Annotated in this window: 53 protein-coding genes and 3 tRNA genes (1 of these 56 only partly in view); 32 read left to right on the top strand and 24 right to left on the bottom strand. The window is 65.3% G+C overall.

What is annotated here, in order from left to right; all coding sequences use genetic code 11:
* The 4 genes in view from F1735_RS13075 to F1735_RS13060 are tightly spaced (at most 27 nt apart) and all read right to left on the bottom strand, a layout consistent with a single transcriptional unit that may run on beyond the window.
* A protein-coding gene (locus tag F1735_RS13075) for a hypothetical protein (RefSeq protein ID WP_167237334.1) crosses the window boundary here: on the bottom strand, nt 1-71 show its 5' portion. The gene continues 862 nt to the left of window position 1, outside the view; the window shows 71 of its 933 coding nt (coding positions 1-71); its start codon is at nt 69-71; its stop codon lies off the left edge, out of view.
* Nucleotides 72-92: 21 nt separating this feature from the next.
* Entirely contained in the window at nt 93-926 is an 834-nt protein-coding gene (locus tag F1735_RS13070) for a hypothetical protein (protein ID WP_167237333.1), read from the bottom strand.
* Nucleotides 927-953: 27 nt separating this feature from the next.
* Complete coding sequence (locus F1735_RS13065) at nt 954-2,384, bottom strand: hypothetical protein (protein ID WP_167237332.1); 1,431 nt, start codon at nt 2,382-2,384, stop codon at nt 954-956.
* A complete protein-coding gene (locus tag F1735_RS13060; protein ID WP_167237331.1) occupies nt 2,381-4,486 on the bottom strand; it encodes a hypothetical protein in 2,106 nt (701 codons plus the stop codon). Before F1735_RS13060 ends, F1735_RS13065 begins: the two co-directional genes overlap by 4 nt.
* A 202-nt stretch (nt 4,487-4,688) precedes the next feature.
* On the opposite strand from F1735_RS13060, the gene F1735_RS13055 reads away from it, so the two are divergent.
* Nucleotides 4,689-5,480: a M23 family metallopeptidase gene (locus tag F1735_RS13055; protein WP_167237330.1), complete on the top strand. Its 792-nt coding sequence runs from the start codon at nt 4,689-4,691 to the stop codon at nt 5,478-5,480.
* 298 nt (nt 5,481-5,778) lie between these two features.
* On the opposite strand, the gene F1735_RS13050 is transcribed toward F1735_RS13055, so the two are convergent.
* On the bottom strand, nt 5,779-7,881 hold the full coding sequence (locus tag F1735_RS13050) for a TonB-dependent receptor (protein ID WP_167237329.1): 2,103 nt from the start codon (nt 7,879-7,881) through the stop codon (nt 5,779-5,781).
* Between the two features lie 108 nt (nt 7,882-7,989).
* A complete protein-coding gene (locus tag F1735_RS13045) occupies nt 7,990-10,332 on the bottom strand; it encodes a DNA polymerase II (protein ID WP_167237328.1) in 2,343 nt (780 codons plus the stop codon).
* Nucleotides 10,333-10,518: 186 nt separating this feature from the next.
* Between F1735_RS13045 and F1735_RS13040 the strand changes: the two genes are divergently transcribed.
* The 3 genes from F1735_RS13040 to F1735_RS13030 all read left to right on the top strand — a co-directional run bounded on the left by F1735_RS13040 (nt 10,519) and on the right by F1735_RS13030 (nt 12,761).
* Entirely contained in the window at nt 10,519-11,187 is a 669-nt protein-coding gene (locus F1735_RS13040) for a hypothetical protein (protein ID WP_167237327.1), read from the top strand.
* 27 nt (nt 11,188-11,214) lie between these two features.
* On the top strand, nt 11,215-11,793 hold the full coding sequence (locus tag F1735_RS13035) for a DUF302 domain-containing protein (protein WP_229505746.1): 579 nt from the start codon (nt 11,215-11,217) through the stop codon (nt 11,791-11,793).
* Nucleotides 11,794-12,374: 581 nt separating this feature from the next.
* Nucleotides 12,375-12,761: a hypothetical protein gene (locus F1735_RS13030; RefSeq protein ID WP_167237326.1), complete on the top strand. Its 387-nt coding sequence runs from the start codon at nt 12,375-12,377 to the stop codon at nt 12,759-12,761.
* A gap of 137 nt (nt 12,762-12,898) precedes the next feature.
* Here F1735_RS13030 and F1735_RS37435 read toward each other — a convergent pair whose 3' ends face one another.
* Entirely contained in the window at nt 12,899-13,027 is a 129-nt protein-coding gene (locus tag F1735_RS37435) for a hypothetical protein (RefSeq protein ID WP_267876663.1), read from the bottom strand.
* A 129-nt stretch (nt 13,028-13,156) separates the two neighbouring features.
* On the opposite strand from F1735_RS37435, the gene F1735_RS13025 reads away from it, so the two are divergent.
* The 13 genes from F1735_RS13025 to F1735_RS12965 all read left to right on the top strand — a co-directional run bounded on the left by F1735_RS13025 (nt 13,157) and on the right by F1735_RS12965 (nt 24,942).
* Nucleotides 13,157-14,038 (top strand): LysR family transcriptional regulator, encoded by an 882-nt coding sequence (locus F1735_RS13025; RefSeq protein ID WP_167237325.1) that lies wholly within the window; start codon nt 13,157-13,159, stop codon nt 14,036-14,038.
* Between the two features lie 97 nt (nt 14,039-14,135).
* Nucleotides 14,136-14,504, top strand: a complete 369-nt coding sequence (locus tag F1735_RS13020; protein WP_229476822.1) for an ArsR/SmtB family transcription factor — start codon at nt 14,136-14,138, stop codon at nt 14,502-14,504.
* A gap of 130 nt (nt 14,505-14,634) precedes the next feature.
* Nucleotides 14,635-15,987 (top strand): sulfite dehydrogenase, encoded by a 1,353-nt coding sequence (gene soxC, locus F1735_RS13015; protein WP_167237324.1) that lies wholly within the window; start codon nt 14,635-14,637, stop codon nt 15,985-15,987.
* The gene (locus F1735_RS13010) at nt 15,971-17,020 is read left to right on the top strand and encodes a c-type cytochrome (RefSeq protein WP_167237323.1); all 1,050 of its coding nucleotides are present in this window, start codon (nt 15,971-15,973) and stop codon (nt 17,018-17,020) included. Before soxC ends, F1735_RS13010 begins: the two co-directional genes overlap by 17 nt.
* Nucleotides 17,021-17,230: 210 nt before the next feature.
* Entirely contained in the window at nt 17,231-17,692 is a 462-nt protein-coding gene (gene soxY / locus F1735_RS13005; protein WP_167237322.1) for a thiosulfate oxidation carrier protein SoxY, read from the top strand.
* A 44-nt stretch (nt 17,693-17,736) separates the two neighbouring features.
* Entirely contained in the window at nt 17,737-18,048 is a 312-nt protein-coding gene (soxZ, locus tag F1735_RS13000) for a thiosulfate oxidation carrier complex protein SoxZ (protein WP_166884464.1), read from the top strand.
* 33 nt (nt 18,049-18,081) lie between these two features.
* Nucleotides 18,082-18,888: a sulfur oxidation c-type cytochrome SoxA gene (gene soxA, locus F1735_RS12995; RefSeq protein ID WP_167237321.1), complete on the top strand. Its 807-nt coding sequence runs from the start codon at nt 18,082-18,084 to the stop codon at nt 18,886-18,888.
* A 10-nt stretch (nt 18,889-18,898) separates the two neighbouring features.
* Nucleotides 18,899-19,522, top strand: coding sequence for a sulfur oxidation c-type cytochrome SoxX (gene soxX, locus F1735_RS12990; protein ID WP_167237320.1), 624 nt, complete (start codon nt 18,899-18,901; stop codon nt 19,520-19,522).
* A 19-nt stretch (nt 19,523-19,541) separates the two neighbouring features.
* The gene (soxB, locus tag F1735_RS12985) at nt 19,542-21,254 is read left to right on the top strand and encodes a thiosulfohydrolase SoxB (protein WP_167237354.1); all 1,713 of its coding nucleotides are present in this window, start codon (nt 19,542-19,544) and stop codon (nt 21,252-21,254) included.
* Nucleotides 21,251-21,766, top strand: a complete 516-nt coding sequence (locus tag F1735_RS12980; RefSeq protein ID WP_229505745.1) for a hypothetical protein — start codon at nt 21,251-21,253, stop codon at nt 21,764-21,766. Before soxB ends, F1735_RS12980 begins: the two co-directional genes overlap by 4 nt.
* A 10-nt stretch (nt 21,767-21,776) precedes the next feature.
* A complete protein-coding gene (locus F1735_RS12975) occupies nt 21,777-22,772 on the top strand; it encodes an MBL fold metallo-hydrolase (RefSeq protein WP_167237319.1) in 996 nt (331 codons plus the stop codon).
* Between the two features lie 20 nt (nt 22,773-22,792).
* Nucleotides 22,793-23,221 carry a DsrE family protein gene (locus F1735_RS12970; RefSeq protein ID WP_167237318.1) on the top strand — a complete coding sequence of 143 codons (429 nt, stop codon included), beginning with the start codon at nt 22,793-22,795 and terminating at the stop codon, nt 23,219-23,221.
* A 128-nt stretch (nt 23,222-23,349) separates the two neighbouring features.
* On the top strand, nt 23,350-24,942 hold the full coding sequence (locus tag F1735_RS12965) for a methyl-accepting chemotaxis protein (protein ID WP_167237317.1): 1,593 nt from the start codon (nt 23,350-23,352) through the stop codon (nt 24,940-24,942).
* 24 nt (nt 24,943-24,966) lie between these two features.
* Here the strand turns inward: F1735_RS12965 and F1735_RS12960 are convergent, their stop codons facing one another.
* The 3 genes from F1735_RS12960 to F1735_RS12950 form a co-directional block, all read right to left on the bottom strand.
* Nucleotides 24,967-25,401, bottom strand: coding sequence for a GNAT family N-acetyltransferase (locus F1735_RS12960; protein ID WP_167237316.1), 435 nt, complete (start codon nt 25,399-25,401; stop codon nt 24,967-24,969).
* 142 nt (nt 25,402-25,543) lie between these two features.
* Entirely contained in the window at nt 25,544-25,954 is a 411-nt protein-coding gene (locus tag F1735_RS12955) for a hypothetical protein (protein WP_167237315.1), read from the bottom strand.
* A gap of 29 nt (nt 25,955-25,983) precedes the next feature.
* The gene (locus F1735_RS12950) at nt 25,984-26,619 is read right to left on the bottom strand and encodes a response regulator (protein ID WP_167237314.1); all 636 of its coding nucleotides are present in this window, start codon (nt 26,617-26,619) and stop codon (nt 25,984-25,986) included.
* 134 nt (nt 26,620-26,753) lie between these two features.
* Here F1735_RS12950 and F1735_RS12945 point away from each other — a divergent pair, with 134 nt between their 5' ends.
* The gene (locus F1735_RS12945; protein ID WP_167237313.1) at nt 26,754-26,912 is read left to right on the top strand and encodes a hypothetical protein; all 159 of its coding nucleotides are present in this window, start codon (nt 26,754-26,756) and stop codon (nt 26,910-26,912) included.
* Nucleotides 26,913-26,930: 18 nt separating this feature from the next.
* On the opposite strand, the gene F1735_RS12940 is transcribed toward F1735_RS12945, so the two are convergent.
* A complete protein-coding gene (locus F1735_RS12940) occupies nt 26,931-27,542 on the bottom strand; it encodes a c-type cytochrome (RefSeq protein ID WP_167237312.1) in 612 nt (203 codons plus the stop codon).
* Between the two features lie 204 nt (nt 27,543-27,746).
* Here F1735_RS12940 and F1735_RS12935 point away from each other — a divergent pair, with 204 nt between their 5' ends.
* The 4 genes from F1735_RS12935 (at nt 27,747) to F1735_RS12920 (ending at nt 29,398) form a co-directional block, all read left to right on the top strand.
* The gene (locus F1735_RS12935; protein WP_167237311.1) at nt 27,747-28,064 is read left to right on the top strand and encodes a DUF6331 family protein; all 318 of its coding nucleotides are present in this window, start codon (nt 27,747-27,749) and stop codon (nt 28,062-28,064) included.
* Nucleotides 28,065-28,131: 67 nt separating this feature from the next.
* On the top strand, nt 28,132-28,473 hold the full coding sequence (locus F1735_RS12930) for a hypothetical protein (RefSeq protein ID WP_167237310.1): 342 nt from the start codon (nt 28,132-28,134) through the stop codon (nt 28,471-28,473).
* 60 nt (nt 28,474-28,533) lie between these two features.
* Nucleotides 28,534-29,103 (top strand): 2OG-Fe(II) oxygenase, encoded by a 570-nt coding sequence (locus tag F1735_RS12925; protein ID WP_167237309.1) that lies wholly within the window; start codon nt 28,534-28,536, stop codon nt 29,101-29,103.
* Between the two features lie 43 nt (nt 29,104-29,146).
* Nucleotides 29,147-29,398: a DUF2164 domain-containing protein gene (locus tag F1735_RS12920; protein WP_166884494.1), complete on the top strand. Its 252-nt coding sequence runs from the start codon at nt 29,147-29,149 to the stop codon at nt 29,396-29,398.
* 4 nt (nt 29,399-29,402) lie between these two features.
* On the opposite strand, the gene F1735_RS12915 is transcribed toward F1735_RS12920, so the two are convergent.
* Together F1735_RS12915 and F1735_RS12910 are read right to left on the bottom strand one after the other, a co-directional pair.
* Nucleotides 29,403-32,627 carry a hybrid sensor histidine kinase/response regulator gene (locus F1735_RS12915; RefSeq protein WP_167237308.1) on the bottom strand — a complete coding sequence of 1,075 codons (3,225 nt, stop codon included), beginning with the start codon at nt 32,625-32,627 and terminating at the stop codon, nt 29,403-29,405.
* A 182-nt stretch (nt 32,628-32,809) separates the two neighbouring features.
* Nucleotides 32,810-33,217 (bottom strand): response regulator, encoded by a 408-nt coding sequence (locus F1735_RS12910; protein WP_167237307.1) that lies wholly within the window; start codon nt 33,215-33,217, stop codon nt 32,810-32,812.
* A 314-nt stretch (nt 33,218-33,531) separates the two neighbouring features.
* Between F1735_RS12910 and F1735_RS12905 the strand changes: the two genes are divergently transcribed.
* Both F1735_RS12905 and F1735_RS12900 read left to right on the top strand, forming a co-directional pair.
* Nucleotides 33,532-35,181, top strand: coding sequence for a sensor domain-containing diguanylate cyclase (locus tag F1735_RS12905; protein WP_167237306.1), 1,650 nt, complete (start codon nt 33,532-33,534; stop codon nt 35,179-35,181).
* 118 nt (nt 35,182-35,299) lie between these two features.
* Entirely contained in the window at nt 35,300-35,926 is a 627-nt protein-coding gene (locus tag F1735_RS12900; RefSeq protein ID WP_167237305.1) for a GGDEF domain-containing protein, read from the top strand.
* On the opposite strand, the gene F1735_RS12895 is transcribed toward F1735_RS12900, so the two are convergent.
* Nucleotides 35,927-36,739 (bottom strand): TlpA disulfide reductase family protein, encoded by an 813-nt coding sequence (locus F1735_RS12895; protein WP_167237304.1) that lies wholly within the window; start codon nt 36,737-36,739, stop codon nt 35,927-35,929. It abuts the gene before it with no gap.
* A gap of 94 nt (nt 36,740-36,833) precedes the next feature.
* Here F1735_RS12895 and F1735_RS12890 point away from each other — a divergent pair, with 94 nt between their 5' ends.
* Nucleotides 36,834-38,381, top strand: a complete 1,548-nt coding sequence (locus F1735_RS12890; protein WP_167237303.1) for a phospholipase D family protein — start codon at nt 36,834-36,836, stop codon at nt 38,379-38,381.
* 102 nt (nt 38,382-38,483) lie between these two features.
* Nucleotides 38,484-39,158 (top strand): hypothetical protein, encoded by a 675-nt coding sequence (locus F1735_RS12885; RefSeq protein WP_167237302.1) that lies wholly within the window; start codon nt 38,484-38,486, stop codon nt 39,156-39,158.
* A gap of 11 nt (nt 39,159-39,169) precedes the next feature.
* Here F1735_RS12885 and dsbD read toward each other — a convergent pair whose 3' ends face one another.
* The 7 genes from dsbD to mrtJ are packed head-to-tail and all read right to left on the bottom strand — an operon-like array spanning nt 39,170 to nt 46,384.
* Entirely contained in the window at nt 39,170-41,008 is a 1,839-nt protein-coding gene (dsbD, locus tag F1735_RS12880) for a protein-disulfide reductase DsbD (protein WP_167237301.1), read from the bottom strand.
* 37 nt (nt 41,009-41,045) lie between these two features.
* Nucleotides 41,046-41,948 (bottom strand): FAD:protein FMN transferase, encoded by a 903-nt coding sequence (locus tag F1735_RS12875; RefSeq protein ID WP_222852984.1) that lies wholly within the window; start codon nt 41,946-41,948, stop codon nt 41,046-41,048.
* Nucleotides 41,948-43,093, bottom strand: coding sequence for a DUF3570 domain-containing protein (locus tag F1735_RS12870; protein ID WP_229505744.1), 1,146 nt, complete (start codon nt 43,091-43,093; stop codon nt 41,948-41,950). The genes F1735_RS12875 and F1735_RS12870 overlap by 1 nt, the downstream gene beginning before the upstream one ends.
* Nucleotides 43,094-43,108: 15 nt before the next feature.
* Nucleotides 43,109-43,348, bottom strand: a complete 240-nt coding sequence (locus tag F1735_RS12865; RefSeq protein ID WP_167237299.1) for a DUF4266 domain-containing protein — start codon at nt 43,346-43,348, stop codon at nt 43,109-43,111.
* Nucleotides 43,345-43,854: a TlpA family protein disulfide reductase gene (locus tag F1735_RS12860; RefSeq protein ID WP_167237298.1), complete on the bottom strand. Its 510-nt coding sequence runs from the start codon at nt 43,852-43,854 to the stop codon at nt 43,345-43,347. The genes F1735_RS12865 and F1735_RS12860 overlap by 4 nt, the downstream gene beginning before the upstream one ends.
* 23 nt (nt 43,855-43,877) lie before the next feature.
* Nucleotides 43,878-46,007 (bottom strand): choice-of-anchor D domain-containing protein, encoded by a 2,130-nt coding sequence (locus F1735_RS12855; protein ID WP_229505743.1) that lies wholly within the window; start codon nt 46,005-46,007, stop codon nt 43,878-43,880.
* A gap of 29 nt (nt 46,008-46,036) precedes the next feature.
* Complete coding sequence (mrtJ, locus tag F1735_RS12850; RefSeq protein ID WP_167237297.1) at nt 46,037-46,384, bottom strand: JDVT-CTERM system glutamic-type intramembrane protease MrtJ; 348 nt, start codon at nt 46,382-46,384, stop codon at nt 46,037-46,039.
* Nucleotides 46,385-46,609: 225 nt separating this feature from the next.
* Here mrtJ and F1735_RS12845 point away from each other — a divergent pair, with 225 nt between their 5' ends.
* The 4 genes from F1735_RS12845 to F1735_RS12830 are packed head-to-tail and all read left to right on the top strand — an operon-like array spanning nt 46,610 to nt 49,802.
* Nucleotides 46,610-47,233 carry an RNA polymerase sigma factor gene (locus F1735_RS12845; RefSeq protein WP_167237296.1) on the top strand — a complete coding sequence of 208 codons (624 nt, stop codon included), beginning with the start codon at nt 46,610-46,612 and terminating at the stop codon, nt 47,231-47,233.
* A complete protein-coding gene (locus F1735_RS12840; RefSeq protein WP_167237295.1) occupies nt 47,230-47,865 on the top strand; it encodes a zf-HC2 domain-containing protein in 636 nt (211 codons plus the stop codon). The genes F1735_RS12845 and F1735_RS12840 overlap by 4 nt, the downstream gene beginning before the upstream one ends.
* Nucleotides 47,865-49,085 (top strand): S8 family peptidase, encoded by a 1,221-nt coding sequence (locus F1735_RS12835; protein ID WP_167237351.1) that lies wholly within the window; start codon nt 47,865-47,867, stop codon nt 49,083-49,085. The genes F1735_RS12840 and F1735_RS12835 overlap by 1 nt, the downstream gene beginning before the upstream one ends.
* Nucleotides 49,086-49,109: 24 nt before the next feature.
* Nucleotides 49,110-49,802, top strand: a complete 693-nt coding sequence (locus F1735_RS12830) for a TorF family putative porin (RefSeq protein WP_167237294.1) — start codon at nt 49,110-49,112, stop codon at nt 49,800-49,802.
* Between the two features lie 225 nt (nt 49,803-50,027).
* Here the strand turns inward: F1735_RS12830 and F1735_RS12825 are convergent.
* The 3 genes from F1735_RS12825 to F1735_RS12815 all read right to left on the bottom strand — a co-directional run bounded on the left by F1735_RS12825 (nt 50,028) and on the right by F1735_RS12815 (nt 50,540).
* Nucleotides 50,028-50,104: transfer RNA gene (locus tag F1735_RS12825), tRNA-Arg, on the bottom strand.
* A 140-nt stretch (nt 50,105-50,244) separates the two neighbouring features.
* Nucleotides 50,245-50,321: transfer RNA gene (locus F1735_RS12820), tRNA-Arg, on the bottom strand.
* A gap of 142 nt (nt 50,322-50,463) precedes the next feature.
* Nucleotides 50,464-50,540 (bottom strand) — tRNA-Arg (locus tag F1735_RS12815).
* Between the two features lie 230 nt (nt 50,541-50,770).
* Between F1735_RS12815 and F1735_RS12810 the strand changes: the two genes are divergently transcribed.
* Entirely contained in the window at nt 50,771-54,733 is a 3,963-nt protein-coding gene (locus tag F1735_RS12810) for a two-component regulator propeller domain-containing protein (protein WP_229505742.1), read from the top strand.
* Nucleotides 54,711-55,856: an alpha-hydroxy acid oxidase gene (locus F1735_RS12805; protein WP_167237293.1), complete on the top strand. Its 1,146-nt coding sequence runs from the start codon at nt 54,711-54,713 to the stop codon at nt 55,854-55,856. The genes F1735_RS12810 and F1735_RS12805 overlap by 23 nt, the downstream gene beginning before the upstream one ends.
* Nucleotides 55,857-55,977 lie beyond the last annotated feature (121 nt).

The raw sequence follows: 55,977 nt of genomic DNA, 5'->3' as shown, positions 1-55,977 counted from the left end.
AAGGCGTCCATTGCACTGCCAAGCTGCGCCAGCCGGTTGTCGAGCGTCGTATGTATTTGCAGCAAGTCCATTGGGCAGGCCGGTTTCAGGATTCAGTCTAATTGACGCATGATCTCGATCAGCGGCTTGATGGCGTCGAGCAGTTCGATGATCCGGCTCAGCGAGTCGACCAGGCGCATGGCGTCCTCGCCAATCGCGCCCGATAGCTGTTCAGCGCTGCGCCGCAGCGCGTCGAGCGTGTCGGTTACGCCGCCAATGTCGACTTTGACCGCATCCCTGATCTGGCTGAGCAAGAGCGATTCGGCACCCTGCGCCAGCGTATGGATTTCTTGGGTCCATTCTTTGGCCAGCGCCGAGCAGATCGTCTCGACCTTGCGCGCCACGTCGTCGCAGAGCGACTGCAATTTGGCGAACTCGGCAGCTCTTGCTTCGCCGGCGCGCTTCACCGCCGCTTGTACGGCTTCCGACAAACGCTGGTTGTCGTCGGCGCCGGCGTCGCTCAGGGCCGCCCAGGCAGAAAAGCGGTCGGTGATTGTTGTTGCGTCCGCGGCGCTGGCGCTCTCGGTCACTGCGAGCGCAGCCGTTACAGTGCCTGCGGCATTGCCCAGGTTCGCGAGAGCGTCATGGCTGGCGGAGCGATTCTGCGTCGATAGCGTGGCCAGCGCCCCGACCGATTCGGCCAGCCTGGAAGCGTGCAGCTCGATATTGCCTGACAGGTCGTCGAGATCGTTTTCCAGCGCGGTCGCCGAGGTATCGATGCACGTGTCGAGGGCGAGCAAGGAAGCGTCGAGCGTATCGGCCAGTGCATCGAAACCTTGCACGCAAAGGTCGACTCGGGCTTCCAGTCCGTCCAGCGGTACGACATGGGTCTCGGTGAAGCGCTCGCCGATCGCCGTGATCTTCAGTAACAGTGCGCCAGGGTTCACGCCAGCCCTCCTTGTATGTGGAATTGCTTAATGAAACGACAATGATGCGATCCGTTCCGGACCGGCCAGCCAGCTGTCGGCGCGGCCTGGCACCTTGCTGGAGGCCACGCCCAGCGCCTTGTTGCGCTTGCCATCGATGGCGCTCACGCGTAGGCATCCGGTGTCATCAAGGGCGAAGTGAATGTCGATCGCGGCGCCAGCGTCGGCGGGGAATGCCGATTCAAAAACCAGATCGCGGATCACCTCTGCCGTATGGCCAGGAAGCCGGGAGCCGATGCCGATGTTGAATTTCACCTGGCCGTTCTGGTTGGCCCTGACCTGCAGCATGCCCTTGGCGGGAAGCGCGGCGCCGGCCTCGATCAGGGTGTTGAACGGCCGCTCACCTTGTCCCGTACCACCGGTCAGGACACCAACGCTCGCTGCCGCGATGCCGGCCGGGGCGGACGGCGCGCCATGTTGCGCCATCGACAGCGCTACGCTCGCCAGCGGCCTGCGTTTGACGTCGAAGTGGCTTGCGTTGCCCGACGATGAAAGATGCTCGACCAAACCCAGTGGCACGGCATCGTCGCCCAGCAGGTACAGTTCGTCGACGGGCGGGTGGGCCGCCAGGGCCCCGAACAGGCTGGAAAAGGCCGGGTTGAAAACAGCCCGGATCGCCGACTGCGCCTCGTTGAACGACACTGCGCGCCGGCGCAGGGCGCTATCGATCACGTCCGCCAAAAAGGGAGTGCAGTGCGGGTCTCCAGTCGATCGCGTGTCGGCGTACCATGTGACGAACTCGTGCCATACTTTATGCGCCGACCAGGCCGGGATATTGGGTGGCGGTGTGTTGCTTTCAGTCAGGTCATCATAAACACGGCGCAGGCCGCTGTGGTTCGGTACCGCGAGCGCCTTTTGCCTGCCTTCAGCGCCCAAGGCAATCCATGCCTGGTCCTGCAGGATGGCAAGCAGGGCCTGCGACCCCTTCGCGTTGCGGTGGTGCAGGTATTGTTCCAGCGCGGTGGCGATTCCCTGCAACTGGACTGGGACGCCGAGGACTACGCCGAGGAAGGATTCGAGCCGCCGCTGGTCGAGGCGGTCAAGCTCGCAATCGAGCGCAATCAGGAAGCGCTCGACCTTTGCGCCCACTTGGGCGGCATCGGCCCGGGCTTTTCGCGCCAGCAGGCCGAGCGCGCCTTCGCTCGACAGCCCAACCGCGCCCTCGCCCGCGCCGGTGACGATGCCGTCGAAGTCGCGCAGGTCGGTGCAGCGAAAGACATACAGCGCCCTCGTCAGCGCGGCGAGTTCGCTGCAAATGGCTGCCGTACCGACCCATGCCTGGGCCCCCGCAAGTGTCAGTTCGTTCGGTCGCGCATCACGGGCGGCGCCCGATGAGCGAATCGTGACGGCGCTTCCGACCGCGTCGCGTGCGGCCGCGTAATGATGTGCGCCCAAAAACAGGATGGACAAGGTGCTCATGGCTGGACCGCATGTGGCGGGTTGTCGGCTGCAACCAGTGGCGTACGCGGAAAGGCGACGCGGCGGTGCGGCGATGCGGGGGGCGGGACAATCATGCCGGCGCCCGGCAGCGCAGGCGCGGAAGGCGGCGCCGATGTCGGCGATGCAGGAGGCTGCGGGGCAGGCGGGGGCGGCGCGACGTTCCCGGCGGGCGCGGGCGGTGCAGCCTGGCCGGAAAAATTGGCGGCGGCGAGCGTCAGTGCCGGTTCCGCTTGCGGCTCGTAATGAGCGATGAGGTTGCTTGCTTGCTGGACGACGAGCTGGAGGCCGGCCTGCTTTTCCTTGATGATCCACGTCAGCACGTCAATGTCGTTGTGCAGTTTGTTGGCAGCGGCGCTGGTCGCGATGGTGTATTGATTGACATGGTCATCGGCCTTGCTCATGAACTCGGCAAATTCTTTTTTCAGACGGGCGATGACATCGGCGTAGGCATGATGGCGCAATTTTTCTCCATCCTTCAGCGCTTTTTCGGTGGATGCGACGAGGTTCGAGCGGAGTTTGAGCCCGAGTTCCTCGATCTGCTTGCTCTCCATGCGCGGCATTTGCCGGGCGATGAGAGGTATCAGGACCACGACAGCGCCCGCCGCGATCAGGGTGATCCATGCACGCACGTCCTTCATCCCGGATGTGCCCGCTCCCGCGGATGTCGGGATTTCTCGAGCGCCGGGCGTGGAAAACACCTTGACGCCCGCTGCGGCGGCAATGCTGAAGAAAAGAACGATGGCCATGAGGTTCTGGATCACACCTTTGGACTTGTTGAAAATACCCATCAATCCGCCGGATACGAATTTTTCGGGCGTGCCCGGATTGACCCGAAAGCCGCCTCCAAGCGCCGCCGGCAGTGGCGGTGGCGGCGTCAGCTCCAGCGCAGCCATGCTCTCGTCGGGCAACAGCGGGACCATCTTGTCGGCGACGGATTGCCTGGTTTCTTCTTGCAATTGCCTTATCCGGGCGCAACCTTTTTTAAACACGTTTGCCGAAATTGTTGCGATTTGCACCTGGATGTCGAGACACCTTGCCTCTTTAATTGTCAGCAAGAACTCATGGGCAAGCAAACTTCCATACCAGATTGGCGGGGAGCTGAGCACGCGGTCACCCGCGCCGTCGGGATCGGTCCATTCGACCGACTCGGGACCGAGGACGCCGACCAGCGAATCGGCAGTGGCCAGGAGCGGTTGCTTGAGATGGTCTTCGAGTGTGCGGATGGCCGTGTCAAAGTTCGACCTGATTGCCGCGCAGACATCTTTCCAGGCGCTATCGGAAAATACCCGCCCAGCGGACACTTCTGGTAGCTTGTGGGCCAGGAGCGTTATCGCATGGACCGCCGCCACCCGTTCGCCTTCCAGCTGCAATTGCTTGCGCGCACGCTTGGCCAGCGCCGCATAGTGCATCGCCGCCAGCGGGAGACGCATATCCTGCAAGAGCGCGGGAAGCGTCTCTGGACGGAGTTCATGCGTTGGCAAGGACGAAGCAATGACGCGCTTCAGCGCACTGGCGGCGGCGAGACGGGTCGTGTTGCTTTTGTCAAGCAACACGACTGCGGCGTGGGCGTTGCCGAGTAGCGTCGCAAGCGAATCAAGTGCTGTAGAAGAGCCTGCTCCCGGGCCGACCACGACGATGTGGACAAAGCGTTGCAGGTAGTGCGCCACGTGGGCGCCGGCCGTAGCCGGATTGAGGTTGTGTGCCAGCAGGAGACGTATCCAGGGAGCGCCGGTAATGTCTTCATTGGCGACCGCCAGACGCAATTCCGGCAATGGATCGGCGCCGCCAAAAACCGTCCGCGGCGCCTGCGCCAGCGCATGAAATTGCGCCAGCCCCTCGCCCTGCCTTTTGCGGAACAGTGTCAGCGACGCCGTCTCGTCGTGCATCGGAAACGCCTTCGGCGAGAAGGCAGGAAATTCGCCCGGCGAACCCAGCAACATTACGGTGACAGGCCGTTCGGCGATGTCGGCCGCCTCGGCCTCGAGCGCCCGGAAAAACGACTGGCCGGCAGCGGCGGACGTGAATTTTTTTGCCCGCTCATCGCACGCATCAATGAACGTCCGCATCCTTTCCGGTTGCATATTCGCTCCTGGTGCCGGGACGATAGATGATCTAGTATATACACGCCGGCGTGGCATTGAAATGAGTATCGCTGGGTTGGGATTTTTAGTAGTATGTAAGCCACATTTGGTGAGCTTGTCGGTCGTTACTGCAATGCGCCCGTGCTTGGCGAGCTGCAGCGCAAGATGATCATTTGGCCGCATCATTGAAAACGGGGGGATCATGCGTTTTCTGTTCGCGCTGGCAGCAGCCTGCTCCTTGCCTACGCCTGCGCCTGCGCTTGCCATGGCATGCGGGCTTGGTCCGCAATTCGCGACAGCCATCATCCGCTCGACTCCTGTCGATGCGGCGGCTGAGTGGTCGTGCATGGCGGCCCCTGTCGATCTCGACGCGCTTGCGCCGCGCCCCGGCGCCGGCAGCTTCGGCGCCGGCCGGGCTGAAGGCAAGCGGCATCAGGGTGTCGACCTGATGCTTGTCGATTATTCGAGGCAGTGTCTTGGAAGCACGGACGGGATCAAGGCCGCAACCTTCCACGTCCATGCGATCGCGGATGGCACGGTTGCCTACGCGCGTGCCAATACAGCGGCAAGCTGTCCGCCAGAGAGGCCCGATTGCAAGCTCGCGTCCACGGGCCTCGGGCTGACGATTGTCATCGATCACGGCACTGGGGTGTATTCGCTGTACGCCCATATGGCCCAGGATCCGGCGACGAATCGATGTCTGCCCGAGAGTCTGTTGCGGGAAGGTAAAACGATGCGTGTCAAGGTCGGCCAGCGTGTCACTGCCGGCGAGGTCATCGGATTCCTGGGACAGCTCGGTCCGGGCATCAGCGAGTACGGTAAGCCAAGCGGCAACGCCGTCGCCACTGCCGAGGCCGTCCAGCTGCACTTCGAGCTGTTCCGGGCGCCGCCGGGAAGGTCATCGTTCTCAAGCATCGCGGCGATCGTTCCGGCTGCGGAGCGTGGAAAAATCGACCCCAACACTTTCCTCGCGAGATTCCAGCGGCGCCCATGAAGGCGGGCGTTGTCCCGGCCTGCTGCTCGGGCGTCTCTCAAATTCTAATGCGCCGGCCCCCCCCACCAGGTGCGGCGCATCCGATGAGCGCGGCCTTTGGGTGCAAAACCACTTGGATCATTTTAAGTTCGGCTGTTTTTTACACGGAGGGCGTGCAAGCTCCAACCACGAGAATCCGGCGACCATGGCGATATGGCGAGCCATTGGCCTTAATCATCGTGACATCGATCTTGACGGCGGCAACATCGGCGTCGAGTCGCGCGACACAGGATTCCATGCCGTGCCTGCTCGACCTACGTCAGAACGCGTAGCGCGCCGTTACTTGCACCGAACGCGGCGCTCCTGGCAAATTCAGGTTGCCGTTGCTGCCGTGCCCCGCCACGATGTACTGGCGGTCAGCCAGGTTCATCGCGTTGACCTGGATATCGACCTTGCCCTGGCGGTAGTACGCCATGGCGTCGATGGTGGCGTAACCGGGCAGCGACACCGTGTTGCCGGGATTGGCGAAGCGCTCGCCCACCGCATTCACGCCGCCGCCCACGCCAAAGCCATTGCCGAGCGTCTTGGTCAGCCACACATTGCCGCTATGCACCGGCGTGAGCGTCGGGCGCTTGCCCTGCACCGGCTGGCCGGCGTCCATCGCCACCGACGACACCGCCCGCGCATCCAGGTAGGCATAGCCCGACCACAGCTGCCAGCCGTCGCCCAGCTTGCCGGCGAAGGTCAGCTCGACGCCGTCGCTGCGCTGGGTGCCGATGGGAATCAAGCGATTGGTGGTCGGGTCGGTGGCCTTGATGTTGGTGCGCTCGAGGCGAAACAGCGATACCGAGGCGGTCGCATTGCCGTCGAACAGGTCGAATTTGGCGCCGACTTCCTTGTTGGTGGTTTCCTCCGGCGCGATCTGGGCATTGTTGGCGGCCAGCGCGAACGATTCGCCGGATGGCTGGAACGACTTGCTGAACGAGCCGAAGTACGATTGCGTCTCGCCCGGCTGGTACACCAGTCCGGCGCGCGGACTCCAGGCGCGGTCCACCCGGGACAAATTCGACTGCCCGGCGCGGCGTTCGAGCGTGCTTTGCTCGAAGCGGTCGAAGCGCACCCCGGCCAGCGCCTTCCACTGCGCCGACAAGGTGGCCATATCCTGCACGTAGGCGCTGGCGACCTTCATCACGCCCAGGTTGTCGGTCGAGGGCGCGGCGCTGACCGTGAACGGCAGCACCGGGGCGACCGGATTGAACAGATTGACCCGGGCGATATTGTTCTGGCTGCGGAACAACTGGTCTTTCTCTTGCTTGCCGATCTCCACGCCGTACAGCAACTGGTGGCGCATGCCGGCCAGGTTGGCCACTTGCTTGAGCTCGGTCTGGTTGAAGTAGCCGCTCTCGTCGCGCCGCACATTGCTGCGGTTGAGCGAGGCGGTCAGCGCCTTCTCGTCGACCGAACCGGCCAGTGTATTGTTGCGGTCCAAGGTGTAGTGATAGTGGCGCAAGGCATTGCGCACGGTCCACGCATCGTTGATGCGGTGATCCAGGGTGAAGCCGAAGGCTTTCACTTCGGCTTCGGAGTAATCGTTGGCCTTGGCATTGGCGGCGCCATAGTAGGTGCCGGCCGCCACGTCGACGGGCTTGCCACGGTACGAAGGCACGCCAAAATCGGTCACGCGCTTGTCGTTCAGGTATTCGGCCTGCAACAGCAGTTTGGTGGCGCTACCGATATTGAGCGAGACCGACGGCGCAAACGCTTCGCGGTCGAGGAATTGCTGGTCGCGGTAGCTGTCGGCGCGTTCGACGGCGCCGGTGACGCGAAATGCCAGCGGGCTGGCGCTATCGGCGCGCGCCACGTCGATCTCGGCGCGGCGCTGGTTCCAGCTGCCGGCCTGCAGGCTGACTTCATTCTTGTTGATGCCGGGCTTCTTGCTGATCCGGTTGATCAATCCGCCCGACGAGCCGCGCCCGTACAGCACCGAGGCCGGCCCCTTGATGATTTCCACCTGCTCGGTGTTGGACAGGTCGCGGAAGTACAGCGCATCGTCGCGCATGCCGTCGACAAACTGGTCGGCAATCGCGGTAAAGCTGCGAATCGTCACCTGGTCGCGCTGGCCGTCGCCGTGCGACAGGCCGATGCCCGGCACCGCCTTGAGCACATCCTGCAGCGAGCGCGCGCCCTGGTCGCGCAGCACGGACAGGGGCACCACGTTGACGGTTTGCGGAATGTCGCGCAGCGGCGCGTCGATCTTGGTGGCGCTGGTCGAACTGGCCGGGTTGTAGCCGGCGTCCTGGTCGCGCGTGGCGGTGACGGTGATTTCTTTCAGTTCGGCCTGGGCCTGCGCGAGGGCAGGGACGGACAAATAGGGGAGTGCCAGCGCGATGATGACGGCCAGCCGTTTCTGTTGCATTGCCATGTGACGTCCTTGTTCTTATACGTTTACTACGAATGATAATGATTCCCATTCATATTATTGCCGAGCAACGTCAATATGGCAAATTTATGTGAGATGCATAGGCCGGCGTCAGAACAGGTTCCGCTGCAAGGTCGTCAGGCTGTGGAAGTCGTCGCCCAGGAAGGGCAGGATGGCGTCGGCGACCGGTTGCAGCTGGCGCGTGACGTAGTGGTCGTAATCGATGCGCGAGCGCTGCGTTTCCAGCGGTTCGGGCCCGGCCAGGGTCATCACATAGCGAATCGGCCCGCCGCGCTGGTATTGCAGCGGGCGGCCGTGCAGGCGGTTGAAGTCGTCGGCCAGGCGCGCCGCGCGCACCGGCGGCGGGGCGGCGCCCTGGTATTCGTCGAGCGGCCGGCGGATGCGCTTGCGGTACACCAGCAGCTCGTCGAAGTCGCCGCGCAGGGTGCTCTCGACGTATTCGCGCACGTACTCGCGGTATGGTTCGCGCTTGAAGATGCGCAGGTACAGCGCCTGCTGGAACTGCTGCGCGAGCGGCGTCCAGTCGCTGCGCACCGTCTCGAGGCCCTTGAACACCATCTCTTCGCCGCCGCCGGCCTGGCCGGTCAAGCCGGCGTAGCGCTTCTTGCTGCCTTCTTCCGAATTGCGGATGTTCGGCATCAGGAAGCGCCGGTAGTGGGTTTCGTATTGCAGTTCGAGGGCGCTGGGCAGGCCGAATTCCTGTTGCAGGTGCTCGCCCCACCAGGCGTTGACGTGGGCGACCAGCGCGCGCCCGATCTCGCCGGCCTGTGCGTCGTCGTGCGCGCCGCCCAGCCACACGAAGGTCGAATCGGTGTCGCCGTAGATCACCTGGTGGCCGCGTTCCTCGATCAGTTCGCGCGTGCGGTGCATGATCTCTTGCCCGCGCAGGGTGATCGAGGACGCCAGGCGCGGGTCGAAGAAGCGGCAGTGGTCCGCGCCCAGCACGCCGTAGAAGGAATTCATGATGATCTTGAGCGCCTGCGACAGCGGCTTGTTCCGTTCGCGCTTGGCCGCCTCGCGGCCCTCGGCGATCTGGCTGACGATGGCCGGCAGGCAGTGCTTGTCGCGCGAAAAGCGCGCGCCGCGAAAGCCCGGCACGGTGCCATCGCTCTCGCCTTGCAAGCCTTCGACCAGGCCGACCGGGTCGATCAGGAAGGTGCGGATGATCGACGGGTACAGGCTTTTGTAATCGAGCACAATGACCGAATCGTACAGGCCCGAACGCGAATCCATGACGTAGCCGCCAGGGCTGTTTTCGCCGGCGATATCGCCCTGGTTGGGCGCCACGTAACCGTGGCGGTGCATGCGCGGCAGGTACAGGTGCTCGAAGGCGGCCACCGAGCCGCCGCCGCTGCGGTCGACCGCCAGCCCGGTCACGCTGGCGCGTTCAAGCAGGAAGGGCAGCAGTTCGGTCTTGTCGAAAATGCGGGTGACCAGTTCGCAGTCCTTCAGGTTGTAGTGCGCCAGCGCCGGCTTGTCTTCGTTGAAGCGGCGCTCGATTTCGGCCATGCGCTGGTAGGGATTGTCGATCGCCTTGCCTTCTCCCAGCAAGGTGCGGCTGACGTTTTCGAGGCTGTACGAGGAAAAACTCCAGGTGGCCGACTTGAGCGCGTCGATGCCGTCGATGATCAGGCGCCCGGCCGCGCCGGCGAAAAAGTGCTGGCGCGTGCTGTGCTCGCGCCACTCCATCGGGCTGCCGTCGCGACCGAGGCGCAGCGGCACGCCGCAGCGCTCGGCGTGCTTTTGCAGCACGCGCAGGTCGAACTGCACCACGTTCCAGCCGATGATGGCGTCCGGGTCGTGCGTGGCCAGCCATGCGTTGAGGCGTTCGAGCATCTGCGCATGGCTGTCGCAGTACTCGAGCGCGAAGTCGAGCGGGGTATCCGGGCCGTTGGGCGGCCCGAGCATGACCACCTGGCGCTGGCCGCAGCCTTCGAGCGCGATCGAATACAGGTCGCCGCGCGCGGTCGTTTCGATGTCGAGCGAGGCCAGTTTGAGGCGCGGCCGGTAGCCGGACGCCGGCTTCAACGGGCTGTCGGGCGCGTCGTGGAACAGCACCGGCGCGGTGATGAAGCGCTCCATCAGGTAACGCTCGGGCGGGCGGATGTCGGCCTCGTAGACGTCGATGCCGTACTCGCGCAGGCGCTTCGCTTGCCGGGTCAACTGGCGGTACTGCTGGCAGTACAGGCCGAACACGGGCCGCTGGCCGAAGTCGCGCAGGGCCAGCGTGCGCAGTTCGCAGCCGCGCTCGCCCTGCAACAGCGCCGCGACCTGCGCGCGCCACTGCTCGGGAATGAAGGCGACCGAGAGCTGCTTGGCGAGGCGGATATGGCGCGGGCCATCGTCGGTGGCAAGCCAGAAGTCGACCTCGGTGCCGGCCGGCGTATCGCGCCAGTGGCGGGTCAGGATAAACCCCTGCTGCGGTTGATTCAAATGACTACCTCGGAAGTGCTGCAAGTGAAGGTGCGCCGGGGAGCGGCGGTTCGTGTATTTTAAGCGATGTCCGCCATGTTGGCTGGCATGAAATGTTGCAACTGTTGAAATGGCGTTGAGTTATGATAGTTGATCGACTATTATCGACCTTTTGCCCATCATCGTTCCTGACGAAACCCCTACTCAATGAAAAGCTACCTGGCCCTCGCCCTCGCTGCTGTTGTCTCCCTCACTGCATGCGACAACAAGATCGAGGCAAACGACAAGAATATCAGCCTCGCTGTTGCGAACTATCTCGACAAGAAGGGTGAACTTTGCCTGGAGTTGACCGAGTGGCCGCTGTCCATTTCGCCCTCCGACATGGAGAACAAAGACGTCATCCCCGACGCGCTGGTCCCAAAAATGGAGGCATTGAAAGCGCTCGGACTGACTGCAGAGGCGCCTGGCGGAAACGATCCGAACGACACCAATCCGTACAAACCGGAAGTCGTGGTCAAGCGTTATGTGCTCACCGACGCCGGGAAAAAGATCTACCGCGAAAAGGAAGTGACCAAATACGATTACAGTAACAAGACCTCGAAGAAGGTCATTGAAGGCGACCTTTGCTATGGTCAAAAGAAGCTCGTCAAAGTGATCAACTGGACCACCCCGGCAAAGGCGGGCAAGTGGCTGTTCGTGAACGTGACGTATGCGTACAAGATTGACAAGGTGGCCGACTGGGCCAAGCGGCCGGAACTTTCGGCGGCCTTCCCCGAGATCGCGGAAAACCTTGCGGAAGCGGGCAAAATGGAGAAGAAAGTCCTGCTCAAATTGAACGAGCAGGGCTGGGACGAATATGACATCGGCTTCGACTGAACCAGGCGCGCCGTGCCGGGCGATGCGATGAGAATGGCTTCGGCGGCCCTGCCGCTGCGCCTGTTGATGGCGGCCGCGCCCTTGCTGCTGGCCGCCTGCGGCACCTTGGGCGCGGCGGCGCAGGCCGAATCCGGCGCCGCCGGCGCGTTCGTCGATGTGTGGGGCCGCTGGGCCGACTCCGGTGGCGACATCGCCGCCGCCGTGACCTGGGAACGCAAGGTGCAGCCCGGCGTGACCGTGGCCGAGATCGAAGATGCGTTCGCCAGCGTGGCGGCGGAAGAAAACCTGAAGATGGTCGGCAGCCTGCCGCTGTCGGCGGAATTGCAGACACGCTCGGGCCAACCGCAACAGTTCCTCAAGGTGTACTCCTATTGCGACCCCGAGACCGCGCGCCTGATGGTCGAGTTCAGCCCGCACATGGCGGCGTTTCTGCCCTGCCGCATCAGCGTGCTGGAAAAAGAAGACGGCCTGTGGATCTACACCATGAACATGGACATGCTCACCATCATGGGGCGCAAGCTGCCGCCCGCGCTCAAGCCGCGCGTCAAGCGCGTGCGCGACGCCGTCTGGAAGATGCTCGAGCGCGGCGCACGCGGCGAATTCTGAGACCTCGTCGAGCAGGACTTGGAACGCCTCACAAAACCGGTCACTTGGCCTAAGAGCAACACCATCGTACAATGAGCCATTGTGACCGGTAGCTTTCGGCCATAACTGGTCATCCGATAGCCAACTGAACCGTTCAACAAGCAAATTGGGACGTGGTAGCAATGATCGTTAAATTTCTTGCTTTTCTGTTGATCCTAGTTGCTGCCTACTTGAGTTGGTGGGCAGTTGAGTATGCAGCACCAGCTTGGTTTCTCGCCGCTGCATTCCCCCTTATTTGCGGCGTCGGCTTAATTTTCCGTCGTCGTTGGGCTAGTTTCCTTTGGTATTCAATTGCCGTTGTCACTAGCGCATGGTGGATCTTTACAATATTGTACATGGCCCTTAATGGATGGCCGGTTCAGAGGGGCGAGGAGACCTTAATTTCCCTGATATCCGGCGCTTTGCTTTTGGTCGTCTGCGTAGGCGGCACGTTGGCTGTTCGAAAGCAGTTTAGGCAAATCGGGCTACTTTGAATCGTGGAGCAGATGTCACCACGCATAATCGGTCAGGCCCCCTTTGCACCCCTGAGAAAGTAGAAATAGATGAAAGTATCAAATTCAATCACCCTGCTGCTGCTCATTTACGTCAATAGTGCAATTGCAGGCGGCGGTCCTTCGTTCGAAAGCTTACGAGCCCAATCGCATAGGGATTCGCGGGTACCAGAAGGCTTGGCTTGGGAGCAAAAGAATGCTGCGGAAGCGGGGGCGAAGCTAACCCCCGTCATTAACGAGTGCCGGAAAACTGCCCCGGAAGGTAAGGAAAATAGCTTCTCTCTGCTGGTGAGTTTGTCAAAACATGGCGTGCCTTTGAAGGTACTCGTTTCGCCTGAAACGAAATTTTCTGAATGTGTGCGGTCGGGTGTCTCGGGCTTCAATTTTTCTGACGCTCCCTGGACAGGCTACTGGTTGGAAATCAATATCGGGAAATGACCAACACGAGCTCGTAAAGTCGCGCGATGCCGAACGGCCACGACTTAAAACAGCGAGCCGACCTCCACCAAGCCTTTCTTTCGCTTGCCTGCTCACTCATCTGTTGGAAGTACGTCGAGAGATTTTGTCAGGCGCTCTTAATCTTCGTTGTTCACGCCCGACGATTCCGGGGCAGCCCCGGTAGCGGCGCGGGCATACAGGAATTTTGCTGCGATGCTGGCCAGCACGGCCAGCGTTCCAATCGTTTCCAACAAAGCGTCGAGCATGATGTTCTCCGTCGTGAGAGGCCCGGCAATGTGCGGCTCATGCATGCCATCGTAGTCGGCCGGCTCCAATCGCGCAATCTGGCAATTCCGGTGCTACACTTCGGCAATTCCGAAAGCACGAGACACACCATGCGCTTCGACCTGACCGATATCCGCGTGTTCCTGAGCGTCGTCGAATGCGGCAGCCTGACCCAGGGCGCGCGCGCCATGCACCTGGCCTTGGCATCGGTCAGCGAACGGATTGCCGGGATGGAGGCGGCGCTCGGTGCGCCTTTGCTCGAACGCAATCGACGCGGGGTGCGTGCCACCGCCGCAGGCGAAGCCTTGGTCCGGCATGGACGTTCGATCGTGGATCAGGTCGAACAGATGCGCGGCGAACTGCGCACGTATGCAACGGGCCTGAAAGGGCGCATCCGGCTGCTGTCGAACACGGCGGCGATGGCGGCATTCCTGCCGCCCCGGCTGTGCCAGTTCCTGGCCGCGCATCCCGACCTGTCGATCGACCTGGAAGATCGTCCCAGCCTGGACAGCGTGCAGGCGCTGGTGGAGCGGCGCGCCGACCTGGGCATCCTCTCGGACGTGACCGATTTCGGCCCCTTGCAGACGCACCTGATCGCCAGCGACCAGCTGGTCGTCATTGCCAGCCGTTCGCATCGGATCGCCGGGCACACGCAGGTGGCCTTTGCCGATATCCTGGGCGAGCCCATCGTGGGCATGGCCGATACCGCCCTCACCATCCACCTGGCCGAACGCGCGGCGCGCCTGGGCCGCCAGCTCGACTACCGGATTGCGTTGCGCAACCCCGAGCATATCGCGATGCAGGTGGAGGCGGGGGTCGGTGTGTCGATCCTGTCCGATGTGCTGGCCCGGACACTGCGCCGCGAGCTCGCCATTGTGCCGCTCTCGGAAGCCTGGGCCACGCGCCAGCTGTACCTCTGCGCACGCGATTTTGCCGCGCTGACCCCGCACGCACAGTTGCTGGCGCGGCAGATGCTGGAAGGCGCAGACTAGTGTTGTTTTCCGCAGTGCAACATCGAAATCGCTTGTGCAATCCCTGCGCATTTGCTTACATGCGTATATCGGCATTTCTTTAGACCTCAAACAAAGCATGGATCCCGACCTCGACAGTGAACAGATGAGCGAAGTGTTCGAAGAAGTATCGAACTATTTTGCGCTGCTGTCCGAGCCGACCCGGCTCAAGATCCTGCACGCGCTGTGCAATGGCGAGCGCACCGTGGGCGCGATTGTCGGCGATATCGCCGCCACCCAGGCGAATGTGTCGCGCCAGCTCAACATGCTGTACCGCGCCCGCATCCTGGGGCGCCGCAAGGAGGGCGCGCAGGTGTATTACCGGATCGAAGACCAGAATACGATCGCCCTGTGCCGCACGGTGTGCAGCCAGATGGCGGAAAAGGTCAAGAGCAGCCGCCGCATGGGGCAGGGCGCGATCCAGGGATTCATGGGCGCGGACGGCTGAGGAAGGCGGACGCACTTCATGTCGAAAGTGCAATATGCTCAATTGGTTATATGAGCATATGGTCATATAAGTAAGTGGTAACGATAGCCGCGTGCGGCGATGTTCAACAAGCAAGCGAGAGGTGGTGGTCATGACGACTCCGATACGCAAAACCGGCCGCGTGCAGGCCGCCCCCGAGCATTTTCTCGACCGCGCGCTGGTCGAGGAGATCAACCGCGCCGGCGTCGACGATGCGCGCCGCGGCTTCCTGCGGCGCAGCTTCCTGGCCGCCGGCGCCGCCATGGGCGCGGGCACGGCGCTGGCGCAGGACAGCGGCGCGGGCGACCCCAACATCCTGATCCTGCCCGCGCATTCGCGCACCCTGGGTAAACCGGTCGCCACCAATCCCTACGGCCAGCCCTCGCAGTACGAGGCCAATCTGCAGCGGCGCGAGTCGCCCGGGCTGACCCGGGTCGGCGCGGCCTCGGTCTCGTTCACGCCCTTGCAGGGGCTGTTCGGCATCATCACGCCGTCCGGCCTGCACTTCGAGCGCCACCATCAGGGCTGGCACGATATCGATCCCACCAAACACCGTTTCATGATCAACGGCCTGGTGAAGAACCCCAAGGTCTACACCATGGACGACCTGATGCGCATGCCGTCGGTGTCGCGCATGCACTTCATCGAGTGCGGCGCGAATACGGCGATGGAGTGGGGCAATGTGGCGGTGCCCTCGGTCCAGTATTCGCACGGCATGCTCAGTTGCAGCGAGTTCACCGGCGTGCCGCTCTCGGTGCTGCTGGAAGACTGCGGTGTCGACAAGCACCGCGCCAAAGTGGTGCTGGCCGAGGGCGCCGACGGCTCCTCGATGACGCGCACCATTTCGCTCGAACGTGCGCTGGACGACGTCATCGTGGCCTGGGCCATGAATGGCGAAATGCTGCGCCCGGAACACGGTTACCCCTTGCGCCTGGTGGTGCCCGGCGTGCAGGGCGTGTCCTGGGTCAAATGGCTGCGCCGCATCGAAGTGGGCGACCAGCCCTACGCCACCAAGGACGAGTCCCTGCACTACATCGACGCCATGCCGGACGGCAGCTTTCGCCAGTACACCTCGATCCAGGAATGCAAGTCGGTGATCACCACGCCCTCGGCCGGCCAGCGTCTGCTCGATACCGGGTATTACAACATCACCGGGCTGGCCTGGTCCGGGCGCGGCAAGATCAAGCGGGTCGATGTCTCGGTCGATGGCGGGCGCAACTGGCGCACGGCGCGCCTGGAAACGCCGCTGCTGTCGAAATGCCTGAGCCGTTTCAATATCGATTGGGACTGGAACGGTGCGCCGGCCGTGCTGCAATCGCGCGCCATCGACGAGACCGGCTACGTGCAGCCGAAAATCAATGAACTGCGCGCGGTGCGTGGCACCCGCTCCATTTATCACAACAATGCAATCCAGTCGTGGCAGCTTGCGCAATCGGGGGAGGTGTCTAATGTCCAGCTTGACTGAAGCGGCGCTTGCGCTGGCCGTGGCGGCGCTGTTCTCCAGCGCCGGCGCCGCCCCGGCCAGTAAACCCGGGCGCAGCGCCACCCCACAGGAAGTGGCTGCCTGGGATATCGATGTGCGTCCCGATTTTGCCGGCCTGCCCAAGGGCTCGGGCAGCGTGCTGGCCGGGCAGGCGGTCTGGGAAGGCAAGTGCGCGTCCTGCCACGGCACCTTCGGCGAGTCGAACGAGGTGTTCACGCCGCTGATCGGCGGCACCACGGCCGAGGATGCCGCGAAAGGCCGGGTCGCCTCGCTCACCAATGGCCGCCAGCCGCACAAGACCACCCTGATGAAAGTGGCGACCGTGTCCACCTTGTGGGACTACATCAACCGCGCCATGCCCTGGACCGCGCCCAAGTCGCTCACCACCGACGAGGTGTATGCGGTGACCGCCTACATGCTCAACATGGGCGAGGTGGTGGCGGACGACTTCGTGCTGTCGGACCAGACCATGGCGCAGGCCCAGCAGCGCATGCCGAACCGGCACGGCATGGTCACCAGCCACGGCTTGTGGGATGTCAAAGGCAAGCCCGACGTCAAGAGCGTGGCGTGCATGAAGAACTGCCCGGTCGACGGCAGCGTGCGCTCGTCCTTGCCGGAAGCGGCGCGCAATGCGCACGGTAACCTGGCCCAGCAGACACGGGGCTTCGGCGCCACCCGTGGCGTCGATACAACACAGCCCGCGCCGACGGCACGCCTGCCAGGCGCTGCGGCGCCGGCAGCGGCGGCCGGCGCACCGGAACCGGCGGCGCTGGCGCTGCTTCAGCAAAACGCCTGCCTGGCCTGCCACGCCGTCGCCAGCAAGCTGGTCGGCCCGAGTTTCAGGGCGGTGCGCGAGAAATACCTGGGCGACAGCAAGGCTGCGACGACCCTGGCCGGCAAGATCAAGCAGGGTAGCGCCGGCGCCTGGGGCGAGGTGCCGATGCCGGCGCAGGGGCATCTCAAGGATGCCGATATTGCCACGATGGTCGTTTGGATTCTGGCAACACCCAAATGAACGGATGTGGCCGGCGACTACCCGGATCGGGTAGTCTTGTTTCAAAGCGTAATCCTGTTCCACGCCACCGGCGCGATATCGTCGCCCCCGCGCAGGCGGGAGGCCAGGTTTGACGCGCTGCCGCTGCGCTACCAGCTTGGTTCCCCGCCTGCGCGGGGACGACGGTGGGGTGGCGTGCGACGCACTACCTTTTATTAACTGGAGAAGATGATGAATCAGAGTCGACGCAAGCTCATGCGCATTACCTCGGTGCTGGGCGCGGCCTTCGCCGCCGGGCTGCTCAAACCGTCCGATGTGTTCGCGGCCGAATGGAGCCAGAAAGTGTTCGACGCCAAAAGCCTGGAGGCGGTGCTCAAGGAGCTCGGCGGCGATAAATTCGTGGTCAGCCCCGACATCTCGATCACCGGCCCGGATATTGCCGAAAACGGTGCCGTGGTGCCGGTCTCGGTCGCCAGCAAAGCGCCCAACACCGATTTCATGGCGATCCTGGTCGAAAAGAACCCGAATACCCTGTCGGCCAGCTTCAACATCCCGCCCGGCACCGAACCGGCCGTCACCACGCGCGTGAAAATGGGCGGCACCTCGAACGTACACGCGCTGGTGCGCGCCGACGGCAAGTGGCTGCTCGCGTCCAAGGAAATCAAGGTCACGCTCGGCGGCTGCGGCGGCTGAGCCGCCGCCCACGCTTCTTTCCCACATCGACAAAGGAAACCATCATGGCTGATCCAATGCGCATCCGCGCCAGCGCCACCGGCGAGCTGGTTGAAGTAAAAATCCTCATGCGGCACGACATGGAAACCGGGCAACGCAAGGATGCGGCCGGCAAGGTCGTCCCCGCCCATTTCATCAAGACCCTGGTGGCCAAGGTCGGCGACAAGGTCGTGTTCGACGCCAGCTTCGGCCCCTCGGTCTCGAAAGATCCCTTCCTGTCGTTCAAGTTCAAGGGCGCGGCCAAGGGCGACAAGGTCAGCGTGACCTGGGTCGACACGGCCGGCGACACCCGCACCGATGAAGGCACGATCACCTGAGTTCCCACGCACAATAACAACAAGGAGACGACCATGATCCACCGGCACAAAGTTGTGCTCGCTTCAGGACTGCTGGCCGCGTTCGGCGCGGCGTTCGCGCAGACGTCCAGCACCGACGAGATTGCGAAGTACCGCCAGATGCTGGCCGACGGCAATCCCGCCGAGCTGTGGGAAATGCGCGGCGAAGAACTGTGGAAGACCAAGACCGGCCCGAACAAGGTGTCGCTGGAGAAATGCGACTTCGGCAAAGGCGCAGGCGTGCTCAAAGGCGCGTACACCGAGCTGCCGCGCTACTTCAAGGACGTCAACAAGGTGATGGACCTGGAACAGCGCCTGGTCCACTGCCGCGTCACCCTGCAGGGCTTGACCCCGGCCGAGGCGGTCAAGACGCCGTTCGGCGCGGCCGGCAAGAAATCCGACATCGAAGCGCTGGTGTCGTACATCACCGGCGAGTCGCGCGGCATGAAGATGGCGGTCTCGACCGCGCACCCGATGGAGCAGCGCGCCTTCGACACCGGCAAGCAACTGTTCTTTTACCGGGGCGGCTCGCACGACTTCGCCTGCGCCACCTGCCACTCGGTGGACGGGCAGCGCATCCGCTTGCAGGAATTGCCGAACATCCTCAATCCCATCAATGCCCAGGCCGCCTACACGACCTGGCCGGCGTACCGGGTTTCGCAGGGGGAAGTGCGCACCATGCAGCACCGCCTGACCGACTGCTTCCGCCAGCAGCGCTTCCCGGAGCCGCTGTACGCCTCCGACGCGCTGACCGCGCTGACGATGTTCCTGGCAAAAAACGCGAACGGCGGCGTGTACGCCGGCCCGGCCTTGAAACGATAGGGGAAAGCACATGACATCAATCGCACGCATCTTCCTGGCGACCTGCGGCGCCGCCACCATCGCCGGCTGCGCCACGGTGGCGGCCGATACCGATTACCGCCAGGCCGCGCTCGCACTGATCCGGCAAGACTTCAAGTCGGCCGGCCCGGCCACGGTGGAACGGGTCGCGGCCCAGGACGAGTCCCAGCAACTGTGCAGCCAGTACCCGCAAACGCGCCCGCCCGAGGTGGCGGCGCGGATCGAGGCGGCGCAACTGGCCGCGGTGAAGCAGCCGGCCGACGGCAAGTATCTCGGCGCATGGAAGGAAGGCGAAAAGATCGCCCAGAACGGGCGCGGCATGCAGTCGTCGGACGCGATCGGCGCGGTCAACGGCGGCAATTGCTACGCCTGCCACCAGATCAGCAAGAAAGAAATTTCGTTCGGCAATATCGGGCCATCCCTGTACCAGTACGGCAAGCTGCGCGGCAACAGCGACGCCATCCTGAAGTACACCTGGAACAAGCTGTACAACGCGCAAGCCTACAGCGCCTGTTCCAACATGCCGCGCTTCGGCCACAATGGCGTGCTGACCGAAGCCCAGCTCAAGGATGTGATGGCGCTGCTGCTCGACCCCGCATCGCCCGTCAACGAGTAAGCAAGGAGGCATCATGGGAATGAACCGGCGCGAATTTGCGCAACTGATGGGCATCGCCGCCGCCGGCGGCATGCTGCTGGGCTCGAAAGCGGCGCTGGGCGCGCCTTCGCCGGGGGCGCTGTACGACCTGGCGCGCTTCGGCAATGTGCATTTCCTGCACTTCACGGATTGCCACGCGCAGCTGAACCCGGTGCATTTTCGCGAGCCAAGCGTCAATCTCGGCATTGGCCAGGCCGCCGGCAAGATGCCGCACCTGGTGGGCGAAGCGTTGCTCAGGCAGGTCAACATCAAACCGAACACGCCGCAGGCGCATGCGTTTACCGCGCTCCATTTCGAGCAGGCCGCGCGCACCTATGGCAAGGTGGGCGGGTTTGCGCACCTGGCCACCCTGGTCAAGCAACTGCGCGCGGGCCGCCCCGGCGCACTCTTGCTCGACGGCGGCGACACCTGGCAAGGCTCGGGCACGGCCCTGTGGACAAAGGGCCAGGACATGGTCGACGCCGGCCTCTTGCTGGGTGTGGACGTGATGACCGCGCACTGGGAAATGACCCTGGGCGACAAGCGCGTGCAAGAAATCGTCGGCAAGGATTTCAAGGGCAAGGTCGATTTCGTGGCGCAGAACGTCAGCACCACCGATTTCGGCGATCCGGTCTTCGCCCCCTACGTGATCAAGGAAATGAACGGCGTGCCGGTGGCCATTATCGGCCAGGCGTTTCCGTACACGCCGATCGCCAATCCACGCTACCTGACGCCCGACTGGAGCTTCGGCATCCAGGAAGAAAACATGCAGAAGATGGTGGACGAGGCGCGCGCCAAGGGCGCCAACGTCGTGGTGGTGCTGTCGCACAACGGCATGGACGTGGACCTGAAAATGGCCTCGCGCGTGCGCGGCATCGACGCCATCCTGGGCGGCCATACGCACGACGGCGTGCCGCAACCGGTGATCGTGGCCAACGGCGGCGGCAAGACCCTGGTGACCAACGCCGGCAGCAACGGCAAGTTCCTCGGCGTGCTCGACTTCGACGTGCGCGGCGGCCAGGTACGCAACTTCCAGTACCGCCTGCTGCCGGTGTTTTCCAACTTCCTGCCGGCCGACAAGGACATGGCCGCGCTGATCAAGAAGGTGCGCGCCCCCTACGAGGCCAAGCTCAACGAAAAGCTGGCCATCACCCAGGGTACCTTGTACCGGCGCGGCAATTTCAACGGCACCTTCGACCAGTTGATCATCGATGCGCTGATGGAGGTCAAGGGCGCCGACATCGCCTTCTCGCCGGGCTTCCGCTGGGGCACCTCCTTGCTTCCCGACAGCCCGATCCTGATGGAACACCTGATGGACCAGACCGCCACAAGCTACTCGTACAGCACCCTGACCGAGATGAGCGGCAGCACCATCAAGACCATCCTCGAAGACGTGGCCGACAACCTGTTCAATCCCGACCCGTACTACCAGCAGGGCGGCGACATGGTGCGGGTGGGCGGCATGAGCTACGCCATCGACCCGAACGCGGCGATGGGGGCGCGCATCAGCGACATGCGCCTGCACGGCAAGCCGCTCGACGCCGGCAAGGCTTACAAGGTGGCCGGCTGGGCCCCGGTGGCCGAGGGCGCCACCGGCGAGCCGGTGTGGGACGTGGTGGCGCAGTGGTTGCGCCAGCAAAAAACCGTCACCCCGCGCAAGCTCAACACCCCGCGCCTGATTGGCATGCAGGGCAATCCGGGCATCATCGCATGAGCGGCCGGGGCGCCGTGATCCGCCTCGCCGCGCTGGCCGGCTGGCTGCGGCGCCAGGCGGCCCTGCTGGCGGTGCTGGCCGTGCTCGGGACCGATACCCTGGCCGCCGGCGCGCCGGCCCTGGCCGCGCCGCGCGACCTGGCGGCCGACGCGGCGCTGGCGGCGCAGCGCGGCCAGCCGCTGCTGCTGCTGTTTTCGCTGCCCGGCTGCGCCTATTGCGACGTGGTGCGCCGCAATTACCTGCTGCCGCTCACACGCGAGGGCGCGGCGCGAGGTCGGCCTGACCGCCACAACGCCCTTCACCGGACCGAACCGGGAAGCGAGCAGCGGCGCCGCGCTGGCCGCCCGCTACCAGGTGCGCATCGCGCCGACCGTGCTGTTGCTGGGCGCCGACGGCGCACTGCTGGCCCCGGCGCTGGTCGGGGGCGACGTGGCCGGCATGTACGGCGCTTACCTCGACCAGGCGCTGGCGCAGGCGCAGCGCAAGATCGCCGGCCAATAGTCATCTTTTGAAAGGACTGCCATGAAATTCGCCATCCCGATTCTCGCCTGCCTGCTGGCGCTGGCCGCCCCGGCGCCGCATGCCGCCACGCCTGCGCGTCCCCAGGTGCTCACGCCAATCAAGGTCTCGCCGCACGTGTACTATTTCCAGGGCCATTCCGGCATGGCGGAGGCCGCCAACCAGGGCTTCATGTCGAACGCGGGCTTCGTGGTCACGCGCGATGGCGTCGTGGTGTTCGACGCGCTCGGCACGCCGGCGCTCGGCCAAGCGATGCTCAAGGCGATCGGCAAGGTGACGGCGCAGCCGGTGCGGCGCGTGATCGTCAGCCATTTCCACGCCGACCATTTCTATGGCTTGCAGGCCTTCAAGGCGCGCGGCGCCCAGGTCTGGGCGCACGAGCGGGGCAGGGAATATCTCGCTTCCGACATGGCGGCCACCCGGCTGGCGCAGCGCAAGGAAGCGCTCGCGCCCTGGGTGAACGACGCCACGCGCCTGACCGGCGCCGACCGCTGGCTCAGTTTTGCCGACGGTAAAAGCATCGCCTTCGAGATGGGCGGCGTGCGCTTCAAGATCATCGACATGAGCGGCGCCCACGCGCCGGACGACATCATGCTGGCTGTCGAGGACGACCAGGTGCTGTTCGCGGGCGACCTGTTCTTCAGCGGCCGCATTCCCTTCGTGGGCGAGGCCGACAGCCGCGTCTGGCTCGAAGCACTCGATCGCATGGTCGCGCTCGCACCGCGGGCCGCCATTCCGGGCCACGGCGAACTGTCGCGTACACCGGCCAGGGATATGGCGCTCACGCGCGACTACCTGACGTTTTTACGCCGCGTGATGGGCGACGCGGTCGCCGAACTGACCTCGTTCGACGAGGCATACGGTAAGATCGACTGGAGCGCGTTCGACAAGTACCCCGCGTTTGCCCAGGCCAACCGCCTCAACGCCTACGGCACCTACCTGCTGATGGAACGGGAAAGCCTGCAGCAGAAGCGATTGCCGGTCGCGCCATCCCCTTGACCGTTTTGACAGGAGTTAGCATGCAATTGTTCCGCACCATGGCCGCCGTGATGGTGGTTGCCGCCGTCGCCGCCGCGCCGGCCAGCGCCATCGCGCGCGAAGAAAAAGTGGTTTATCACGTCACCGACAGCGCCAATGCGATGGGCGCGCTGGGCAATGTGCGCAATCACCTCAACGCCAGCCCGAAAGCGAAGATCGTGGTCGTCACGCACGGCCCCGGCATCGACTTTTTGCTGGAAGACGCCAAGGACAAGAACGGCAACCCCTACGACGCGGTGGTGCAGGAACTGTCGAACCGCAACGTCAAGTTCAGGGTTTGCAACAATACCCTGGAAGCGCGCAAGATCGACCGCAAGCGCGTCTTGCCCGAGGCGACCATCGTGCCGTCCGGCGTGGCCGAAGTGGCGCGCCTGCAAACGCAGGAAGAATACGCCTACATCAAGCCCTGATCCGGGCTGCCGGATGCACGCATGCGGCGCGCCGGCGCAGGGATTAGTGTCGTACTGAAACACTCTATTTGTCGCCGGTGTTGTCGTGCCGGCCGCGCGCGCATTCCCAACTATCGAGCTTGAGCACAATGAAATTACGGAACAAAATGGCCTTGTGCATGGTGATCGTTTTCACCCTGTTTACGATCGCCCTGGGCGTCGCCATTGCGGGCATGCAAAATGCGACCACGAAGTTCGAAGTGTTCATCAAACAAGATCAAGCCTTCCTCGGCGCCAGCACCACCCTGTATGCGCAGGGCCTGCAAATGGGCCAGGCGCTGCGCAACATCATCCTGGCGCCCGGGAACCAGCAGGGCTACAAGAACCTGAGCGCGGCCCGTGACGAATTTCGCAAGGCCCACGGCAGCGCGGTGGAACTGGCCAGGGACGACCCCAGCGTCTCGCAGACCCTGGCAACGCTGAAAACCTTGCACGAGCGCCAGACCGAGATCCAGGCCGCCGTGGTCGAACTGGCCAAGGCCGACCAGGCCGCCGCCATCAAAAAACTCAACGCCGACGAGACCCCGCTGTGGCGCCAGATGCGCAGCGACTTGCTGGAACTGATCAAGTCGAAAAACGGCGCCGTCGATGCCGCCAAGGGCGAGCTGACCCGCCAGACCCGCGCCACCCTGATCCTGAGCCTGGCGCTGGCGGCCGGCGCCGTGCTGCTGGGCGGCGGGATCGCCTTCTGGCTGACCCGCAACGTCATGCACCAGCTTGGGGGCGAACCGCACTACGCCGCCGCAATCGCCGCCTCGATCGCGGCGGGCGACCTGACGGCCGACATCGTGGTCGATGCCGACGCCGCTCCCGACAGCCTGATGGTCGCCATGCGCACCATGCAGCACAGCCTGGCCGCGCTGGTGATGAAGGTCAGGGCCGGCACCGACACCATCTCGACCGCGTCGAGCGAAATTGCGGCCGGCAACATGGACTTGTCCGGACGCACGGAAGAGCAGGGCAGTTCGCTGGAAGAAACCGCCGCCTCGATGGAAGAATTGACCACCACGGTGCAGCACAACACCGACAGTGTGCGCCAGGCCAACACCCTGGCCACGGCCGCGTCAGACGTGGCGATGCGCGGCGGCGCGGTAGTGGCCGAAGTGGTCGGCACCATGGGCTCGATCAACGAATCGGCCAGGCGCATTGCCGACATCATCGGCGTGATCGACGGCATTGCCTTCCAGACCAACATCCTGGCGCTGAACGCGGCGGTGGAAGCGGCGCGCGCCGGCGAGCAGGGACGCGGGTTCGCGGTGGTGGCGACCGAAGTGCGCAACCTGGCCCAGCGCAGCGCGGCGGCCGCGCGCGAGATCAAGGGCTTGATCGGCGATTCGGTCGAAAAGGTCGAGATCGGCAGCAAGCTGGTCGACACTGCCGGCACGACCATGAAGGAAGTGGTGGCCAGCGTGCGCCGGGTGACCGATATCATGGCCGAGATCACCACCGCCGGCCAGGAGCAGAGCGCCGGCATCGTGCAGGTCAACCAGGCGATCGCGCAGATGGACAAGGTCACCCAGCAAAACGCGGCGCTGGTCGAGCAGGCGGCCGCGGCCGCCGCCTCGATGCAGGAGCAGGCCAGGGAGCTGAGCGCGGTGGTGGGAGCGTTCACGGTGACGGGAGCGGCCCACGCGCCGCGCAAGCTGGCGGCCCGCTCCGCGCCAGTCCACGCCTTGCGTTAGGCGCCAAGCCGGCGACGGGCAGGGTTACGACGCTTCGTCGGCGAGGTAGCCGCGTTCGCGCGCCAGCGGCTCGTTGTCGAACAGCGCCATGGCCGTCGTCATGCGCTTGAAGCCGAAGCGGCGATAGAACGGCTCCTTGCCCGGCACCGCGTACAGCAAGATCTTCTTGTGTCCGTGCGACAGCGCAACCAGCCGGGCGACGATTTGCTTGCCCAAGCCCGTGCCCTGGTATTCCGGCAACACGGCGATATCGCACAGGTAGGACGTATCGACCCCATCGGCCAAAGCGCGGCCCACGCCGACGATGCGTCCATGCGCCCGCACGAAGCAGCAGTAACGGCTGTTGGTAAACACAATGGCAAGCTCGGCCGCAGGCTTGTCGCCGAGCGCGATCTTGTACAGCGCCGACAGATCTTCCCAATCGATTGCATCGAGCGATTCGGTCCATTCCAGTGTCATACGCGCAGCTCCCGTCCGATGGCCGGCCATGGTTGCGGCCAGCCGTTGCGCCATTATAGGACAGTATGTCACGATGGTTTTCGCGCGCCTGCCATGCGCTTGCCGCTGCCGGCCACCACCCCGGCTCCGTCAGTTCGGGAATCTACATTTGCTTCGGCAATTGCCCCAGCAACTGGCGCAAGGCGCCGTGGGCAATCGCCACATCGGGCGAGTCGTGCAGCAGGATGATGTACTTGGTGCGGAACGCGCCCGCCGCCGCCGTGCCCGGACCGACCAGCTCTTCGATTGCCGCGCGCCAGCCGGCGACCGCCTCGCGGGTCAGCGTGTCCGGCTCGTCGAGCGCTTCGTCGAGCGCGGCCATCAGCGCCGACATCGCTTGCAGCCACGCGAAATGGGGATGATTGGTGATCAGTTGCAAGTGCTCCAGCGGGCTGCCGACCGCGCCGAAATACACCGTTTCCACATCGATCAGGGCCTTGTGCAGGGTGCGCAGGGCGCGCGGCACCGCTTGCAGCCTGGCGCGCAGGGCGTCGTTGTCATTCGCTTGATTCATTCGCTTCTTTCGATATCAGGTAACAGGATTCAAGACAAGGTCAGGATGCCGCGCCGCAGCGCGATCGTGGTGGCGTGGGTGCGGTCCCTGGCGCCGAGCTTGGAGAGCACCGCACTCACATGTGCCTTGACGGTTTCTTCCTTGATGGCCAGGCGCACGCCCACTTCGCGGTTCGAGTTGCCGTCCGCGACCAGGCGCAGCACTTCCAGTTCGCGCCCGGACAGGTTGTCGCTGCCGAAGTAGTTGGCCATTTCGGCGGCCACCTCGGCCGGAATGTAGCGGTGCCCGGCGTGTACGCGGGCAATCGCGCCGGCCAGGTTGAGCCGGATCGCGCATTTGAGCAGATAGCCGCAAGCGCCGGCGCCGAGCGCGCGTGCAATGCGGGCGTCGCCCTTGTAGGTGGTCAGCACCAGCACGCGCGCGTTTGGCGCCAGCGCGCGGATCGCCAGCATCGCCTCGTGCCCGCCCATGAGCGGCATTTGCAGGTCCATCAAGGTCACGTCCGGCCGCAGGCGGATGAAGCAGTCGAGCGCTTCTTCACCGTTGGCGGCCTGGCCGACGACCTCGATGCCGCTGTCGCCGGCCAGCAGCGCGACGATGCCTTCGCGCAGCAGGCTGTGGTCGTCGGCGACCAGGACACGGATGGGAGGGAGGACGGCGGACATCGCGCATTGACTTTCTGTTAATGGGTGAGCGCGATCATGCCATGCTTGCGCGCCCGCAGCTTGGATCAGTTTGCTGCGCCGCCGCAATCCCGTATCATGCCGGCATTTTCGCGAGATGGCGTTTGTGTGACCGCATGCCAACGCTGGTCCTGGCGCGTCCTGGCGCTGCTGCTGGTCCTGGCCGCAGCCCTGCCATCCAGGTGCAGGACTTGCGTGCGCACGTGCGCTGGACCTCGGCGCCGGGGCAGGGCAGCGAGATGCGGCTCAGGCTGCCGGGGACCTTGCTGATGTAGCGTGGCTGGCCACGCGTCCTAGCGCACGGTCGCCAGGTAGGCCGCAACGGCGCGCATGTCGGCGTCGCCGAGCTTGACGGCCACTTGTTTCATCGCCGTGGCCAGCGGATTGTTGAATTTGGGCGCGTCGCGGTACACTTTCAACTGTTCCAGCGTGTAACCGGCCGGCTGCGAAGCGATGCGCGGGAACGGCGCCTGGCCGTGGCCCTGCGGCCCGTGGCAGCTGGCGCAGGCCGGGGCGCCCCCGGTACTGCCGTGCTCGAAAATCCGGCGGCCTTGCTGTTCCAGGGCGGCCTCGAGCGATGGCTGGGGCTTGACCGGCTGGGCCGCGTAAAAGGCGGCGAGCTCGCGCATGTCCGGCCCGGTCAGCTGTTCGGCCACGGCGCGCATCTGCGCATGGGGCCGTTCGCCGCTGCGGAAATTATTCAATTGCAGTTCGATATACGCGGCGGACTGGCCCGCCAGATTGGGATACAGCACGGCGGCGGCCGTGTTGCCGGTCGCGCCGTGGCAGGCGGCGCAGCGTTGCAGCAGCGCCGTCGATGGCGCGGCGGCCGCCGCAATGGTGAAGGCCGCGAGCATGAGGGCCAGCGTGGCGCTCGCCCGGCGAAGGAGAAATGCGGTTTGCATGATGGTGTACTTGTCGTCCGAACGGGTGGCAGACGAGTATAGGGTGGCTGGTACAAGCGGCACTTATACTTTGGTATAGCTAACTGGTGGCCATTTAAGGGAAAAGCGTTGAATCAAACAGTCCCGCGTCCAAAAGACGCCATCGTAACCGGGCCGGATACCTGGATAGGACACATCGACCTGAGCGGACGCTATCGGACGGCGGTGAAGATCGACCATTTGATGCCGGAACTGGCGAGCATGTGGGCGGCGCTGGAAACGCAGTGCATGGCCGGGTGCTGCGGCGTACATGCTTTCGATTTTTCAGCGGACGGTGTGGCAGCATCGCTCGGCAAGGTCAATGCCGCGCGCAGCTGCGAGGCGCTGGCACGACTGCGCAATGATTTGCTCGCCCTGCGCGGCGAGGTCGTCTCGAGCAACGCGTTGAATATGAATATCGACAAGAGCGAATTCCTGGAATTGCTCAGCCATTTTGACAAATGTTATCGCGCTGCAATACCCTCCCATCGCGACAAGCGTTAGCGGCGGCCTGTATGTCGCCATTGCGTGAATGCCCGCTTGTTTTTGGCTGTCTGTGAAATAGAGAATGATGAAAACCCTGAACAAAGCCCTCGCCGCGTTGGTACTTTCTGCATGGGGCGCTTCCGCGTCTGCCGCACAGGCGTGCGATGAGCAGGCTTTGCATGCGCTGGGCGCTTTTCTGAAGCGCGACCGGTTCGTCGCCGGCGCCGAGCGCCGGATTTTGGCCAGCACCTGTAAAGTGCTGCCGAACGATCCGCACACCACCGCCGCGTCCATGATCATCTGCGGCGAGCCGCGCGACGCGGAGAACAAGGACGAGAGACTCAGTGTGTCGCTGATCCGCTACGACGGCCAGCAATACGCTATCAAGCCCTACGAGCTCGCAAAAGAGAAGTGGTTCAAGCGATGACGGCGCGTTCCATGCACCCGGAGCGTTCGCAATTTCACCTCATCGACAGGACACCTTATCATGCACATCGAAAAATTTGGAATGGGTATCTTCTATATCCATGATTTCCTTACCCCGGAAGAATGCGCGCGCCACATCGCCGAGAGCGAAACGATCGGCTACACGGCGGCCGGCCTGACTACCGGCAGCGGCGAGATGATGGCGTTCGATTTCCGCAATAACGACCGCATCATCTACGATAACGCCGCGCTGGCCGGGCAGTTGTACCAGCGTGCCGCGCCCTTCCTGCCCCCGCAGCAGCGCGACTGGGAACTGAGCGGGTTTAACGAACGCTTCCGGTTCTACCGTTATCAGGACGAGCAGTTCTTCAAGGCGCACATGGACGGCAGCTACGAGCGCAGCGAATCGGAGGTCAGTTTCCTGACCATCCTGTTTTATCTGAACGACGATTTCACTGGTGGCCATACCGATTTTGCGTGGGAGAGCATCAAGCCCAAAGCCGGTTCCGCCCTGGTCTTCCCGCACCGGCAAATGCATCAGGGTTCGCCCGTGGAAAGTGGCACCAAATACGTCTTGCGCACCGATATCATGTACCGCGAAGCGGCCGGCGCGATCCCCGGCGCAGCCTGATTCTGCTAAGCTGCGGCTCCCGATCACGTCACAAGAAACAACGATGGCCATTAAACTGAACCAGGAAACCGAGGAGCGCCTGCTGTCGTCGCTGCAGCGCTATTGCATGAAGAATTTCGATGAAGAGGTGGGCGTGCTCAAGGCGCGCCTGCTGCTCGATTTTTGCCTGCGCGAAATCGGCCCGTCGATCTACAACCAGGCCGTGCAGGATGCGCAAGCGGTGATGCAGGAAAAGATCGCCGAAATCGATACCAACTGCTACGAGAGCGAATTCGGCTACTGGACCAAAAAATAGCGCCTCAGCCCCTGCGCTCGATGATCTTCCGCATCACCTCGATCAGCGCATGCATGTCGTAGGGCTTGCTGAGCACCAGGTCGCCCGGCGCCACGCCCGGGTGGATCTGCCCGGTGGCAAACACCACCGCCAGCTCCGGCAGGATCGCCCGCACTTTCTCTGCCAGCACATTGCCCGGCAAGCCGGGCAGGCCAATATCGGTCAGCATCACGTCGAAGCCGCTGCGCGCCACCGCGTCGAGCGCGGCCTGGGCATCGGTGGCGTATTCCACCGCGTGCCCCATCAGCTTGAGCATCTCGAAGGTGATTTCGCCGACCGCCGGCTCGTCTTCGACCAGCAGCACGCGCAGCGGCGCCGGCGCCGGCGCCAGGATGGCCGCTTGCTCCGGCAGGGCGACCAGTTTCTGCTTCTGGTTGGCCAGCACATGGCGGATTTTCCTGGCCAGCGCTTCGCGCGTGTAGGGCTTGCCCAGCAGTTCCACGCCGGCGTCGACCCGCCCGCCATGCACGATGGCGTTCTCGGTGTAGCCGGACGTAAATAACACCGCCAGTTGCGGCAAGCGCTCGCGGGCCTTGCGCGCCAGGTCCGGGCTGCGCAGCGGGCCTGGCATGACCACATCGGTAAACAGCAAGTCGACCTGCACGCCGCTGTCGATCACGGCCAGCGCGCTGGCGGCGTCGCTGGCCTTGAGCACGCGGTAGCCGAGCTCGCTCAGCATGTCCACCACGGTGGCGCGCACGCTGTCGTCGTCTTCCGCCACCAAAATGGTTTCGGTGCCGCCGACATACACGGAATCGACCGGCATCGCCTGCGCCTCTTCCATCTCGAACGAGCGTGGCAGGTAGATGCGGACGGTGGTGCCGTGTCCCTCTTCGCTGTCAATCTTGACGTGCCCGCCGGATTGCTTCACAAAACCGTACACCATCGACAAGCCCAGCCCGGTTCCCTGGCCCTCCGGCTTGGTCGAGAAGAAGGGCTCGAACGCCTGCGCCAGCACCTCCGGCGTCATGCCCTTGCCGCTGTCGCTCACGGCCAGCATCACGTACTGCCCGGCGTCGACTTCCGGGTGGCAACTGGCGTACAGCTCATCGAGCACGGCGTTGCCGACTTCAATGCTCAGGCGGCCGCGCCCGTCCATGGCGTCGCGCGCGTTGATCGCCAGGTTCAGCAGCGCGTTTTCGACCTGGGCCGTATCGACCAGGGTGTTCCACAAGCCGTCCGCGATCACGGTGTCGATATCGATCGCTTCGCCCAGGCTGCGGCGCAGCATGTCTTCCATGCCGAGCACGAAGCTGCCGACCTTGACCACCTTCGGTTCGAGCGCCTGGCGCCGCCCGAAGGCGAGCAGGTAGCTGGCCAGCTTGGCGCCGCGCCCGACCCCGGCCATGGCGTTTTCCACCCTCTGGGCCGCGCGCGGGTTGCCTTGCACATCGTTCGACAGCAATTGCAGGTTGCCGGAGATAACTTGCAGCAGGTTGTTGAAATCGTGCGCCACGCCGCCGGTCAGCTTGCCGATGGTTTCCATTTTCTGGGCCTGCTGCAATGCCAGCTCGGTCTGGCGCATCGCTGCGGCGGCCTGGCGCTCGGCCGTGATGTCGCGCCCGACCGCGTGGATGAATTCCTTGTCGGGCGCGGCGCTCCACGACAGGGTGCTATAGCCGCCATCGCGCCGGCGGTAGCGGTTCTCGAAGCGGAACGTGGCCGCGCCCGTACTCAGCGCGCTCACTTGTTGCGCGGTGGCGGCGCGGTCGTCCGGGTGAACCAGGTCCATGAACGACTGTCCGACCACGCTGTCGGCATCCCAGCCCAGCATCGCGCTGAAGGCGGGATTGGCGGCGATGATGCGGGCCTTGAAATCGGCCACCAGCATGATGTCGGTCGACAGGCGCCACATGCGGTCGCGCTCGGCGGTGCGGGCGCTGACCTGCTCGGCCAGCGTGCTGTTGAGCCGTTCGAGCGCCAGCGCGCTGCTCTTGTGGTCGTCGATGTCGGTGTTGGTGCCGATCCAGCTGATCAGTTCGCCACTGTCGCTGAAGATCGGCAAGGCGCGCGACAGGTGCCAGCGGAAGGCCCCATCGGCGCGGCGCAGGCGAAATTGCGTCTCGTACACGGCGCGCTCGGCGATGGCCTGGCGCCACAGCGCGGCGGCGGCGTCCAGGTCGTGCTCGTAGACCAGGCTGGCCCACCCGTCGCCATCGAGCTCGCCCTTGGCCGCGCCGCTGTAGGCGTACACGCGCTCGTTGAACCAGTCGAGGTAACCGTCGGCGCGCGCCGACCAGACGTGGTTGGGCATGGCCTGGGCCCAGACCTGGAACTTGCGTTCGTTGGCGCGGGTCATCCGTTCGGCGTCGACGCGCTCGGTCACGTCGGTGCCCTGCACGAACACGCCCCAGATCGCGCCCTTGTCGTCGCGCACCGGCTGGTAGACGAAGTCGAGGTAGACCTGGCGCGCCGGCGCGGCCTCGGTGGCCGAGATGGCAAAGGCGACGTCGTTGCCACGAAACGCTTCGCCGCTGCTGAACATGCGGTCGAGGTGCGCGATAAAGCCCTGTTCCGCCGCTTCCGGCAGCACCTCGCGCACGGTGCGCCCGATCAGGTCGCGCTTGCCGACCAGGTCGAGATAGGCGTTGTTGGCCAGGATGAATTCGTGCTGCGGGCCGCCGAGCAGCGCCATGAAGCCGGGCGCCTGTTCGAACATGCTGTGCAGGCGGCCGATCTCGCCGCGCGCGTGGCGTTCGGCCAGCACCTTGGCGGTGGTGTCGATGACGATCGCGATCACGCCATCGATCCGGCCATGGTCGCCCTGCACCGGCGAATAGTCGAGATTGAGCCAGAACTGTTCGAGCACGCCGTTGCGGGTCCAGCGCAGTTCCTGGTCGCGGTAGCTGAGAGCGCCGCCGGCCAGCACCACCGACAGCACCTGCCGGTTGAACTCGGCCACATCGGGAAAGCTGGCGCACACCGGCGTGCCCAGGATGGCAGGATGGTTTTCTCCGGCAAACACCGAATACGCAGCGTTGTACAGCATGACGCCGTCCGGTCCCCACAGCAGCGTCATTGCAACGGGCGAGCGCAGCATCAGCGCGACGCTGGTCTTGAGCGCTTGCGGCCACAGCGCGATCGGCCCCAGCGAGGTGTTCGCCCAGTCGACGGCGGCGAAGGCGGCGCCCATGCCGCCCGCGTCCGAAAGAAAGGCGGGAAGGCGGGCAGGGGTGGCGGGATCGGTCATGAAGGCGGGCGGTAATGTGAACGGCTGGGGGCGCCGCGAGAGCCGAAAATTATACCGTTTGGAATGAGTATTTACCATCGACACTGCGTGCGCGGCCGCCCGGCGCACTCCCGCCCCGCTGCGCCGGCAGCCGGTGTTGTATTTTGATTCGTCAACAGACGCCGGCGCAGGGCGCGCACGGCTTACGGCATGCGGTCGATCAAGTCCTTGATCGAGCCCGGATTGACCGGCTTGACGAAATAATGGTCGAATCCGGCGCCCAGCGAGCGCTGCTTGTCGTAGGCCTGGCCGTAACCGGTCAGTGCGATCAGCACCGCGCCCGAGGTATCGGGCAAGCGTCGCAGGTTTTCCGCCAGCACGTTGCCGTTCATGCCAGGCAGGCCGATGTCGAGCACGCAGACCTGCGGTCGCAGTTCGCGCGCCAGGTTCAGCGCGGCGTACGGATCGGTGGCGATGGTCACCTCGTAGCCGGACAGTTGGAGATAGGTGCCGAGCGTGTCGGCGGCGTCGGCATTGTCGTCGACGATCAGGATGTGGGGACGGGTCGTTGCCGACGGCGTCGGGCTGGAGGCGAGGGTTTGTGGCTGCACTGTGTACACCTTTTGGTCTTCGGTTTGATCACGAATCGGGCCGGCAGGGCGGCGTTGAAGCGGCGCATGCGCGGGTCCGTTAGTTTCCTATGTTACAGGTGATCCCGCCGCGCGGCGCCGTTTGCACGCCCTGCATACAGCGGGAATCCCCAACAATGTTCATATGTTAAGCTTTTTTACAAAATAGTCGCGTTCGCTTGCACGGATGTGTTACACGCGCCATGCACCTGCTGCCGGGTAATTGGGCGGCGACAAGGTAGAATGGCGCTCGTGGCGTTCTGCCCACATGCCATCATTGCTGAAAAACCACACCGATGCGACTCACCTTCAATCCAGCAACGCTCAAGTTCCGCCTGACCGTGCTGGTGATCGGCCTGGTGCTGCTGGCCACCAGCGTGCTGACCTTTGTGTCGCTGTACCTGGCCGAGCGCCAGATGCGCGATGTGATCGGCTCGCAGCAGGTGGCGCTGTTGTCGAGCGCGGCCGCCTACATCGACGCCGACCTGGAGGCGCGCCAGACGCTCCTCAAAACCCTGCGCGAGGAACTCGGCCGCACCGACGGCAAGCCGGACGGCGGCCTGCAAGCCTTCCTGGAAGCGCATTCCGGCTTGCGCGACGAGTTCTTCAATGTGGTGCTGCTCGACGGCGGCGGCACCATGCTGGCAAATATGAACGACCGTCGCACCAACAACACGGTCAACTTCGGCAAACGCGCTTACTTTACCGACACCGTCGCCGCGCGCGAGGGCGTCATTTCGCGCCCGTTCAAGAGCGCTTTGTCGGGCAAGCCGGTGATCCTGATCACCGAACCCGTGTACGACGCCGACGGCAAGCTGGTGTTGATGCTGGGCGGCGCCATCGACCTGCAGCGGCCACGCTTTTTCGGCCAACTTGCCACGCTCGGCTCGGGCGCCACCGGCTACCTGTTCATGCTCACCAGCGACGGCACGGTGATCCACCACCCGAACAAGGAACGCATCCTGCAACGCGTGCAGGACGAGGCGGGCGGCGTGACGCCGTCCACCAAGGCCGCGCTGGGCGGTTTCGAAGGCTGGGTCGAAAGCCCCACCAAGCGAGGGGTACGCGCGCTGATCACCTACAAGCGCCTGCGCAAGACCGACTGGATCGTCGGCGCCGTGTACCCGGTCGAGGAAGCGTTTACGCCGCTGATCCGGATGCGTCCGACCGCACTGCTGGCCTCGGTCGCGGTGGCGGCGCTGGCCGGACTGGCCGGCTGGCTGGCCATCCTGCGCTTGCTGCGTCCGCTGGGCGAACTGCGCGGGCATGTGGCCGGGATGGTTGACGGCACGGTCGGGATCGACGTGTTCAACGTGCGCCGGCGCGACGAATTCGGCGAACTGAGCCGCGCTTTCTTCACGCTCTCGCAACAGCGCCAGGAGGCCGAAATCAAGCTCGCCGCCCAGGCCCGCACCGACATCCTGACCGGCATCGACAACCGCCGCATGTTCGAGGAAACCTTCGCCGCCGCGCTGGCCCGCGCCGCGCGCGCCGACAGCGTGGTCGCGCTGGCCTACCTCGACATCGACCATTTCAAGGCCATCAACGACACCTATGGCCATAAGGGCGGCGACGAGGTTCTGGTCGAGTTCGCAAAACGCCTGCGCGCGGCGGTGCGCTCGACCGACAGCGTGGCGCGCCTGGCCGGCGACGAATTCGTGGCGATCTTCGAAGGCGTGAGCAATGATGCCGAACCGGCAATCCTGGCCGGGAAAATCCTCGACATGGCGCGCACGCCCTTCCTGTGCGCCGGCAAGCAGGTGCAGGTGACGACCAGCGTCGGCATCGCCATCGGCGGCGGTGGCGCCAGCATGGAAGATTACCTGGCGCTGTCGGACGAGGCCCTGTACGCGGCCAAGGCCGACGGGCGCAACCGCTTCGCCATCGGCCGCCTCGACCCGGCGCTGGCGCAGGGGGCGCGCGCATCCGTCCGTGCCGGCCGCTGATAGCGGGCGCCGCAAGCGGGCGCCGCAAGCAGGCACGCAAGCGGGAGCGATAATGCTTGATTGCAGGTAACTCCGGCGTTAAGCTCTGCGTACAAGCACAATCTCGAAGGAATCTTTCATGAGCACACAATGCGACGCTTGCCCGGAATGCGCGCCCTTGCGCGCCAGGCTGGCTGAAAAAGAGCAGGAAATCCTGGACCTGACCGAGTCGCTGACGCGCCACGACACCCTGACCGGCGCGCTGAACCGGCGGGCGCTGACCGAACTGGTGGCCGAAGAGCTGCAGCGCTCCTCGCGCACCGGCCAGCCGTTCTGCGTGGCCATGATCGGCATCGACCATATGAAAGAGGTCAACCAGCAGTTCGGCCACGACAGCGGCGACGCCGTGCTGCAGGCGGTCACCCGCTCGGCCACCGAGCTGCTGCGCACGCTGGACCGTTTCGGCCGCATCGAGAGCGATGAATTCGGCATCATCCTGCCGGCCACCTGGCTGCACCAGGGGGTGCTGGCGATGAACCGCCTCAACGCCAAGGTTGCCGCGTTCGACTGGGAAACCGTCACGCCGGGCCGCACGATCACGTTTTCGACCGGGCTGACCACCAATGCGCCGGCCGAAACGGCCGAGATGATGATCCAGCGCGCCGAAAAAGCCATGGCCGAAGCCAAGCGGGACGGGCGCAACCGGATCGTGCAGATCGAGCAGGAGTTGCCTGCCGGCCTGTTCGCCGCGATGGACGATATGTAACTAGCGCGGTTTACGCAATCCGGCCAGCTTGCTTTCGAGCGAGGCGGCCGAGACCGCGCCCAGGTGCGAGTTGGCAAGCCTGCCGCCGGCGTCGTAGAACAGGGTGGTCGGCAGCGCGCTCGAACCCACCTCGCGCCCGATGGCCGACCCGCTGTCGAGCAGCACGTTCTCCAGCGCCACCTGGCTGCCGTTCAGGTAAGCCATCACGCTCTGGCCATCTTCCCCCTGGTTGACGAAAACAAACACCACATCGCGGTTGCGTTGCTGGGCGCTGGCCAACAGCGGCATCTCCTGGCGGCAGGGCGGGCACCAGCTGGCCCACAGGTTGAGCACCAGCGGCCGCCCCTGCGCCAGCGCGGCCAGGCTGACCGGGGCGCCGCCCGGCGTGTCCAGCGCCACGGTCGGCAAGGGCTTGCGCTCGCTCAGGTTCAGCAGCAGCGGCGCGCCCGAGGTACACCACGCCAGCGCGCCGGCCAGCATGCCGGCCGCCAGCGGATTGCGCAGGCGCGGCTGCCCGAGCATGCGCCAGGCGCCGAAGGCCAGGGCGGCCAGCAGCACCGCCCACGGCGTAAAGCCGCCATCGCGGATGTCGATGATCGACAGCGGCGCGGTGCGGTACTGCGCGAACCAGCTGGCCACGAACACGATCCGGCCCGCCACCAGGCCGGCCAGCAGCATGTCGAGCAGCACCTTTCCGGTCTTGACCTTCTGATGGCGACCAACCCAGTTGCCGACGCCGCATGCTATAAGTAGCGATATCAGCAACAGCAAGTGCGTGGTCTGGAAGCTGAATGGCCCGAGGCTGACGTTCATGGCAGGTTTCTTTTCATGGGCGGGTCCGTAGGGAAAACATTAACATTGTCGCGCACACAGATTAGGCCTGGATTAACCCGGTTCGGGAGCAAGCATGAAAACAAGTCCATTCACATCGACGCTGGCCGCGTTGCTGCTGCTGTTGGCGACCGCGCTGAGCGGCTGCGCCGGCCTGCCCGCGCTCGACGGGCGCACGTCGAGCCACTACCTCGCCGCCGATTCCGCCGCTCCGGCCACGCGCCTGGGCACGGCGCTGGCGCCGCTCAACGCGGCCCATCCCGGCATGTCGGGCCTGTACTCGCTGGCCAACGGGCGCGACGCCTTTGCCGCGCGCGCCATGCTGGCCAACGCCGCCGAGCGCAGCCTCGACGTCCAGTACTATATCTGGCGCAACGATACCACCGGCATGTTGTTGTTGAACGCCTTGCGCGCGGCGGCCTCGCGCGGCGTACGCGTGCGCCTCCTGCTCGACGATAACAACACGCAGGGCCTGGACCCGCTGCTGGGCGCGCTCGACGCCGAGCCCAACATCGAAGTACGCCTGTTCAATCCGTTTGTCACGCGCGCCCACCGCGCGCTCGGCTACCTGTCGGATTTTTCGCGCCTGAACCGGCGCATGCACAACAAATCGTTCACCGCCGATAATGCGGCCACCATCATCGGCGGACGCAATATCGGCGACGAATACTTCGGCGCGGCCGGCAGCCTGCTGTTTATCGACCTCGATGTAATGGCGGTCGGCCCGGTGGTGGACGCCGTCTCGCGCGATTTCGACCGCTACTGGAACAGCCGTTCGGCCTATCCGGTCGGCCTGCTGGTGGCGCAAGCCGGCGCTGCGCCCGAGGCGCAGGCCGGGCAGGACGGCGCTGCGCTGGACTACGTGGCGGCGGTGCGCGCCTCCCCGTTCGTGGAGCAACTGGTGGCGCGCACCCTGCCGTTCGAGTGGGCCAACACGACGCTGGTGAGCGACGACCCGGACAAGGTGCTCGGCACCGCGGCGCCCGAAACCAAAGTGACGTATCAGCTCCAGCGCCTGCTGGGCGATCCAGGCGAGACGGTGGACCTGGTCTCGCCGTACTTCGTGCCCGGTAAAACCTGGGCCGCCAATTTTGCGGCGATGGCGGCGCGCGGCATGGATGTGCATATCCTGACCAATTCGCTCGAAGCGACCGACGTGGCGGCGGTCCACGCGGGCTACGCCAAATGGCGCAAGCCCTTGCTGCAGGCGGGTGTGACGCTGTATGAACTGCACCGTGGCGTGGGCGGCGAGAGCGCTCCCGAAGGGGCCAAGGGCGGAAAACTCGGCAGCTCCGCATCGAGCCTGCACGCCAAGACGTTTTCGGTCGACCGCAAGCGCGTCTTCATCGGCTCGTTCAACTTCGACCCGCGTTCGGCCGACCTCAATACCGAAATGGGATTCGTGATCGACAGCCCGTCGATGGCCATGCGCATGGCGAGCGTTTTGCGCGAACAGGTCCCGGCGCGCGCCTACCGGGTGCGGCTGGCGCCCGACGGCGCGCTGTACTGGACCGAACGCGTGGGCGAGACCGAGATCCGCCACGACACCGAACCCGGTACCGGTTTCTGGAAGCGCGCGGCGGTCGGCGTGCTCTCGCTGCTGCCGATCGACTGGCTGTTGTAGCCGTGCCGGAGCCAGCCATCCTGCTTGCTCGGTAGCTGCGGTAAAATGCGTGGATAGTCAGTGCGATCATGCCGCTGGCGCCCTGACGGTGCAAGGAATTGAATGACGATGAAACCCAATGACCGCGCCGGTCGCCGTGCGCGCGGGCAGGGCCCCCTGGTCCTGAAAGCTGCGCCACATCCTGGGCCTGCTGCCGAGCCGGCGCGCGATCCATGGCGCCAGGCGTTGATTGTGCTGTTCATAGGCGTGCTGTTGTCAGCCCTGACACTTTTACTGTGGCTGCGGTCTCCGGACGGCCAGTGCACTGCAACAATGACGGCGGGTTGCGCGATCGGGGGGAGCAATGCCTCTCCCCCAGTGCAGCAGGCGGCAAGCGATGCCGCCCACGCGCTCGGGACGCTGCACGGCCTGGGTTTTGCGCTAACGTGCGCTTTCGCTTGTTATGTCAGCTGCGCGACACCGTGGTCGGCCCAAATGATGAAACGAGGCCCGGACAGGCGTTGCACCGACCTTGCGTGGGTCGGCGCGCTGCTTGTCGGCATCAACCTGTTCGTCCTGATTTTTCACTTCGGTTTGATGCCGCTCGCCGACTGGGCATGGCAAGCGCATGGCGGCCTGGCAGTGCCATACCACGACATCCCGAGCACGCGTGACCTGCGTCCGGATGATGTGGTTGGCGCTGCCTACCGCTCCGGCCAGGGAGTCGGAATGCTGCTGGCAGGCGCCATGGCCGTTGCTGTCATGACTGTGAAGCGCTACCGTACCGGCCGTCGATAAGCAAATGCTTGTCAGCTCGACGCCGCGCCGTGCGCCGCCTGCAGGCGCTCGGCGAAACGCGGCGCCGCCACGAAGCCGATGATGCGCCCCTGCGGCACTTCCTTGCCGCTGGCGTCGAACAGGATGATGCCCGGTGGCCCGAACAGGCTGAATTTTTTCATCAGCGCGCGGTCGTCGGCATTATTGGCCGTTACATCCACCTGGATCAGGCGCATCTTCTTCATCGAGGCGGCCACCGCCGTGTCCGGGAACGTCATCCGCTCCATCTCCTTGCAGGCCACGCACCAGTCGGCGTAGAAGTCGAGCAGTACCGGCGTGCTGGTGTCGGCCAGCGCGCGTTCGAGTTCGGCGACGGTGCGGATGCGGGTGAAGCGCGGCCCGCTTTCGGCGTGCGCCAGGGCCGCGCCGCCGCCGCGCAGATGCGCCAGCGGTTGCAGCACATCGCGCCCGGAGCTGGCCGCGCCGGCCAGTTCGAACAGTCCCGCCACCAGCATCACTACGCCCAGCGCCTTGCCGGCGTACGCACCGACGCCGCTGTGCGGCGGCAGTGCATGGCCCACGTGCAGGAAGACCGCGCACAGGATCGCAAAGCCGCCCCACAGCGCCATCATCACCTGCACCGGGAACACCGGCGAGACCATCCAGATGGCCACCGCGATGAGCAGCATGCCGAACACCTTCTTGACGCCGTTCATCCAGGCGCCGGCGCGCGGCAGCAGGCTGCCGGCGGAGAGGCCCGTGAGCAGCAGCGGCACGCTCATCCCGAGCGCCATCGAAAACAAGGCCCAGCCGCCGATCCAGGCGTTGCCGGTCTGGCTGATGTAGAGCAGCGCGCCGGCCAGCGGGCCAGCCACGCATGGCCCGACGATCAATGCCGACAGCGCGCCCATGATGAACACGCCCACGAAGCGCCCGCCCTGGACCGCGCCGCCGGTGCTCGACAGGCGCGATTGCAGGGAGCTTGGCAACTGCAACTGGTAGACATCGAACATCGACAGCGCCAGGCCGACCAGCAGCGCGCCGAAGGTCAGCAGCACCCACGGTTTTTGCAGCGCGCCGGCCAGGCCTTCGCCGGCCAGCCCCGCGCCCACGCCAAGCGCGGTGTAGACCAGGGCCATGCCGAGGCAGTAGGCGGCCGCCAGCAGCAGGCCGCGCGAGCGCGAGACCGAGCCTTCGCCGACGATGATCGATGACAGGATCGGCACCATCGGCAGCACGCAGGGCGTAAACGACAGCAGAAGGCCGAACAGCAGGAAGGCGCTGCCGATGCGCCACAGGCTGCCGCTTTGCAGGGTACGCTGGGCCAGGGTGGTGTCGTCTTCAGGGGCGGCGGCTGGCGCCGGCGCCGCTGGAACGGCGGCAGCCGGCGCGCTCGCCTCGGCCTGCGCCGTCAGCACGCCGGGTTTGGCCGGATCGACCAGAAAGGTTTTGGTCATCGGTGCGTAGCACAGGCCGGCGTCGGCGCAGCCCTGGTAGGCCACGTTCAGGGTGAACGGCTTGGGCCTCGCGGCCAGCGTCACATCGAGCTGGCCGGCGTAGGTTTCCATCTCCTTGTTGAAGTTCTCGTCGAACTTGCGGATGCCGGCCGGCAGGGCTGGCGCGGCAATCGGGTCCTGGCCGGCGGCGCTGGTGAAACCGAGGCGGTCGCGGTACAGGTGGTAGCCGGGCGGGATGGCCCAGCGCAGGGCCACAGCGCCGTCCGGACGCACTTCGGTGCGCAGCACGAAGGCCAGTTCGGGATCGAGGAAGTCGTCGGCCGCGGCGGCCTTGCCCGTCCAGCCGCTCAGGGCAAGCACGGCGAGCATGGCGAGCAAGGACAGCAGCCATCTCAGGAAAGGTGCGGATGTCATGGTGGTTCTCCAGTAGTTTGAATCGGGGTCAAGCGTGTTACACATCCTTGCGGAAGCACTGGCCTTGCTGGTCGATGGCCAGGTAGGCCATGCCGGATTGATCGAGGAAGGCCAGGCCGTCCTCCTGCATCAGCATGGCAATGGTGGAACAGCTGCCTGCGGCGATCGCCAGCGGGCCGAGCACGCTGACCGAGCGCCATTGCGAGACCGGCATGCCGCTGCGCGGATCGAGCACGTGGCAGTAGCGCGTGCCGGCGACGTCGATGAAGCGCTCGTAGTCGCCGCTGGTGGCCAGCGCGCCGCTGGCGATCGGGATCGCCGCCGCCAGGCCGGCAGCGTCGCGCGGGTCTTGCACGCCGATCGACCACGCAGCGCCATCGGGCTGCGGGCCGATGATGCGCAGGTCGCCGCCCAGGTTGACGTAACCGTGGCGCACGCCGCCCGCCAGCAGCAGCGCGGCGGCGCGGTCGGCGGCATACTCCTTGCCGAAACCGCCGAAGTCGATCTCCATGCCGGCCTGCGCCAGGCGAATGGCGCCGTCGGCGCGCTCCACATGGCGCCAGCCGACCAGCGGCAGCAGCGCATCGAGCGCCGCCTGCGCCGGCAGCACGGGACGGCGAAAGTCCCAGGCGCGCCGCAACACGCCCGAGGTGATGTCAAACAAGCCGCCGCTGCCGGCGTGCAGCGCGCCGGCGTAGTCCAGCAGGGCGTTGGTCTCGTCGTCGCAGGGCAGCGCATCCTGCCCGGCGGCGGCGTTGATGCGCGCGATGATGCTGTCGGCCCGGTAGCGCGAATAGCTGCGCTCGATGCGCCGCACCTCGTCGATGGCCAGCCGCGCCAGCGCCGCGCCATTGATCTCGGCGTCGATACCGGCGGGCAGCGCCAGGCGCAGCTCGCAGCGGCTGGCCATGGCCTCGAACGGGAACGCGTGCATGTCCATTACCACTGCCGCGTGAGGCCCAGCTGGATGCTGTGTGTACGCAGCGGATCGAGCCCCGGGCTGCCCTTGTCGAACAGGCGCCAGCTGCCGCGCTGCTGGTAGGCTTCGAGCTTGACGTCGACGATCCAGTCGCGGCTCAACTGCTTCGCGACCTTGATCCCGAGCGTTACGGCGCCAAAGCCCGACAGGCGCTGGTCGGCCGACGACAGCGCATCGGGCTTGCTCTCGTAGCCGGGCCGGAACGGCTCGCCCAGCACGCCGTCGTACACCGGGTCGAAGTAAAACCGCGCCGCGCGCTGCGAATACAGGCGCGCCGACGGCGTGATAATCCAGCCCTGGCCGAGCGGCTGCACATACTCGCCCCCGAAGGTGTGGGCGCGGATGCCGTAGCTGTCGGTGTAATAGCGGTACGACAGGCGGCTGGTGCCGCCCAGCGCGGCGACATGATGGTTCCAGCGCCCCATGACGGTGCTCTGGTTGCGCTGGCGCGGACGGTTGTCGAAGGCCTTGTACGGGTCCGAAAAATAGCCGTGGCCCCGGCTGTGGGTCACGCTCAGCTGCGCCAGGTCGTTCGGCCCCAGCACCTGGGTCACGCCGGCGAGCAGGTTGACGCTCTGGCGCGATTCGTCGCGCACGATGAAGTTGACCGGATTGATCGCATCGTCCGATCCGCCCAGGCCGAGCGAGAAGGTGGTGTTCTTGTCTTCGCTCGACAGGGTGCCGGTGAGCGACAGGGCGCGCGAGTCGTAGTCATGCTCGGTCGAACAGGCCGCGCCCACGCTGACGCTGCCGCGCGAGAAGTAGCGGGTGACCGCAACGTCGCCCGCCTTGCGGTCGTCGCTCATGCGCGAGGCGCCCGACACCGCCGTGTGGTAGCGCGGCGACGCGCCCGAGACATCGTCGGCGGTCAGCGAGCCGGCCACCGACCACACGCCCGCCACCGGGGCGACGAGCGAGATGGAGGGCGCGCGCACGCGGATGCGGTCCATGCCGGACTGGCTCTCTTCGTAACTGAGCAGCTTGACGCTGATCGACGCGTGCTCCGGCGGCGTTTCGGCATGCACCAGGCCTGGCAGCATCAGCGCCGCCGCCAGGATGGCGTGGCCCATGGCCGGAGTGGGTGCGGAGTGGAGTGGGGTGGTCATAGGGTCGTTCATCTCTCAGTTGCAACCGCAGCCGCCGCCGCCGACACCGCTGCCGCCGGACGCCGCCTCGCGGCTGTTGTAAATATGCTCGTTGAAGCGCGCTTCGAGTCCGTCGCCCTCCATCAGCATCTCGGTTTTGGCCAGCGTGCCTTTTTCCCAGGCCTGCACCGGGGTAATGGCCGAACAGCCGGTAGCGCCGGCGGCCAGCGCCGCGACTGCAGCGATGCGCAGCACGATCTTGGTCGTCATCTTCATTTCTTCGCTCCCAGCGCCGCTTTGATCTTCGCTTCCAGTTCCTCGCGGTCGGCCGCCTTGAAGCCGCTATGCTCGAACAGCACCTTGCCGTCCGCGCCAATGAGCACACTGCTCGGCATGCCCTTGACGCCATAGCTGCGCGGGGTGGCGCCGGCCGGATCGAAGCCGATCGCGAACCTGGCCGGCGTGCCCGCCAAGAAGGTGCGGGCGTCTTCGGCCTTGGCGTCGACATTGACGCCGACGATCTGCAAACCCTGCGCGCCGTATTTGGCCTGCATCTCGTTCATCCACGGGAACGACTGGCGGCACGGGCCGCACCAGGATGCCCAGAAGTCGACATACACCACCTTGCCGGCGTATTTTTCGAGCTTGACCGCGCCATCGGGCCCCGCCAGGTCGAACGCCGGGGCGGGTTTGCCCGCTTCCAGCGCGCTTGCCGGCGCCGCCAGCAGCGCCAGGAGGACGGATGCGGCGATGACGCGGGTATTGCGTTTGAAGTTGCTCATAGCGGTTCCGTAAAGTAGAGTGATCATGACTGCGCCGGATTGCGACGACGCCAGAAAAGGACACCGGCCGCCAGCAGCGCCAGCAAGGCCAGCATCGGATCCGTGCCATCGCGTACGGACGAACAGCCGCCGCCGCCCTGGTTCTGCGCCGGCGCCGCGTTGGCGTTGGGCGGGACGGCCGCGGCCTGGCCGGCCAGTGCGATGGTCCAGCTGGCGCCGCCGTCGGCTTGCAGCACGACGCTGCCGCTGCTGGCGCCCGAGGCGGCCGGGGTGTAGCCGATCACGAGGTCGCACGACGCACCCGGTTGCAGGGCAAACGGCAACGCCGCGCAGCCGCTGGCGTCAGTCACGCGCGCAAACGGCCCGCTGAAGGTCGCCGCCGACAGGTTGATGGCGGCGGTGCCGGCGTTACTGAGCGTGAAACGCCTGGACGCCGCGCTGGAACCGAAGTCGAACGACTGCGGCGCGAGCGTGAGCGCGGGCGCGGCCGCGATGGCGGTGCCGGTGCCGCTCAAAGGCAGCGAGAACTGCGTGCCGCCGTCCGTCACCAGCAGCAGGTTGGCAAGCCGCGCGCCCGGTGCGCCCGGCTTGAAGCTGGTCTCGATGGTGCAGCTGCCCGCCGGACTGACGGCGCCATTGACCGCGCACGAGCCGCCGAGGACGAAGTCGGCGCCGTTGGCGCCGTCGATCACCAGGGTGGCGATGGTCAGCGCCGCCGTACCGGGATTGCGCAGCACCGTGGTGTGCGGCGCTGCGCTTTTACCGACCTGGATTTCGCCAAAACCGATCGGACCGGCATCCGACACGGTGGGCGAGGCGACGGCGGCGCTGGTGCCGGCGCCGCTCAGGGCGACCTGCACGGCGCCGCCGTTGAAGGTCGCCACCAGCGTCGCCGCGAACGCGCCTTTGGCCGACGGTGCGAACAACAGCGGCACGCTGCAATTGGCACCCGGCGCCAGCGCGGCGGCGCAGTGACTGCCCGGCGCCACGCTGAAGCCGGCCGCGCCATTGACGGCGAGCGACGAGAAGGTCAGCGCCACATTGCCGGTATTGGTCAGCGTGACATTTTGCGTGACTGCGGCGGCACCGATCGTCTGGCTGCCGAAGGCCAGCACGCCCGGGGTGGCGCCGGCCGCCGCCGTGGCGCTGGCGCCGCTGCCGGCCAGGCCGATGGTGACGTTGCCGTTGGCCGCATTCGAGGCCACCGTCAGGTTGCCGGAAAAAGCGCCGCTGGCGGTGGGCTGCGCCGCAACAGTCAGCGCGCAGCTGGCGCCGCCCGCGAGCGGCTTGCTGACCGCGCAGTCGCCGCCGAGCGTGAAGATGGCGCCGTTGGCGCCCGCCAGCGCGATGCTGCTGAAGGTCAGGGCGCTCTGGCCGCTGTTATTGAGGGTGATGCTGTGCGGGGCCGAGGGTGCATTGGTGGCCAGCGCGCCGAAGTTGATGCTGGTGGCCGAGACGCCAATCGTGGCCTGGGGCGCGGCGCTGCCGGTGCCGCTCAGCGCCACGCTGCTGCTGCCGCCGGTGCCGTTGTGGGCCACCGCCAGGCTGGCGCTGCGCGCGCCTGCGACACTCGGCTTGAAGCTGACCAGCACCGTGCAGTTGGCGCCCGCCGCCACCGCGCCGCCGGGCGCGCAGGTGCCGCCGGCGATGCTGAAGTCGGCCGCCGCGGCGCCCAGCACGCCGATGGTATCGATATTGAGCGCACCCGAGCCGGTATTGGCAAGGGTGGCGGCCAGCGCAGCGCTGGCCTGGCCCAGCACCGTGCCGCTGAAGGCCAGGCTGGCGGGATTGAGACTGGCCGCCGGCGCCGCGCTCACGCCCGGGTTGCCGATGAAGGCCGCAAGGTCGGCCAGGTCGACATCCGACAATTTGCCGGCGTAGATATTGCCCATGCCGCCCTTGTTGGCGGCCATCGCCGCGCTGATGGCGGCCGGATTATCGGCCCCGTTCAGGATTTTGCTGACGTTGGCGGTCGGCGAGGCGGTGTGGCAGCGCGCGCAAGCGGTGCCGCCGCCGGCCGGGCCGTTCAGGTACAGCGTCTTGCCGTGCAGGGCATCGGCCGCGTGGGCCTGGCCCATCGCCAGCAAGGCGCACAGACCGGCGCCGCGCAGATGATGCCGCAGGCCGGATTGGTTCAGTCGAAATCCTGTCATTGCTACTCCTGGTTGATACCTGGTTAATGTTAAAAGTAGATGCTGACACTGCAAAAACCCAGTGCGACAGCGTTACACAGCGCGTGTACCAGTGCGCACAGCCGCCAGTCGCGCCAGCGGCGGTAAATCAGTCCGAATGCCAGTCCCGGCAGGAACACCGCCGCCATGGCTTGTGCGCCCGACATCAGGTGGAGCAGGCTGAACGCCAAAGCAGGCGCGCCCAGCACCAGGGCCGGCGCGCTGGCGCGCCGCATCAGCCATTCCTGCAGGCCGGCGCGCACGATGCATTCTTCCAGCAGTGGCGCGAGCAGCAACAGCCGGAACAGGCTGGCGGCCGAGTGATCGAGAAGCGAGGGGCCGCACAGGGCAAACAACATGCTGATCCTTCGGTGGTAACGATGCATTGTTCGGTCTTATTGAACGGTCAATACGGGCTCGTCCACAAAAGGTTCAATGCTTTTGAAAAATTTTTGTAAAAATTGCCACGTGTAGAATCGGGGGCGGCACCGGAGCAACATATTTTTTTCTCGGCAGCATGAACCTTTTCGCTTCGGGCAAGTATTCACCGCAGAAGCAAAGAACATCGTGGAGAACGTCGCAGCATGCTTAAACAATGGAGAGCGCGGTTCGGGGGGTCGCCGGCCGCATCGGCCGCATCGGCCGCATCGGCCGCATCGGCCGACACCGGCGACACCGCCTTGATTGCCCTCATCGCGGGCGGGGACCGGGACGCCTTCCAGGCGCTGTACCGGATGTACTTCGGGCGGCTGGCGCGCTTTCTCGACCGGATGGTGCGCAACGGCGCCCTGATCGAGGAGATCGTCAACGACACCATGCTGGTGGTGTGGCAGAAGGCGCATACGTTCGACCACACCTGCAAGGTGTCGACCTGGGTGTTCGCCATCGCCTACCGCCAGGGACTGAAGGCGGTGAATCTGCGCGACGAGCCGGTGGAATCGAATTTTGAACTGGAGGCGGGCGACGCGCGCCAGGAACCGGAGCAGGCGCTCGCGCAGCAGCAGTTGCAGCAGGGCGTGGGCGAAGCGCTCAAGGCGCTCTCGCTCGAACAGCGGGTGGTCGTCACGCTGACCTATTACCACGACATGGGCTACCAGGAAATCGCCGGGACGATGGGATGCCCGGTCAATACCGTCAAGACGCGGATGTTTCACGCGCGGCAGCGCCTCAGGGTGCTGCTGTCCGCACATCAGGAGGAACCGTTATGAACCTGGACCAAGAACCGACCGGCGCATCGCACCAGGCGATGCGCGATTTGCTGCCGTGGTTTGCCAACGGTACCCTGGACGAGACCGAGGCGGCACCTGTGCGCGCGCACCTGCGGCACTGCGCGCAGTGCGCCGGCGAGGTCGCATGGCAGCGCCAGTTGCATGCAGCGCCGGCCGAAGCGCCCGGCCTCGATCCGGAGCGCGCACTGGCGCGCCTGATGCCGCGCCTCGGCCCCCAGGCAAGTGCGGCGCCTGTCAAGGCGTCCGGCCTGCGCGCCTGGTTCGGCAACGGCTGGATGCCGTGGGCGCTGGCCGGGCAATGCGCCTTGATCACCGTGCTGGTGATCCAGATGATCGCGCCGGTGGGCAAGGGCGACGCCTACCAGGCCTTGAGTTACGGCGCACCCGCGCCGGCCGGCACCATCGTCGTGATCTTCCAGCCCGACGCCAGCCTGCGCGAGGTGCAGCGCACCTTGCAGGCCAGCGGCGCGCGCGTGGTCGACGGCCCGACCGTCAGCGGCGCCTTTGTCCTGAGCGCGCCGCCGGGCCAGCAATCGAACGCGCTTGCCGTACTGCGCGCCGGCGCCGGCGTGCAACTGGCCGAATCGCTCACGCCGCGGAGCGCACCGTGATGCGCCTTCTGGGGGCGGCGCTGCTGCTCCTGGCGGCGCTCAGCGGCCACGCCCAGGAGGCGGCCCCGGCCCCGGCGCAGGCGGAGGTGCGCCAGATCCTGGTGATGCTGCATTTGCCGGCGCCGCACTTCAGGCCCGACGCCGCCTACGGCGCCAACTACCGCGACGACGCCGGGCGCCTGGCGCGGCGCCGCATCGCCGAAGCGCTGGCGCGCGAACACGGCCTGACCATCCTCGAAGGCTGGCCCATGCCAGCCCTGAACGTGGACTGCTACCGCATGGCCGAACCGGCCGGCGCCGAGCCGGGCAAGATCGTCGAAGCGCTCTCGCGCGACGCCCGGGTCGACTGGGCGCAATCGATCAACACCTTCTCGGCCCAGGCCAGCGACCCGCTGTACCCGGTGCAGCCGGCCGCGCTGCAGTGGCAGCTGGGCGAAGTGCGCAAGGCCGCCACCGGGCGCAAGGTGCTGGTGGCGGTGATCGACAGCGGTGTCGAAAGCGACCATCCCGACCTGGCCGGGCAGGTCGCCTTCCAGGAGAATTTCGTGGACGGCCAGGCGTATGCCGCCGAAACCCACGGCACCGGCGTGGCCGGGGTGATCGCGGCGCTGGCCGGCAATGGCGTGGGGATCGAAGGCGTGGCGCCGGACGCGCGCCTGATGGCGTTGCGCGCATGCTGGCAAGTGACTGGCGGGGCCACCCGCTGCAACAGCTTCACCTTGGCCAAGGCGCTCAATTTCGCGCTGATGCACGGAGCGCAGGTGATCAACCTGAGTCTGTCTGGGCCGGCCGACCGACTGCTGCGCGAACTGATCGACGTCGCCTGCGCGCGCGGCGTGCGGGTGGTCGGCGCGGTGGACGCGGCCAGCGCCGACGGCGGTTTTCCCGCCTCGCATCCTGGCGTGTTCGCGGTGGCGGCCGACGGCAGCCGGCAGTTGAACCCGCAGGTGCTGATGGCGCCCGGGCGCGACATCCCGACGGCGGCGCCGGGCGCGCGCTGGGGCATGGTCTCGGGGTCGTCCTATTCAGCGGCGCATATCTCTGGCATGATGGCCGTGCTGAGCGAGCTGCGTCCCGGGCTCACCTTGCCGCAGGTCCGCTCAAGCATCGTGCTTCAGCCGGGCGGCATCAACCTTTGCGCCACCGTCACCCGCCTCACAGGAAAATGTACATGCGTCTGCGTCGAGGTCACGCCGCCCAAGATCGTCCGCCTGCCCTGAACGCCGCCGCGCACGGAGCGGCCCTTGCGTAGATGCCGGTTTGCGCTCGCACTGGCGTGCTGCCTCGCGGGCGGCAACGCCTGCGCCCAGGCCAGCGGCAGCGTGTCGCTGGTCTCCGACTATTATTATCGCGGCGTCGGCTACAGCAAGGGCGACCCGGTGGCCCAGTTCAACCTCTCGTTCGACACCCGCAGCGGCTTTTATGCGGGCACGTTCGCCTCGCAGCTGAAAATGAGCGGCACGCCGCGCGGCGTGTACGCGATCGGCTACGCCGGCTACGCACGGCGCATGACGGCGGGGCCGTCGTGGGAAGTGGGGGCGTCGAACCACACCTTTTCCAGCATGTCGGCCCTGAACTACCGCGAAGTATATGCGGGGCTGGGTGGTGACCGGCTCAGTGGCAGGGTGTCGTATTCGCCGGCCTACCTGGGCACCAGCATGCGCACGCTGTACGGGGAACTCAATGGCGGCGTGGCGCTGACCGACGATGTGGGCTTGTTCGCGCGGGTCGGTTACCTGCGCCCGGTATCAAAGGTGCCGCGCTACACCTCCGGCGCCCGGGCCGACGCACGGATCGGCGTGAGCATGAGCATCGAGTCCTGGAAAGTGCAAGCCGCGTGGGATGCGCTGCACGCGGAGCGGGGCGCCTACGCGCGCTCGAGCGGCAGTATCGGCTCGCGCAACGGGCTGGTGCTCACCGTCGGCCGCTCGTTCTGATCCGCCCCTTCGCTGGTGTCTCGCCTGGTGTCTGTCTCGCCTGGTGTCAGGTCTGACATTCGGACACGAGCTGATCCTTAAGTACAACTACGCAGCCATTTAGAGTTGAGCCCGTGTCCGAATGTCAGACCTGACACCGGGGTGACAGACACCGGGGTGACACCGGGGTGGGAAAAAGAAAAAGGGCCTGTGGATTTCTCTACAGGCCCTTCATCGTACGAATTTTGGTGCGGCTGGCAGGAATTGAACCCACGACCCCTTGGTTCGTAGCCAAGTACTCTATCCAGCTGAGCTACAGCCGCGTATGCAAAGATTATAGCAGCAAGTTCTTCATTCACCAAATATTCTCACGTCAATCTTGAGAATTCGCCGAATAAGCAAACTGTCGAACAAAGAAAAAGGGCCCGAAGATTTATCTACAGGCCCTCGATCTTACGAATGTTGGTGCGGCTGGCAGGAATTGAACCCACGACCCCTTGGTTCGTAGCCAAGTACTCTATCCAGCTGAGCTACAGCCGCGCTTGAGCAAATATTATAGCAGCGCACGATGACTTTGCCAAATCTTCTTACTCATTTCTTTTGAAAATACCGAACAAGCAAACAGCAGCGCAAAGAAAAAGGGCCTGAAAATTTCTCAACAGGCCCTTCGTCTTACGAATTTTGGTGCGGCTGGCAGGAATTGAACCCACGACCCCTTGGTTCGTAGCCAAGTACTCTATCCAACTGAGCTACAGCCGCTTAAGCAACTATTATAGCAGCTTCACCTTGTTTTCGGCACCTTGTTTTGCTGGCGCCTGTCGCTCGGTGCTTCTACTACCCTTCGGTTCACTTGCATTTCCGAAGAAGGCGCTATTGTAGTGGCGCCTTCGCCGTTTGTCCAGAGGGCAAACGGCGAAGGCGCGCGGCAAGTAATTTTCACGCCGGGCCGGCCATCTGTTAGATTACTCCTATTGCTGCGTGGAATGCCCATGATGCTTCGTTTGACGACCCGACCGAACGCGACACTGTTCCGGCTGGCCCTTGCCTGGCTGCTGGGCGTGGCGTGCGTGGGGGCGGCGCTGGCGGCGCCCGTGCGCAGCCTGCGCTTCGAGCATATCGGGCTCGAACAGGGCTTGTCGCAGGAGTCGGTGCAGAGCATCCTGCAGGATCGCCAGGGCTTCATGTGGTTCGGCACCCAGGCGGGCCTGAACCGCTACGACGGCTACCGCATGACCGTCTTCAAGAACGATCCCGCCGATCCGGACAGCATCGCTGACAATTACATCTCCGCCTCGTTCGAGGACGACCAGGGCCGCCTGTGGTTCGGCACCAAGGGTGGCTTGATCCGCTACGACCGCGCCACCCGCAAATTCATCCGCTACGCCAGCGCCGGCAACGCGGCCGACGGCATGAACAACCGCGTGGTCTCGGCCATCGTGGCCGACGGCGGCGGCGGCTTGTGGCTGGCCACCGGCGAAGGACTCAAGCACTTCGATCCGGCCAGCGCGCGCTTTGCCACGCTGCGCCACGATCCGGGCGACGCCACCAGCCTTTCCGACGACCGCGTCAACGCATTGGTGCGCGACACCGACGGCAGCCTGTGGGTGGCAACCGCGCGTGGGCTGGACCGGCTGGCACGCGGCGCGCAGCGCTTCGAGCGCTTTACGATCGCCTCGGGCGGCGACGCCCGGCGTGGCGACGCCCGGCGCAACCAGGTGCTCTCGCTCTCGCTCGGCGCGAACCGCACCTTGTGGGTCGGCACCGGCGCCGGGCTCGAAGCGTGGCAGCTGGGCGCGGCGCAACCGGCGCGGCGCCAGTTCGGCGAGGCCGACGGCATCGGCGCGGTGCGCGTGCAGTCGCTGTATCACGACGCGAAGGGCAAGCTGTGGGCAGGCACCGAACTCGATGGCCTGTTCTTGCGCGACCCCGCCAGCGGCGCATTCGTGAGCTACCGGCACCAGCCGCTCGACCGCCATTCGCTGTCGGACAACCGCATCGCGGCCAGCTTCCTCGACCGCAGCGGCACCCTCTGGGTCGGCAGCTGGTTCGGCGGCGTGAACCGGGTCGACATCGCCAGCGGCGGCTTTAACCGGCTCGCGCACGTGCCGGACGATCCGGCCAGCCTCAGTTCCAACAAGATCCGGGCGCTGGCGGCGGACGGCCACGGCACGCTGTGGCTCGGCACCACCGGCGGTGGCGTCAACAAGGTCGACCTGGAAAAGGGCAGCGTTACCCGTTTGCGCGCGGGCGAGCTGGTGACCGCGCTGGCGGTCGGGGTCGACCGCGTCTGGGTCGGCACGCCCACCGGTCTGTCGTCAATGGACAAGGAGGGCGGCCACGTCACGCCGCTGCCGCTCGGCGGCGACGCCAACGCCTCGTATATCCAGCGCCTGCTGATCGACCGCGCCGGCAAGTTGTGGATACTCACGCGCGGCGGCGTGGCGCGCTACGATCCGGCCAGCGACACCCGGGTCGGCTGGCGCCACGATCCGCACAATCCGCACAGCCTGGGCGAGAACCACGGCTTCGCGATCGTGGAAGACCAGCGCGGCATCATCTGGATCGGCACCGACAACGGCCTCGAACGGCTCGACCCGGCCACCAGCCGTTTTACCCATTACCGCTACGACCCGGCCGATGCGGCCAGCCTGCGCCACAACCGCATCTATTATCTGTTCGAGTCGCGCGCCGGCCAGCTGTGGGCCGGCACCGCGGGCGGCCTGCACCGGGTCGAGCCTGGGGCCGACGGCAAGGTGTACTTTCGCTTTTATGCGCTCAACGGCGCCGGCGCCGCGGACCCCATCGGCGGCATCGTGGAAGACGACGCCGGCATGCTGTGGGTGAGCAGCACCGCCGGCCTGGCGCGGCTGGACCCGTCCAACGGCCAGGTCAAGCACTACACCGCCAGGGATGGCCTGATCGATGGCTCGTATTTCGTCGGCGCGGCCGCGCGCAGCGGCGACGGCAGCCTGCACTTCGGCGGCATCAACGGCCTGACCTCGTTCCATCCCGAGGCGATCCGCGAAAATCCCTACCCGCCGGCGGTCATGATCACCGATTTCCTGATCTTCAACCGTCCGCTGCGCGCCGGCCAGCAGCTTGGCGACAGCACCTTCAAAGGCGCCATCGAAGACGCGCGCGAGATCACGCTGTCGTACCGCGATTCGGTGCTCTCGCTCGAATTCGCGGCCCTGCATTTTGCCGACCCCCAGCGCAACCGCTACCTGTACCAGCTCGAAGGCTTCGACCAGGGGTGGGTCAGCACCGACGCCGGCAAGCGCTTCGCCACCTACACCAATCTCGATCCGGGACGGTATGTGTTCCGCGTCAGGGCCAGCAACAAGGACGGCGTGTGGAACCAGGCGCCGACCGCGCTGGCGATCACGATTACGCCGCCGGCCTGGAAAACCTGGTGGTTCCGCCTTGCGCTGGCGGCGCTGGTGGCGGGCGTCGGCTACGCCCTGCTGCGCCTGCGGGTGCGCGCGCTGGTGCGGCAAAAATCCCTGCTCGAGCGCCTGGTCGGCTCGCGCACGGCGGAACTGCGGCTGCAGAAGGATTCGGTCGAACGGCAGAAAGCGGAAGTCGAGCAGGCGCACCGCAATATCGCGCTCCTGAGCGACATCGGCCGCAAGCTGACCGCCAAACTCGATAGCGAGTCGATCATGCTGATGTTGTACGCCCATGTCAATGAGCTGATGGATGCGAGCGTGTTCGGCATCGGCCTGTATCGGCCGGAGCGCGCCTGTATCGACTATCCGTTCGCGATGGAGGGTGGCAAGCGCTATTTGCCGTATTCGCGCAGCATGGACCAGCCTAACCAGCTGGCGGTATGGTGCATCACCAACGAGCGCGAGGTGTTCATCAATGACCTGGAGAAGGAGTACGGCAACTACATCGGCGACCTGCTGCTCACTTCCAGCGAAGAGAACCTGGGCACGCTCGAAGACGGCTCGCTGCCGACCACGCCGCGCTCGCTGCTGTACGTGCCGATCGCGGTCAACGGCCGCATGCTGGGCGTGGTGTCGGTGCATAGCTATGCGACCAATGCCTACGAGCGCATTCACCTCGACATGCTGCGCACGCTGGCGTCCTATGTCGGCGTGGCGTTCGACAATGCCGACGCCTACCGCCAGCTCCAGAGCACCCAGGCGCAGCTGGTTGCGCAGGAAAAGCTGGCGGCACTCGGTTCGCTGGTGGCTGGGGTCGCGCACGAACTCAATACCCCGATCGGCAACAGCCTGCTGATGGCCAGCACCTTGCAGGAGAAAACCAGCGAGATCGCCGGGAAGTTCGACGGCGCCACCATCCGCCGCTCCGATCTGAAGGTGTTCATCGATGCGTCGCAGGAGGCGTCGGAGCTGATCATGCGCAGTTTGTTCAACGCGGCCGACCTGCTCAACAGCTTCAAGCAGGTGGCGGTGGACCAGGCCAGCGCGCAGCGGCGCCGCTTCGACCTGGAACAGGCCGCGCACGAAATCGTGGCCACCATGATGAACCAGGTGCGCAAGGCCGGCCACACGCTCACGCTGACGGTGGAGCCGGGCATCGAGATGGAGAGCTATCCGGGACCGTTCGGGCAGGTGATGATCAACCTGATTAACAATGCCTTGCTGCATGCGTTCGAAGGGCGCGTTGGCGGCGCGATCACGGTCACTGCCGGCTTGCAGGGGCCGGAGCGGGTGCTGCTGGTGTTCGTCGATGACGGCGTCGGCATTCCGGTCGAGCATCAGGCGCGCATTTTCGATCCGTTTTTCACGACCAAGATGGGGCAGGGCGGGTCCGGCCTGGGCCTCAATATCACGTACAACATTGTCACGTCGCTGCTGGAAGGCGGCATCCGCGTCGAAAGCGGCGCGGGACGCGGCACCACGTTCTTCATCGACCTGCCGCTCAGGGTGGGGGCGCAGGCGAACACGCACAAGGAGATGCATGACCATCATCACGACCATTGAAGACTTGCGGGTCTTGGCCAAGAAGCGCGTTCCGCGCATGTTCTACGACTACGCCGACGCCGGTTCATGGACCGAATCGACCTACCGCGCCAACAGCGACGATTTTGCGAAGATCAAATTCCGCCAGCGGGTGGCGGTCAACCTGGTCGACCGCACCACCCGCACGACCATGATAGGGCAGGAGGTGGCGATGCCGGTGGCGCTGGCCCCGACCGGGCTGACCGGCATGCAGCATGCCGACGGCGAGATCCTGGCCGCGCGCGCCGCCGAGCGCTTCGGCGTGCCGTTCACCCTCTCGACCATGAGCATCTGCTCGATCGAGGACGTGGCGGCGCATACCACCAGGCCGTTCTGGTTCCAGCTGTATGTGATGAAGGACCGCGCCTTCATCGAGCGCCTGATCGACCGCGCCAGGGCGGCGCGCTGCTCGGCGCTGGTGCTCACGCTCGACCTGCAGGTGCTGGGCCAGCGCCACAAGGATATCCGCAACGGCATGACGGCGCCTCCCAAGATGACGCTGGCGAACGTCATCAACCTGATGACCAAGCCACGCTGGTGCATGGGCATCCTGCGCACGCCGCGTCGCGGCTTCGGCAATATCGTCGGCCATGCGAGCGATGTGTCGGATATGTCCTCCTTGTCGGCGTGGACCTCGCAGCAGTTCGATCCGGCCCTGTCCTGGGCCGATGTGGAGTGGATCAAGCGGCGCTGGGGCGGGAAGCTGATCATCAAGGGCATCATGGATGCGCAGGACGCGCGCCTGGCGCTTGACTCCGGCGCCGATGCGCTGATCGTATCGAACCATGGCGGGCGCCAGCTCGATGGCGCGCAGTCGAGCATCGGGGCGCTGCCGGCCATCGTGGAGGCGGTCGGCAAGGGCATCGAGGTGCATATGGATGGCGGCGTGCGCTCGGGGCAGGATGTGATCCGCGCGCTGGCCCTCGGCGCCAAGGGCGTGTACATCGGCCGGCCGTTCCTGTACGGGCTGGGGGCGCTGGGCGAGCAGGGCGTGAGCAAGTGCCTGGAGATCATCCGCAACGAGCTCGATCTGACGATGGCGTTTTGCGGCCTGCGCGACGTAAATGACGTGGACAGCAAAATCCTGTTGCCGGGGACCTTCTAGCCTGAATTTTGCACAAAAAAGGGCAAGAATGCCGTAAGTGATTGATAGAATGGGAGTTATCTAAAAACCTACCCTATCAGCACGAACACACCTTGCCCGACATGAATTCTACCCCAGAGCA

Source organism: Massilia genomosp. 1 (genome assembly GCF_011682185.1).
GTDB classification, from domain to species: domain Bacteria; phylum Pseudomonadota; class Gammaproteobacteria; order Burkholderiales; family Burkholderiaceae_D; genus Telluria_A; species Telluria_A rubra.
Note: the sequence above shows the minus strand (reverse complement) of the source record. Positions and strands in the feature narration are given on the sequence as shown.

Coding starts and splice junctions, on each gene's coding strand:
- F1735_RS13065 (WP_167237332.1), bottom strand. CDS start 2,384: ATGAGCACCTTGTCCATCCTGTTTTTGGGCGCACATCATTACGCGGCC.
- F1735_RS13060 (WP_167237331.1), bottom strand. CDS start 4,486: ATGCAACCGGAAAGGATGCGGACGTTCATTGATGCGTGCGATGAGCGG.
- F1735_RS13055 (WP_167237330.1), top strand. CDS start 4,689: ATGCGTTTTCTGTTCGCGCTGGCAGCAGCCTGCTCCTTGCCTACGCCT.
- F1735_RS13050 (WP_167237329.1), bottom strand. CDS start 7,881: ATGGCAATGCAACAGAAACGGCTGGCCGTCATCATCGCGCTGGCACTC.
- F1735_RS13040 (WP_167237327.1), top strand. CDS start 10,519: ATGAAAAGCTACCTGGCCCTCGCCCTCGCTGCTGTTGTCTCCCTCACT.
- F1735_RS13035 (WP_229505746.1), top strand. CDS start 11,215: ATGAGAATGGCTTCGGCGGCCCTGCCGCTGCGCCTGTTGATGGCGGCC.
- F1735_RS13030 (WP_167237326.1), top strand. CDS start 12,375: ATGAAAGTATCAAATTCAATCACCCTGCTGCTGCTCATTTACGTCAAT.
- F1735_RS37435 (WP_267876663.1), bottom strand. CDS start 13,027: ATGCTCGACGCTTTGTTGGAAACGATTGGAACGCTGGCCGTGCTGGCC.
- F1735_RS13025 (WP_167237325.1), top strand. CDS start 13,157: ATGCGCTTCGACCTGACCGATATCCGCGTGTTCCTGAGCGTCGTCGAA.
- F1735_RS13020 (WP_229476822.1), top strand. CDS start 14,136: ATGGATCCCGACCTCGACAGTGAACAGATGAGCGAAGTGTTCGAAGAA.
- soxC (WP_167237324.1), top strand. CDS start 14,635: ATGACGACTCCGATACGCAAAACCGGCCGCGTGCAGGCCGCCCCCGAG.
- F1735_RS13010 (WP_167237323.1), top strand. CDS start 15,971: ATGTCCAGCTTGACTGAAGCGGCGCTTGCGCTGGCCGTGGCGGCGCTG.
- soxY (WP_167237322.1), top strand. CDS start 17,231: ATGAATCAGAGTCGACGCAAGCTCATGCGCATTACCTCGGTGCTGGGC.
- soxZ (WP_166884464.1), top strand. CDS start 17,737: ATGGCTGATCCAATGCGCATCCGCGCCAGCGCCACCGGCGAGCTGGTT.
- soxA (WP_167237321.1), top strand. CDS start 18,082: ATGATCCACCGGCACAAAGTTGTGCTCGCTTCAGGACTGCTGGCCGCG.
- soxX (WP_167237320.1), top strand. CDS start 18,899: ATGACATCAATCGCACGCATCTTCCTGGCGACCTGCGGCGCCGCCACC.
- soxB (WP_167237354.1), top strand. CDS start 19,542: ATGAACCGGCGCGAATTTGCGCAACTGATGGGCATCGCCGCCGCCGGC.
- F1735_RS12980 (WP_229505745.1), top strand. CDS start 21,251: ATGAGCGGCCGGGGCGCCGTGATCCGCCTCGCCGCGCTGGCCGGCTGG.
- F1735_RS12975 (WP_167237319.1), top strand. CDS start 21,777: ATGAAATTCGCCATCCCGATTCTCGCCTGCCTGCTGGCGCTGGCCGCC.
- F1735_RS12970 (WP_167237318.1), top strand. CDS start 22,793: ATGCAATTGTTCCGCACCATGGCCGCCGTGATGGTGGTTGCCGCCGTC.
- F1735_RS12965 (WP_167237317.1), top strand. CDS start 23,350: ATGAAATTACGGAACAAAATGGCCTTGTGCATGGTGATCGTTTTCACC.
- F1735_RS12960 (WP_167237316.1), bottom strand. CDS start 25,401: ATGACACTGGAATGGACCGAATCGCTCGATGCAATCGATTGGGAAGAT.
- F1735_RS12955 (WP_167237315.1), bottom strand. CDS start 25,954: ATGAATCAAGCGAATGACAACGACGCCCTGCGCGCCAGGCTGCAAGCG.
- F1735_RS12950 (WP_167237314.1), bottom strand. CDS start 26,619: ATGTCCGCCGTCCTCCCTCCCATCCGTGTCCTGGTCGCCGACGACCAC.
- F1735_RS12945 (WP_167237313.1), top strand. CDS start 26,754: ATGCCAACGCTGGTCCTGGCGCGTCCTGGCGCTGCTGCTGGTCCTGGC.
- F1735_RS12940 (WP_167237312.1), bottom strand. CDS start 27,542: ATGCAAACCGCATTTCTCCTTCGCCGGGCGAGCGCCACGCTGGCCCTC.
- F1735_RS12930 (WP_167237310.1), top strand. CDS start 28,132: ATGAAAACCCTGAACAAAGCCCTCGCCGCGTTGGTACTTTCTGCATGG.
- F1735_RS12925 (WP_167237309.1), top strand. CDS start 28,534: ATGCACATCGAAAAATTTGGAATGGGTATCTTCTATATCCATGATTTC.
- F1735_RS12920 (WP_166884494.1), top strand. CDS start 29,147: ATGGCCATTAAACTGAACCAGGAAACCGAGGAGCGCCTGCTGTCGTCG.
- F1735_RS12915 (WP_167237308.1), bottom strand. CDS start 32,627: ATGACCGATCCCGCCACCCCTGCCCGCCTTCCCGCCTTTCTTTCGGAC.
- F1735_RS12905 (WP_167237306.1), top strand. CDS start 33,532: ATGCGACTCACCTTCAATCCAGCAACGCTCAAGTTCCGCCTGACCGTG.
- F1735_RS12900 (WP_167237305.1), top strand. CDS start 35,300: ATGAGCACACAATGCGACGCTTGCCCGGAATGCGCGCCCTTGCGCGCC.
- F1735_RS12895 (WP_167237304.1), bottom strand. CDS start 36,739: ATGAACGTCAGCCTCGGGCCATTCAGCTTCCAGACCACGCACTTGCTG.
- F1735_RS12890 (WP_167237303.1), top strand. CDS start 36,834: ATGAAAACAAGTCCATTCACATCGACGCTGGCCGCGTTGCTGCTGCTG.
- F1735_RS12885 (WP_167237302.1), top strand. CDS start 38,484: ATGACGATGAAACCCAATGACCGCGCCGGTCGCCGTGCGCGCGGGCAG.
- dsbD (WP_167237301.1), bottom strand. CDS start 41,008: ATGACATCCGCACCTTTCCTGAGATGGCTGCTGTCCTTGCTCGCCATG.
- F1735_RS12875 (WP_222852984.1), bottom strand. CDS start 41,948: ATGGACATGCACGCGTTCCCGTTCGAGGCCATGGCCAGCCGCTGCGAG.
- F1735_RS12870 (WP_229505744.1), bottom strand. CDS start 43,093: ATGACCACCCCACTCCACTCCGCACCCACTCCGGCCATGGGCCACGCC.
- F1735_RS12865 (WP_167237299.1), bottom strand. CDS start 43,348: ATGAAGATGACGACCAAGATCGTGCTGCGCATCGCTGCAGTCGCGGCG.
- F1735_RS12860 (WP_167237298.1), bottom strand. CDS start 43,854: ATGAGCAACTTCAAACGCAATACCCGCGTCATCGCCGCATCCGTCCTC.
- F1735_RS12855 (WP_229505743.1), bottom strand. CDS start 46,007: ATGACAGGATTTCGACTGAACCAATCCGGCCTGCGGCATCATCTGCGC.
- mrtJ (WP_167237297.1), bottom strand. CDS start 46,384: ATGTTGTTTGCCCTGTGCGGCCCCTCGCTTCTCGATCACTCGGCCGCC.
- F1735_RS12845 (WP_167237296.1), top strand. CDS start 46,610: ATGCTTAAACAATGGAGAGCGCGGTTCGGGGGGTCGCCGGCCGCATCG.
- F1735_RS12840 (WP_167237295.1), top strand. CDS start 47,230: ATGAACCTGGACCAAGAACCGACCGGCGCATCGCACCAGGCGATGCGC.
- F1735_RS12835 (WP_167237351.1), top strand. CDS start 47,865: ATGCGCCTTCTGGGGGCGGCGCTGCTGCTCCTGGCGGCGCTCAGCGGC.
- F1735_RS12810 (WP_229505742.1), top strand. CDS start 50,771: ATGATGCTTCGTTTGACGACCCGACCGAACGCGACACTGTTCCGGCTG.
- F1735_RS12805 (WP_167237293.1), top strand. CDS start 54,711: ATGACCATCATCACGACCATTGAAGACTTGCGGGTCTTGGCCAAGAAG.